The organism is Pseudomonas machongensis (assembly GCF_034961125.1).
GTDB lineage: Bacteria > Pseudomonadota > Gammaproteobacteria > Pseudomonadales > Pseudomonadaceae > Aquipseudomonas > Aquipseudomonas machongensis.
Genome location: NZ_JAYFUI010000194.1, coordinates 1 through 45,474, shown reverse-complemented (window position 1 = coordinate 45,474; position 45,474 = coordinate 1). Strand labels below are relative to the sequence as shown.

The 45,474-nt window shown below is 63.5% G+C and carries 45 protein-coding genes and 1 pseudogene; 26 read left to right on the top strand and 20 right to left on the bottom strand.

Annotated features, from left to right (window positions below):
• Nucleotides 1-362, bottom strand: a 362-nt coding sequence (locus tag VA602_RS25475) for a transposase (protein ID WP_323454657.1), incomplete at its 3' end; no start/stop codon positions are given.
• Between the two features lie 197 nt (nucleotides 363-559).
• Here VA602_RS25475 and VA602_RS25470 point away from each other — a divergent pair.
• Nucleotides 560-1,234, top strand: coding sequence for a COG3650 family protein (locus tag VA602_RS25470; RefSeq protein ID WP_323454656.1), 675 nt, complete (start codon nucleotides 560-562; stop codon nucleotides 1,232-1,234).
• Nucleotides 1,235-1,338: 104 nt separating this feature from the next.
• Nucleotides 1,339-2,952, top strand: coding sequence for an NAD(P)/FAD-dependent oxidoreductase (locus VA602_RS25465; RefSeq protein ID WP_153774029.1), 1,614 nt, complete (start codon nucleotides 1,339-1,341; stop codon nucleotides 2,950-2,952).
• 27 nt (nucleotides 2,953-2,979) lie between these two features.
• Here the strand turns inward: VA602_RS25465 and VA602_RS25460 are convergent, their stop codons facing one another.
• Together VA602_RS25460 and VA602_RS25455 are read right to left on the bottom strand one after the other, a co-directional pair.
• Entirely contained in the window at nucleotides 2,980-3,903 is a 924-nt protein-coding gene (locus VA602_RS25460; RefSeq protein ID WP_323454655.1) for a ParB/Srx family N-terminal domain-containing protein, read from the bottom strand.
• Nucleotides 3,904-3,965: 62 nt separating this feature from the next.
• Nucleotides 3,966-5,236: pseudogene (locus tag VA602_RS25455) on the bottom strand (OprO/OprP family phosphate-selective porin).
• Between the two features lie 474 nt (nucleotides 5,237-5,710).
• Here VA602_RS25455 and nhaA point away from each other — a divergent pair.
• The gene (gene nhaA / locus VA602_RS25450) at nucleotides 5,711-6,901 is read left to right on the top strand and encodes a Na+/H+ antiporter NhaA (RefSeq protein WP_063543485.1); all 1,191 of its coding nucleotides are present in this window, start codon (nucleotides 5,711-5,713) and stop codon (nucleotides 6,899-6,901) included.
• Between the two features lie 63 nt (nucleotides 6,902-6,964).
• Here nhaA and VA602_RS25445 read toward each other — a convergent pair whose 3' ends face one another.
• The 6 genes from VA602_RS25445 to dinG form a co-directional block, all read right to left on the bottom strand.
• Complete coding sequence (locus VA602_RS25445; protein WP_054891758.1) at nucleotides 6,965-7,429, bottom strand: outer membrane lipoprotein; 465 nt, start codon at nucleotides 7,427-7,429, stop codon at nucleotides 6,965-6,967.
• A 265-nt stretch (nucleotides 7,430-7,694) separates the two neighbouring features.
• On the bottom strand, nucleotides 7,695-8,342 hold the full coding sequence (gene pdxH, locus VA602_RS25440; protein ID WP_323454654.1) for a pyridoxamine 5'-phosphate oxidase: 648 nt from the start codon (nucleotides 8,340-8,342) through the stop codon (nucleotides 7,695-7,697).
• Nucleotides 8,343-8,362: 20 nt separating this feature from the next.
• A complete protein-coding gene (locus VA602_RS25435) occupies nucleotides 8,363-9,355 on the bottom strand; it encodes an OmpA family protein (RefSeq protein ID WP_323454653.1) in 993 nt (330 codons plus the stop codon).
• 99 nt (nucleotides 9,356-9,454) lie between these two features.
• On the bottom strand, nucleotides 9,455-10,600 hold the full coding sequence (locus tag VA602_RS25430) for a serine hydrolase domain-containing protein (protein WP_323454652.1): 1,146 nt from the start codon (nucleotides 10,598-10,600) through the stop codon (nucleotides 9,455-9,457).
• A 145-nt stretch (nucleotides 10,601-10,745) separates the two neighbouring features.
• Complete coding sequence (locus VA602_RS25425; protein WP_323454651.1) at nucleotides 10,746-12,983, bottom strand: beta-galactosidase; 2,238 nt, start codon at nucleotides 12,981-12,983, stop codon at nucleotides 10,746-10,748.
• 78 nt (nucleotides 12,984-13,061) lie between these two features.
• Nucleotides 13,062-15,206 (bottom strand): ATP-dependent DNA helicase DinG, encoded by a 2,145-nt coding sequence (dinG, locus tag VA602_RS25420; RefSeq protein WP_063543474.1) that lies wholly within the window; start codon nucleotides 15,204-15,206, stop codon nucleotides 13,062-13,064.
• A gap of 98 nt (nucleotides 15,207-15,304) precedes the next feature.
• Between dinG and VA602_RS25415 the strand changes: the two genes are divergently transcribed.
• Nucleotides 15,305-15,769 (top strand): CopD family protein, encoded by a 465-nt coding sequence (locus VA602_RS25415; RefSeq protein WP_323454650.1) that lies wholly within the window; start codon nucleotides 15,305-15,307, stop codon nucleotides 15,767-15,769.
• A gap of 69 nt (nucleotides 15,770-15,838) precedes the next feature.
• Here VA602_RS25415 and VA602_RS25410 read toward each other — a convergent pair whose 3' ends face one another.
• From VA602_RS25410 to VA602_RS25395, 4 genes are all read right to left on the bottom strand, one after another.
• Nucleotides 15,839-16,597, bottom strand: a complete 759-nt coding sequence (locus VA602_RS25410) for a collagen-like protein (RefSeq protein ID WP_153774022.1) — start codon at nucleotides 16,595-16,597, stop codon at nucleotides 15,839-15,841.
• Entirely contained in the window at nucleotides 16,590-16,865 is a 276-nt protein-coding gene (locus VA602_RS25405) for a DUF1145 domain-containing protein (protein WP_065863069.1), read from the bottom strand. Before VA602_RS25405 ends, VA602_RS25410 begins: the two co-directional genes overlap by 8 nt.
• Nucleotides 16,866-16,974: 109 nt before the next feature.
• On the bottom strand, nucleotides 16,975-17,697 hold the full coding sequence (locus VA602_RS25400) for an OmpA family protein (RefSeq protein WP_323454649.1): 723 nt from the start codon (nucleotides 17,695-17,697) through the stop codon (nucleotides 16,975-16,977).
• Nucleotides 17,698-17,754: 57 nt separating this feature from the next.
• A complete protein-coding gene (locus VA602_RS25395) occupies nucleotides 17,755-18,450 on the bottom strand; it encodes an OmpA family protein (RefSeq protein WP_054891768.1) in 696 nt (231 codons plus the stop codon).
• Between the two features lie 160 nt (nucleotides 18,451-18,610).
• Here VA602_RS25395 and VA602_RS25390 point away from each other — a divergent pair, with 160 nt between their 5' ends.
• The 10 genes from VA602_RS25390 to pdeM all read left to right on the top strand — a co-directional run bounded on the left by VA602_RS25390 (nucleotide 18,611) and on the right by pdeM (nucleotide 30,024).
• On the top strand, nucleotides 18,611-19,105 hold the full coding sequence (locus tag VA602_RS25390) for a DUF6231 family protein (protein WP_065863070.1): 495 nt from the start codon (nucleotides 18,611-18,613) through the stop codon (nucleotides 19,103-19,105).
• A gap of 4 nt (nucleotides 19,106-19,109) precedes the next feature.
• Entirely contained in the window at nucleotides 19,110-19,589 is a 480-nt protein-coding gene (locus VA602_RS25385) for a YchJ family protein (protein WP_063543470.1), read from the top strand.
• Nucleotides 19,589-20,065, top strand: coding sequence for an LEA type 2 family protein (locus tag VA602_RS25380; protein ID WP_323454658.1), 477 nt, complete (start codon nucleotides 19,589-19,591; stop codon nucleotides 20,063-20,065). The genes VA602_RS25385 and VA602_RS25380 overlap by 1 nt, the downstream gene beginning before the upstream one ends.
• Before the next feature lie 6 nt (nucleotides 20,066-20,071).
• Nucleotides 20,072-20,275: an SEC-C metal-binding domain-containing protein gene (locus VA602_RS25375; RefSeq protein WP_012313055.1), complete on the top strand. Its 204-nt coding sequence runs from the start codon at nucleotides 20,072-20,074 to the stop codon at nucleotides 20,273-20,275.
• Between the two features lie 102 nt (nucleotides 20,276-20,377).
• Complete coding sequence (locus tag VA602_RS25370; protein WP_323454648.1) at nucleotides 20,378-22,816, top strand: penicillin acylase family protein; 2,439 nt, start codon at nucleotides 20,378-20,380, stop codon at nucleotides 22,814-22,816.
• A 107-nt stretch (nucleotides 22,817-22,923) separates the two neighbouring features.
• Nucleotides 22,924-23,940 (top strand): ligase-associated DNA damage response exonuclease, encoded by a 1,017-nt coding sequence (locus VA602_RS25365; protein WP_323454647.1) that lies wholly within the window; start codon nucleotides 22,924-22,926, stop codon nucleotides 23,938-23,940.
• Nucleotides 23,937-25,601: an ATP-dependent DNA ligase gene (locus tag VA602_RS25360; RefSeq protein ID WP_323454646.1), complete on the top strand. Its 1,665-nt coding sequence runs from the start codon at nucleotides 23,937-23,939 to the stop codon at nucleotides 25,599-25,601. The genes VA602_RS25365 and VA602_RS25360 overlap by 4 nt, the downstream gene beginning before the upstream one ends.
• Before the next feature lie 93 nt (nucleotides 25,602-25,694).
• Nucleotides 25,695-26,810, top strand: a complete 1,116-nt coding sequence (locus VA602_RS25355; protein ID WP_323454645.1) for a succinylglutamate desuccinylase/aspartoacylase family protein — start codon at nucleotides 25,695-25,697, stop codon at nucleotides 26,808-26,810.
• 68 nt (nucleotides 26,811-26,878) lie between these two features.
• Nucleotides 26,879-29,365: a ligase-associated DNA damage response DEXH box helicase gene (locus tag VA602_RS25350; RefSeq protein WP_323454644.1), complete on the top strand. Its 2,487-nt coding sequence runs from the start codon at nucleotides 26,879-26,881 to the stop codon at nucleotides 29,363-29,365.
• Between the two features lie 2 nt (nucleotides 29,366-29,367).
• Entirely contained in the window at nucleotides 29,368-30,024 is a 657-nt protein-coding gene (gene pdeM, locus VA602_RS25345; RefSeq protein WP_125930570.1) for a ligase-associated DNA damage response endonuclease PdeM, read from the top strand.
• Here the strand turns inward: pdeM and VA602_RS25340 are convergent, their stop codons facing one another.
• Both VA602_RS25340 and dcd read right to left on the bottom strand, forming a co-directional pair.
• A complete protein-coding gene (locus tag VA602_RS25340) occupies nucleotides 30,025-30,261 on the bottom strand; it encodes a hypothetical protein (protein ID WP_054891778.1) in 237 nt (78 codons plus the stop codon).
• 96 nt (nucleotides 30,262-30,357) lie between these two features.
• Nucleotides 30,358-30,924: a dCTP deaminase gene (gene dcd, locus VA602_RS25335; protein ID WP_003258001.1), complete on the bottom strand. Its 567-nt coding sequence runs from the start codon at nucleotides 30,922-30,924 to the stop codon at nucleotides 30,358-30,360.
• A gap of 325 nt (nucleotides 30,925-31,249) precedes the next feature.
• On the opposite strand from dcd, the gene VA602_RS25330 reads away from it, so the two are divergent.
• Nucleotides 31,250-31,459 carry a cold-shock protein gene (locus VA602_RS25330; protein WP_003254922.1) on the top strand — a complete coding sequence of 70 codons (210 nt, stop codon included), beginning with the start codon at nucleotides 31,250-31,252 and terminating at the stop codon, nucleotides 31,457-31,459.
• Nucleotides 31,460-31,588: 129 nt separating this feature from the next.
• On the opposite strand, the gene apbC is transcribed toward VA602_RS25330, so the two are convergent.
• A complete protein-coding gene (gene apbC, locus VA602_RS25325; protein ID WP_063543456.1) occupies nucleotides 31,589-32,683 on the bottom strand; it encodes an iron-sulfur cluster carrier protein ApbC in 1,095 nt (364 codons plus the stop codon).
• Between the two features lie 160 nt (nucleotides 32,684-32,843).
• Between apbC and metG the strand changes: the two genes are divergently transcribed.
• From metG to VA602_RS25285, 8 genes are all read left to right on the top strand, one after another.
• Nucleotides 32,844-34,883 (top strand): methionine--tRNA ligase, encoded by a 2,040-nt coding sequence (metG, locus tag VA602_RS25320; RefSeq protein WP_065863079.1) that lies wholly within the window; start codon nucleotides 32,844-32,846, stop codon nucleotides 34,881-34,883.
• A 114-nt stretch (nucleotides 34,884-34,997) separates the two neighbouring features.
• Nucleotides 34,998-35,531 carry an Rnf-Nqr domain containing protein gene (locus VA602_RS25315; protein WP_323454643.1) on the top strand — a complete coding sequence of 178 codons (534 nt, stop codon included), beginning with the start codon at nucleotides 34,998-35,000 and terminating at the stop codon, nucleotides 35,529-35,531.
• Entirely contained in the window at nucleotides 35,528-36,307 is a 780-nt protein-coding gene (locus VA602_RS25310) for an RnfABCDGE type electron transport complex subunit B (RefSeq protein WP_323454642.1), read from the top strand. Before VA602_RS25315 ends, VA602_RS25310 begins: the two co-directional genes overlap by 4 nt.
• The gene (locus VA602_RS25305; RefSeq protein ID WP_323454641.1) at nucleotides 36,294-37,265 is read left to right on the top strand and encodes an RnfABCDGE type electron transport complex subunit D; all 972 of its coding nucleotides are present in this window, start codon (nucleotides 36,294-36,296) and stop codon (nucleotides 37,263-37,265) included. The genes VA602_RS25310 and VA602_RS25305 overlap by 14 nt, the downstream gene beginning before the upstream one ends.
• Nucleotides 37,262-37,864, top strand: coding sequence for an RnfABCDGE type electron transport complex subunit G (locus VA602_RS25300; protein WP_153774010.1), 603 nt, complete (start codon nucleotides 37,262-37,264; stop codon nucleotides 37,862-37,864). The genes VA602_RS25305 and VA602_RS25300 overlap by 4 nt, the downstream gene beginning before the upstream one ends.
• Nucleotides 37,857-38,378 (top strand): Rnf-Nqr domain containing protein, encoded by a 522-nt coding sequence (locus VA602_RS25295; protein ID WP_323454640.1) that lies wholly within the window; start codon nucleotides 37,857-37,859, stop codon nucleotides 38,376-38,378. Before VA602_RS25300 ends, VA602_RS25295 begins: the two co-directional genes overlap by 8 nt.
• A 4-nt stretch (nucleotides 38,379-38,382) precedes the next feature.
• Nucleotides 38,383-39,021 (top strand): endonuclease III, encoded by a 639-nt coding sequence (gene nth / locus VA602_RS25290; RefSeq protein WP_323454639.1) that lies wholly within the window; start codon nucleotides 38,383-38,385, stop codon nucleotides 39,019-39,021.
• Nucleotides 39,022-39,125: 104 nt separating this feature from the next.
• Nucleotides 39,126-39,296, top strand: a complete 171-nt coding sequence (locus VA602_RS25285; protein ID WP_054891786.1) for a PA3496 family putative envelope integrity protein — start codon at nucleotides 39,126-39,128, stop codon at nucleotides 39,294-39,296.
• A gap of 39 nt (nucleotides 39,297-39,335) precedes the next feature.
• On the opposite strand, the gene VA602_RS25280 is transcribed toward VA602_RS25285, so the two are convergent.
• Nucleotides 39,336-39,962: a response regulator transcription factor gene (locus VA602_RS25280; RefSeq protein WP_054925636.1), complete on the bottom strand. Its 627-nt coding sequence runs from the start codon at nucleotides 39,960-39,962 to the stop codon at nucleotides 39,336-39,338.
• Between the two features lie 375 nt (nucleotides 39,963-40,337).
• Here VA602_RS25280 and VA602_RS25275 point away from each other — a divergent pair, with 375 nt between their 5' ends.
• The gene (locus VA602_RS25275; RefSeq protein WP_323454638.1) at nucleotides 40,338-40,763 is read left to right on the top strand and encodes a hypothetical protein; all 426 of its coding nucleotides are present in this window, start codon (nucleotides 40,338-40,340) and stop codon (nucleotides 40,761-40,763) included.
• Between the two features lie 60 nt (nucleotides 40,764-40,823).
• On the opposite strand, the gene VA602_RS25270 is transcribed toward VA602_RS25275, so the two are convergent.
• Nucleotides 40,824-42,041, bottom strand: a complete 1,218-nt coding sequence (locus VA602_RS25270) for an argininosuccinate synthase (RefSeq protein WP_054891789.1) — start codon at nucleotides 42,039-42,041, stop codon at nucleotides 40,824-40,826.
• 128 nt (nucleotides 42,042-42,169) lie between these two features.
• Nucleotides 42,170-43,141 (bottom strand): flagellar protein MotY, encoded by a 972-nt coding sequence (locus VA602_RS25265; protein WP_323454637.1) that lies wholly within the window; start codon nucleotides 43,139-43,141, stop codon nucleotides 42,170-42,172.
• Nucleotides 43,142-43,271: 130 nt separating this feature from the next.
• Here VA602_RS25265 and pyrC point away from each other — a divergent pair, with 130 nt between their 5' ends.
• Nucleotides 43,272-44,318 (top strand): dihydroorotase, encoded by a 1,047-nt coding sequence (pyrC, locus tag VA602_RS25260; protein ID WP_323454636.1) that lies wholly within the window; start codon nucleotides 43,272-43,274, stop codon nucleotides 44,316-44,318.
• Nucleotides 44,315-44,989: a ribonuclease T gene (gene rnt, locus VA602_RS25255; protein WP_054891792.1), complete on the top strand. Its 675-nt coding sequence runs from the start codon at nucleotides 44,315-44,317 to the stop codon at nucleotides 44,987-44,989. Before pyrC ends, rnt begins: the two co-directional genes overlap by 4 nt.
• Before the next feature lie 146 nt (nucleotides 44,990-45,135).
• Here the strand turns inward: rnt and VA602_RS25250 are convergent.
• On the bottom strand, nucleotides 45,136-45,474 hold a 339-nt coding region (locus tag VA602_RS25250), incomplete at its 5' end, for a transposase (protein ID WP_323454635.1).

Sequence of the window (45,474 nt, the reverse complement as noted above, 5' to 3'; positions counted from 1 at the left end):
CATGTCGCGACGAACGCAGCTTTGTTGTTCTTGCGGAAGTCGGCGATGGTTTTGAAGTCGGGTTTGAGCCGGTTGATCAGCCACATCACTTCGATGTTGCGCTGGCATTCGGCTTCCAGGCGCCGGGACGAGCGAATGCGCTGGAAATAACCATAAAGGTAGAGCTTTAGCTGATCGGCGGGGTCGTACGCGGGGCGCCCGGTGGCCTTGGGCTGAGTTTTCTCAAAGCCGAGCTGACCCAGATCAAGCTTGGCGACATACAGGTCGATGACCCGTACGAGGTGATCTTCCGGGATCAATTCCTCCAGCGAGACCGGGAACAAGCTGGTCTGGCTGCGGGACTCTCCTTGTATGTAGGCCATAACGAAGAATGCTCCGTATCTTTCGATACGGAGCATTCTCTTAAAGGGCGGGGCAGATTGCTAGGTTTTCACACAGTCTGTGCGGGCCCTTTTTTCATGATCCCGCGAAATACGACACTGGGTGATGACCCTTGTGAAGCCAACGCTCGCTGGGTAACGTGACTCCCCTCGATACCCGCGACCCCGGAGTCTGCACGATGCGTCTCACCCCTTCCCTGCTGCTCGCCGCCCTGCTGCCCCTGTTCGCCGGCTGCCAGATGCTCGCCGAACAACCGAGCGACCCGAACGTCGGCACTACCCGCATGCAAGGCGAACTCAGTGCAGCCAATGGCCAGTTGCTGTTCAAGCCCTGCAGCGAGGCACGTCGCTTCGTGGTCAAGGATGCCGCTGGAACCGGCATCCTGCAGGAAGCCGCCAACCTCGCCAGTGGCCCCAAGACCACGTTGTTCGCCGATATCCGCGGGCGCCTGGCAGGCAGTCGCGAGGCCAACAGTGACGGCCAGCTGGACGTTACCCGGCTGTACCGAGTCGAGGCCTCCGCCAGTGCCTGCGAAGACCCCAACTTCAAGCAACTGACCCTGCGTGCTGGCGGGCACGCACCCGACTGGGACATCAAGGCCAGCGGCAAGGGCATGGTGATCAACCGTGAAGGCAAGGATCCGCTGCCGCTGCCCTTCCTCGAAGAGCAGATGCCCGGCGGCGGCCTGAGCCTGTCCAGCGAAGCCAACGGCCAGCGCGTCGAGCTGTGGGTCGCGCCGCAGCGTTGTGTCGAGCCTGGCACCGGTGCCGTGCGTCACTTGCGCGCCGAACTGCGCATCGATGGCCAGGCCCTGAAAGGCTGTGCCTACTACGGCGGTGCGCGCGACAACTGATCATCGGGTACTTTTATCCTGCCAGTCGGGGCGGCGAACAGCTTATACTTGGCGGTTTGAGTAAAGCCGCCGGCCGCCCCATGGCCGGGATACTGGACCCTGCCATGCTACGAATCACCGAACTGAAGCTGCCCCTGGACCATCCCGACGAAGCCTTGCGCGAGGCTATCGTCCAGCGCCTGGGGATCCGCGACGAGCAACTGCTCGGCTTCAACCTGTTCAAGCGCAGCTACGACGCACGCAAGAAGAACAGCGAACTGCTGTTCATCTACACCATCGACCTTGAAGCCAGCAACGAAGCCGAGCTTCTGCACAGGTTCGCCGATGATCGCAATATCAGCGTGGCGCCGGACGTCAGCTACAAGTTCGTCGGGCATGCCCCGGCCGATCTTCAGCAACGTCCGATCGTGGTCGGCTTCGGCCCGTGCGGCATCTTTGCAGGCCTGCTGCTGGCGCAGATGGGCTTCAAGCCGATCGTGCTCGAGCGCGGCAAGGAAGTACGCCAGCGCACCAAGGATACCTGGGGCCTGTGGCGCAAGAGCGTGCTCAACCCCGAATCCAACGTGCAGTTCGGCGAAGGCGGCGCCGGCACCTTCTCCGACGGCAAGCTGTACAGCCAGATCAAGGACCCGCAGCACCATGGCCGCAAGGTGCTCGAAGAATTCGTCAAGGCAGGCGCACCGGAGGAGATCCTCTACATCAACAAGCCGCACATCGGCACCTTCCGCCTGACCAGCATGGTCGAGAAGATGCGCGAGGAGATCATTGCCCTGGGCGGTGAAATCCGCTTCCAGGAGAAGGTCACCGACCTGCTGGTCGATGGCGAACAGCTCACCGGCGTCGTTCTGGAAAGCGGCGAACAACTGCACTCGCGCCATGTGGTGCTGGCCCTGGGGCACAGTGCCCGCGACACCTTCCGTATGCTCCACGCCAGGGGCGTGTTCATGGAGGCCAAGCCCTTCTCGGTGGGCTTCCGTATCGAGCACCCGCAATCGCTGATCGACAAGGCGCGCCTGGGCAAGTATGCCGGGCACCCGAAACTCGGCGCCGCCGACTACAAGCTGGTCTACCACGCCAAGAACGGCCGCTCGGTCTACAGCTTCTGCATGTGCCCGGGCGGTACCGTGGTCGCCGCGACCAGCGAGCCGGGGCGCGTAGTCACCAACGGCATGAGCCAGTATTCGCGCAATGAGCGCAATGCCAACTCTGGCATCGTCGTGGGCATCGACCCTGAGCGTGACTACCCGGGCGGCCCATTGGCCGGCATCGAGTTGCAGGAACGCCTGGAAGCCCACGCCTATGTCATGGGCGGCAGCAACTACCAGGCGCCGGCGCAACTGGTCGGCGATTTCGTCGCAGGTCGTGCGTCCACGGCGCTGGGCAGCGTCGAACCTTCCTACAAACCAGGCGTCACCCTCGGTGACCTGGCCCCCAGCCTGCCCGACTTCGCCATCGAGGCGATTCGCGAAGCGCTACCGGCCTTCGATCGCCAGATCAAGGGCTACAACCTGCACGATGCAGTGCTGACCGGCATCGAAACACGTACCTCGTCGCCACTGCGCATTACCCGTGGCGAGGACTACCAGAGCCTGAACCTCAAGGGGCTGTTCCCCGCCGGTGAAGGGGCAGGCTATGCCGGCGGCATCCTGTCGGCGGGCGTCGATGGCATTCGGATCGCCGAAGCGGTCGCGCGCGACATACTGGGAATCAAGGCCTGACGCCCCGAGCCAGGCCAGTTGCACGGGCTATTGCCGAGTACTGCGGTTCTTGCGGTACTCGGCCACATAGCCCAGCTTGCGGCTCGCAGTCTTGTCCAGTTCCTTGCGGTCAACGCTGTGATAACCACCCAGTTGGCGCGCAGTGAAGCCGCTGTCGCCAACAACCTCGTCCGGGGCCAGCGTCACCATCAACCTGGCGGCTGCGGCAACCGCCTGCCGATAACCGCTGCGCTCATCAAGATCGAAAGCTGCCAGCGGCAACGTTCCCCGCAGCCAGTTGCCCCAGTAAAACTCGAGAAACTCAGGCGCCACGTCACCGGAGCGCGGCTTGTCGTAGCCAACCTTGCGGGCGAAGTACACCAGGGACCGATACGGGTCATCGGCCATGTCACTCAAGCCAACATGGGCGGGTAGCTGGGCAGGTTTGATCGGTTTGCCGTCAGCATCGCGCAGCCAGGTCTTGCGGGCCTGCTGCATGCGCTGCCAGAACTGCGCAAGGTCGGTGCTGTCGCTGAAATCGTCGGTAACTCTCACCCAGACCTTCAAGCCACGACCGGCCCACTCGGCGAGGCTGGTGAAACCATGGTGACCATCGGTGAGATAAAGGCGCCCGTCCGGGCCAACGACGACCGTCTTCATGTCGGCCTTGCGAGTACCTATGGCGGCCTCACAGACAAAGCTGTCAAGATTGCTCAACTCGGCGCCTTTGCCCACCGCACGAGCCTCGCCCTGCCCGTTGACTTCACAATAGTCATCGAAGGCCCTTTTCGGCTCGGCGGCATAACGACCCAGCTTGTAATAGATCTGGTCGAATCCGATGACAGCCTGGGTTGGGTGCAACTGCTCGATGCTGACCTCCAGCAGCTGTCCGATGCGGGCAGGCTCGCCATCGGCTCGGGCCTGGGCACAGAGCAGGAACAGCGCCAAAACGGTAGTGCAGAAGCGGATCATGGTATTCCTCGCGGTCAGGCAAGCCCCGAAGCATCGGGGCTGCTACATGTCTGGTGCAGGCCTCAGAAAACATACTGCAGGCGCATCGCCACGGCGTCGCCAGAGTCATCACCGGCCTGGTTGCTGATGCCATCGACGTTTGTTTTCACATAATTGGCCGAAACCTTGACCTGATCATTTACATACCAGTTGACGCCCAAGGTGTGCAGCTTCGCCCGGTTATCCACGTAACCGCGCTCTTCGACTCGCGCGGCATCGAAGCGGTAGAAGACCTCCCATGCCCCCAGTTGCTTGTCGGACGGCTTGACCTTGTCGAACTTGCCACCGTCGAGTTTGTAACCCCGAGGCTCGCCAGTGAGGGTGTAGGCCAACTGGCCGTAGTACCCCTCAGCTTTTCGATCATTGCGCCTGGTATCCGATGCTGCATCGAGATCCCGGCGCAGGTACTCGGCCTGCACCGACAAGGGCCCCTGCGCCCAGGCGGCTTCCAGCCCCCAGACCGCATCACCTTCGTAGGCTCCGGCAACGCCAGGAGCGAGGTCCACGCGGTTCCCGTTGACGGCGTCTTCGGAGGTTGCGCGCGCGCCCAGGCGTGAACGGATACGACCGTTGCTGGCAACCTTGTCAATATCACTCATGGCGTAATCGACACCAAAATGCAGCACATTGCCAGGCTCGGCCCAAGGCGCGACGACCGCGCGGAGGTTATAGGTGTTGGTGTTCTTGCCGTTCTTGTCTTCCTGCCCCTTGGGGCGATTGACACTGGCGACGCCATAGAACAGATCGGTGCTGGCGCTCAATTGCACGCCCATGCCGTCTGCATGGGCGGCTACCCACGGGGCCAGATCGCCGAGCAGGCTACGCTCCATGGCGGTTGTCCATTTGGAACTGGTAGCTTGCTCCAGCCCGAAGTCAGGATCAAAACGCCCCACCTTGATCGTCACCGGCTCCAGCGCCAGGTAGCTGACAGAGGCTTCCTTCCAGGACGTCGCACCGTCGTCGGCGAAATCGATGGAGAACTCATAGGACCAATCACCATAGGCCTTGCCATTGAGCTCCAACCTGGCACGACGCAGGAAAGCCTCGTTCGCGCGCTTGCCGTTCTTGCTATAGAGACCGTCGAACTCACTGTAGTCAGCCTGCAACAGGCCACCTATCTGGAAAGCGAATTGCTTGTCGGTCGTGGCAACCTCAAGCCCCCCTTGGTCTTGATGACGATATCAGCCCCATCGGTTGTAACGGTACCGGCTGCTGCCTGGGTGCTGACCATCAATCCCAGAGCGCCCGCAGCAAAGCCGAAACGACAGCTTGCCAGGCGGTGAATAGCGTTCATGCAACTTCTCCCAAAGTAATGGTTTTCTACCGCCGGACCACAGCCGATCGGTGGCAGCAGAGCCTGTTGGGAGCGCATTACAGTTAGGTTTCCTTGAAATAATTAGCCAATAAAATCAGAGAATTAGTGAGTTTTTTGAAATTTCACCAGCTATGTTCTTGGAAGGCAGACACCCAATTCTGTAGAGAGCGGGTGAACGATCCGAGCAGGATGTAGGGCAATGCGCAGTCCCCGACTCCCCCTCCGTGACGCCTGTTTCGAAGAAACGCGTTGCAGCACAGATTTCAACGGTAAAACGGCTCGGCAGTTGGCTGAATATTCCTGGGATCCAGAGGGATACCTCCGCCCAGGAGTCAGATAGCCAAAGCGCAATCATTTATAACAAAAAAGAATATAGTTTTTGTTTTAAAGAATATCGCCGCACGTTAGGGTGTACGCCCGTTCCGTTCAAATACGTACTGGAGACGCTCGCCCGTGCGCAGCCTTATCAATCGTTTCCTGCAGCTGGAGTCTGCCAGCGGCCTGCTGCTCATCATCGCGGCGGTCATTGCCCTGATCGTCAACAACTCACCCCTGTCGCACCTGTACATGGGCTTTCTCGACGTTCCTGTCGCGGTGCAGATCGGCGCCCTGCAGATCGCCAAGCCGCTGCTGTTGTGGATCAACGATGGCCTGATGGCGCTGTTCTTCCTGCTGATCGGCCTGGAGGTCAAGCGCGAGGTACTCGAAGGCCAGTTGTCCAAGCCCTCGCAGATCATTCTTCCTGCCACTGCGGCGGTCGGCGGCATGCTGGTACCGGCGCTGATCTACTGGTTCATCAACCGTGACAACCCCGCCACACTGGCTGGCTGGGCCATCCCTACCGCGACCGACATCGCGTTCGCCCTTGGCGTGCTGGCGCTGCTCGGCAAGCGTGTGCCGGTATCGCTCAAATTGTTCCTGATGACCCTGGCGATCATCGACGACCTCGGCGCGATCATCATCATCGCCCTGTTCTATTCCGGCGAGCTTTCGAACATGGCATTGATGCTTGCCGGAGCTTGTCTGCTGGCGCTGCTGGGCATGAACCGCCTCGGGGTGAAGAAGCTTGCGCCGTACCTGATCGTCGGGCTGGTCCTTTGGGTCTGCGTGCTGAAGAGCGGCGTCCATGCCACCCTCGCCGGCGTGGCGCTGGCAATGTTCATTCCCCTGGGCACCGGCGACAAGAAAAATGCCTCTCCACTGCTCACCCTGGAGCACGCACTACACCCCTGGGTGGCCTACGCGATCCTGCCGCTGTTCGCGTTCGCCAATGCTGGAGTATCGCTGACCAATGCCAGCGCGGAGAGCTTCACGCATTCGGTGCCCATGGGCATCGCCATCGGATTGCTGCTGGGTAAGACGGTTGGTGTGTTCGGCCTGACCTGGATGGCCATCAAGCTGCGCCTGGCCGCCCTGCCCGCGGGCGCCAACTGGGGCCAGGTGTTTGGCGTCGCGATTCTGTGCGGTATCGGTTTCACCATGAGCCTGTTCGTTGGCTCCCTGGCCTTCCCATCCGGTGTCAGCGAGTATGCCGGGGAGGACCGCATGGGCATCCTCACCGGCTCGCTCTTCGCGGCGTTGATCGGCTATGCCGTGACTGCGGCGGCCAGCCGCAAGCGACAAGTATCAGTTGCAACCAGCTGATAGCATCAGGCAAAAAAACCCCGACCGGCCTCGCCGGATCGGGGTTTTCTTTGCGCTGCGAAATCAGTGAGTGACGCGGCTGGTGCCATCGACGGTCATGATGCGCACACGTTCACCAACGCGGAAGATCTCGTTCTGCTGCACTTGCTGCACATAGGCGCGCATGCTGCCGTCGTCTTCACGCACGGTAATTTCAACGCCTTGGGTGCGGGTCAGGCCTTCTTCGGCGGCCGAGCCTGCCAGGCCACCGGCCACGGCACCGATCACCGCAGCAACGATACTGCCGCGACCACCCCCTACGGCGCTGCCCGCGACGCCACCGACAATGGCACCGGCGCCACCGCCGATCGGAGTCTTGGTACCCTCGATCTTGACCGGGCGCAGGGATTCGATCGTGCCCATGCGCACAGTCTGCACGCGACGGGCTTCATCTCGAGAGTAACTGTCACCGGTCAGGCTGGACTGGCAGCCACCGAGCAACAGCGCCATGGTGGTGAAGCTTGCCACCATCAAAACGGATTTACGCATGGGGAATCTCCATAAGTCAGGTGTCCATTAGACTCCCCGTGTTGATGGGTGTCACGACACAAACGTTATTAAATTGTTTTCATTCAGCTCGAGTACAGGCGCCAAGCAGCTTGCCGCCCACTTCACCAATGAGACCAAGAATAGTCGTGGATTACTTCATCGTCGCAATGACAGGGGGCGCTGGACTGTGTTTTCGCCGCTGAAGGCGGGATGAAGATCAAGCCTTACCGGGTAATGGCGAGGGCCGCAAGCGGCCCCCTGGCAATCACGGAGCCAACCGCTCTCGCTGCCACTGACCATCGACCAGCCGGTAATTGAGGCGATCGTGCAAGCGGCTGGAGCGCCCCTGCCAGAACTCGATCCGCTCAGGTAGCAAGCGGTAGCCACCCCAATGGTCCGGGCAATGCGGCTGAGTGTCGGAGAACCGCGCCTCGGTAGCCTTGAGCAAACCTTCGAGCGCTGCGCGATCGGCGATCACTCGGCTCTGTGGCGAGGCCCAGGCCCCCAGCCGACTGCCCAGAGGACGTACCTGGTAGTAGTCGTCCGACTCTTTTGCGCTGACTTTTTCCACTCGCCCTTCGATGCGCACCTGGCGCTCGAGCGCCGGCCAGAAGAACGTCATCGCAGCGAACGGATTGACCAGCAATTGCTGGCCCTTGGCGCTTTCATAGTTGGTGAAGAACGTGAATCCGCGCTCATCGAGCCCCTTGAGCAGCAGCACCCGACAATGCGGACGCCCTTCGCCGTCAACCGTGGCAAGGGTCATGGCATTGGCCTCGACGGGCGGCTGTTCGGTCTTCACCGCGTCGCCGAACCAATGGTGAAACAGCGCGAACGGCTCACCCGGTGCCTGGGCCTCGGCCAGGCCATCACGGGTGTAGTCGCGCCGCATGTCGGCCAGGGATTGAGTCATGGCTGCGTTTCCTTAGACGATCAATTGGTCTTCGCAGGGCTGTTGGCGGCGACTTTCTTGTCGGCAGCAGGCGCCGCTTTCTTGGCTGCGGGCTTGGTTGCTGGCTTTTTCGCGGCCGGCTTGGCTGCAGCCTTGGCGACAGGCTTTTTCGCAGCGGGCTTGGCTGCAGCCTTGGCGACAGGCTTCTTCGCGGCGGGCTTGGCATCAGCGGCCTTGGCGGGTGCCTTGGCATCCTGGGTGGCAACCATCGCCGCAGGTACCGGCGCCGGGGCTGCCTGCTGGTACTTGGCCAGCAAGGCGACCATGGTGTTCTGCGGGGTCAGCAGCATTTCCACACGGCGGTTCAGGGCTCGACCCTCGACGCTGTCATTGGCCGCGCGTGGCATCACGCCACCCATGCCCTTGAGGGTCAGGCGGTCACGCTGCAAGCCGCTCAAGCGGAAGATCGCCGAGACCGACGCGGCACGCTCGAGGCTGAGCTTCTGGTTGGCGACGGCGACACCGCTGGTATCGGCATGGCCAAGTACGAGCACGGCAGTCTTCGGGTCGCCTTCGACGATCTTGGCCACACGGGTGATCGGGCCCAGAGAAGACGGCAGCAGCATGTTCGGGCGGTCCGGGTTGTAGGAGCCGTCGACCGGCAGGGTCACCGCAAGCACGTTGTCACGACGTTCGATTTCAAGCTTGCTGTCTTTGGCGGCCTCGCGCAGCTTCGGTTCGTACTCGTCCAGCCAGGCCTGGGTAGCCTTCTGGTCGATCTTGGGCACTGCCGGCGCCTCGGCCTGCTTGTCGCTCGAGCCGAACGGCCACCACCAGCGGCTGCTGCTTTCAGACTTGGCATCGGCCTGGACGACCTTCTCGGTCACCGCGTCCTTCACGTCCTGTTCGGCAACCTTGTCCGAACCGAAGGGCCACCAGCTGAGGCCGCCGTCCTTCGAAGCGTCCTGGGAGTGGCTGGCGCAGCCGGTCATGGCCAGGCACAGGGCAAGTGCTAAGGTTTTTTGTGAAGACATCAGCGATACACCATGAATTAGAAAGAAATTTTGCCCACACACACGAGGCGTTGGCATTGAGGATAGTCAAAGGAATCGGGCATTACCCGCATTACCCGATCAAAGGCAACTACCCAGTACCCGCACCAGTTTCTGCGCACGGGGGTCCATCAATACGTAGGGGCCCAGGGTATTGGTGACGAAACCGAAGGCCACGTCGTGCTCGGGGTCGGCGAAACCGACCGATCCACCCGCCCCCGGATGACCGAAAGCCCGAGCACCCAAGCCGAAGGTGGCGTTGGCGACATCCGGCTGGTCGAGCATGCAGCCCAGGCCAAAACGGGTCTGGGTCAACAGGGTGCGATCCTGCCCAAGGCTATGCTCGCGGGTCAGTTCATCGAGCAGTTCGGATTCCAGCAGGCTGCCATCGAGCAGGCCGGCATAGAAGCCCGCCAGGCTGCGGGCATTGCCGTGGCCATTGGCAGCCGGTTGCTGCATGCGGCGCCACTCGGGTTTGTTGGTGCTGGTGAGGATCGCTGGCGGATTGGTGAAAGCACGGGTCGACAACGCCTCAGGCTCGCGCATGGTCACCTGCAGCAAACGCTGGGCTGCGGCATCACCAGGATTACCCTTGCCACGGGCGATATGCGCCACGCGGTGGAACTCCTCATCGGCCAGCCCCACATGAAAATCCAGCCCCAACGGGCGCGCAGTGCGGGCGACGATCGAGTCACCAGGGCCACGGCCATCGGCGCGGCGGATCAGTTCGCCGATCAGCCAGCCATAGGTGATGGCGGCATAGCCATGCTCGCTGCCAGGGGTCCACCACGGCGTTTCGGCCGCCAGGGCGTCGACCATGACCTGCCAGTCGTAGAGGGCCTCGGCCGGCAACAACTCACGGATTGCCGGCAGGCCGGCGCGGTGGCTCAGCAACTGGCGCAGGGTAATGCCGTCCTTGCCCGCCTGGCCAAACTCCGGCCAGTAACGGGTCACCGGCACGTCCAGGGCCAGCTTGCCCTCACCCACCAATTGCAGCGCAGTCACAGCAGTGAAGGTCTTGGTGCAGGAAAACAGGTTGGCGATGATATCGCTGTGCCACGCCTGCTGGCCGTCCTTGTCGGCGCTGCCGGCCCACAGATCGATGACGGTTTCGCCACCAACCTGGATGCACAGCGCCGCGCCACGCTCCTGGGGATCATCGAACAATGCGGCAAACGCGTCGCGCACCGCTTCGAACTTCAGCTCATAGTGGCCCTGGATCTGCACCCGCCTACTCTCCGTACGACCTGTCTCACAAAGTCGTGCATTGTTTCAGTAGTTGGCGGGTTTGCCTACTGAATGTGGCTGGAAGGTTGTAAGCAAAACCCCAGAGGTTAGGCGGCCAGTACTGGCCGGAACCCAACTGCTGTGCTCAGGGCGCCTTGACCTCGAGCCCCCTGCGCAATTGCTCCAACGCCTGCTGGTTGCTCCGCCTTACCGCCTCGACAAACCCCGGATAGGCCACGTCGGTGATACCGACCAGGCCCAGATGCCCATTCTCCCCGTCGAGCAGACGCCCGCTGGCTGGCTGGTCGAGGTATTGGAACCAGTGAGCACCCACGATCATCGGTTGAGCGAGCGCTGCCTTGAGGAAATTGCCGTAGGCAGGCCCACGGTCCTCTTCACGCGCGACCTCGAGCGGCCCTGGCCAGAACGGGCCACGGTCACGGGAGCCGAACTGGAACTCCGAGACCAGCACCGGCTTGTCCAGCTCGGCCAACCGGGCGAAGTCGTAGCCGTCCTCGGGCTTGAGGGTATAGAAGTTGAAGCTGAGCACATCGCAGAACTCGGCACAGGCCTTCACTGCCTCAGGTGTACTGACGGCGTAGCGTCCACCCAGCAACAAATGGTTGGGCGCATGCCATTTCAGCGCATCGGAGATGGTCTTGAAGTAAGTCTGTGCAAACACCTGTTGGAAGTACTGATAGTCACGCTCGATTTCCGGGTGCTCAGGGTTGGGCAGTGGCGCCTCGAAACCGGGGTCCTCCATGAGCTCCCAGGCTTTCAGTTCGATACCCCACGCCTTCGACAGCCCCTCCTGGTTTCGGTACTTGTCACGCAACTGCTTGAGGAAGGCGCGTTTGGCCGGCACATCGGTGGTCAGGCGCAAGGTGCCGTAAGCCAGGCCATACCGTGCCTTGGGATCATCGCCCGGCGCCGCCCAGGCCAGTTCGTTGTCCGCGAAATAACCGATCAGCCACGGGTCGTCGCGATGATCCCGCGCGGCAATGGCCACCGCACGTTCTGTAGCCATGGCAAATCGCGGGTCGAACGGGTCGGGCATACGCCCCCACCAGTCCATGCCGGTGCTGATACTGGCATAGTCACCGACGATCGACAGCGGCAGGGTGTACGGCATGCGCCTGGCCTGGCTCAGGGCCGGATCGCTCCAGTTCCCCAGGGTGTTGAACCCCCAGGCCTGCAAACGATCGAGGCTGTGCACCTGCCAGCGTTCGGCATCGACACCGGCGGCCGGGCAGTCCACCGGAGGCTGCCCCTCGGGCGCCGGGGCGCAGGGCTTGGCATAGGTGCGCTGCAGGTTGGCAGCATAGAAGTCATACCAACGCCCTTGCTTGAAGCCACGCCCTTGGGAAGACGCATTACCGTCGTCATTGTTGCCTTGGCCATAGAACGCCGCGAGCGGATCGCCCTCCCCAGGCAACCCTTTGAACATCGATTCTCGGCCCGCGACGTAGGTGCGCCCGCCATCGGCGGCCACCGCGTTGACGCCCAGCGAGTAGAAAGGGTGCCCCTGCGGGGTCACCAGGAACCAGCGGCCGTCGCGCTTTTCAGTGCGGAAGAAGCCGGTGGCTTCGAAGGTCGGCCCGGCCACCAGGCCGCCGTACGTGTCCAGTTTCTGCTTCTCGCGCTCGGCCAGCCAGGCCTTGAGTTGCTGGCGCTCACGGGCATCGGCGGCCTTGAGTTGCTCATCGTTGACGATTTTTTCCGGCCAGCGACCTCGGGTGGACTGGCCATAGGCATCGATCAAATCGCCGTAGGCCGCCCGGTATGCCTGGTCATCATCCTGTATCCCGACCTTTTCGATCAGCAGGTTCTGCGCGACCTTGGGTCGGGGAATGCTCAGGCTGATCGAAACCACCTGTTTGAGATCTACCTCGCCCGTGCTGCTGGTCAACAGCACGCGTTGCCCTTCGTACGTCCAAGGCATCGGCGGACCGGCACGCATGCCCTGACTCAACGGCGAACTGGCCTTGAGCGGCACCATCACCGTTTGCGCCGGGCCCGCTGGCAGGTCGATGCGGCTGGTGAGCGTACGCCCATCGCTGCCCAGCAGCGTGACATCCACGGTCAAGGCCCAGTCCATCGCACTTTGCAGGCGTAGCGTCAGAAACTGCCCTGTCGACCAGTCCCAGGTCCCTGCCTGCGGGCTGAGGCGCAAGGTCGGACGCTCCACCGGATTGAACACCACGCGCCGCAGCACTTCGCCTTCGGCTGTTTGCTCCGCGTTGTACTGCGGCATCCCCGTGTCTTCGGTGGTCACGGTGACGACCGAAGTCGGGCGCACGAAGCTGAACAACGTCTGCTGGGCTGCCAGCAACGGGGTACTGAACAACAAGGTGAAAACGACGGGCAAGGTACGGCGGATCATGTGGACGTGGCTCTCCTTCAAGGCCCTCATGGACCTGGTCGAGTCATGGACAACGGGCCGGGCATCGTGCTCCGGCCGTTACTGGATCTCCCGCCGGAAGGGCGGCAGCGCATTGAGAATAGCCTTGCCGTAGCGCTGGGTGACCAGGCGTCGATCGAGCAAGGTGATGACACCACGGTCCTGCTCGGTACGCAGCAGACGACCGCAGGCCTGGATCAGGCGCAGGGAGGCGTCGGGCACGGCGATTTCCATGAACGGGTTACCGCCACGCGCCTCGATCCACTCCGCCAGGGCCGCCTCGACAGGGTCGTCCGGCACGGCGAACGGAATCTTGGCGATGACCACGTGCTCGCAATAAGCACCTGGCAGGTCGACGCCTTCGGCGAAACTGGCCAAGCCAAACAACACACTGTGCTGACCGTCGTCGACCCGGGCCTTGTGCTTGTTCAGCGTCTCCTGCTTGGACAGGTTGCCCTGGATCAGCACCAGCTTGCGCCAGTCGCGGTCCAGGCCATCGAACACGTCCTGCATCTGCTTGCGCGAAGAGAACAGCACCAGCGCGCCACGGGCGTCTTCGACGATGTTCGGCAATTCGCGGATGATCGCCGCAGTATGGCCCGCCGCATCGCGCGGGTCGGCGCCCAGGTCGGGCACCCGCAGCAAGCCGGCATCGCCATGCACGAATGGGCTGGGCACGACGCAGGTCACCGCATCACGCGGCAGCCCGGAGCGCATGCGGAAGCGGTCGAACTTGCCCAGCGCAGTCAGGGTCGCCGAAGTGACCAGCGCACCATGGGCAACGCTCCACAGGCTGCGGCGCAGCATTTCGGCGGCAAGAATCGGGCTGGCGTTGACCTCGATGTCGAACAGCGCCCCACTCTCGGCCAGCGTCAGCCAACGCGCCATGGGCGGGCTGTCTTCAGGGTCTTCGGCGGTGAAAGCGGTCCACAGCTCCCAGTTGCCCTGGGCACGGGTGACCAGGCTGCCGAACAGCGGGTACCACTCTTCGGCCTGGTGACTGGCGATGCCGATGTTGACCTCACCGTCCATGCCTTCCTTTAACAGGTCGGCAAGCCGGGTGAACAGATCGTTGAGGCGGGCGAAGCCCTTTTTCAGCTCGATGCCGACCTCGCGGATCTGCTCCGGCACCACGCCCCCCTCGAAGCGGTAGCGCGGGCGATCACGCCCTTCCATGTCTTCACCGGGCCGGAAATCGGCAACCTGTTCGCACAGGGTGAACATGAACTGCTGCTGGGTGCGGATTTCCCGCGCCAGCTCCGGCACCTGCTCGATCAGCTTGCCCAGGTCGCCTGGCAACGGGTGCTGGGCCAACAGCTTGGTGAGGTTCTTGGCCGTCTGCTCCAGCCAGTCGGCCGTGGAGCGCAGCCGCGAATAATGGGCGAAATGGCCGATGGCCTTGTCTGGCAGGTGGTGGCCTTCGTCGAACACGTACATCGTGTCGCGCGGGTCGGGCAGTACCGCGCCACCGCCCAGGGCCAGGTCGGCCAGGACCATGTCGTGGTTGGTGACGATCACATCGACCTTGCCCATGCCTTCGCGCGCCTTGTAGAACACGCACTGCTGGAAGTTCGGACAATGTCGGCCGGTGCACTGGCTGTGGTCGGTGGTCAGGCGCGCCCAGTCCTGGTCCTCGAGGGTTTCCGACCAACTGTCGCGGTCGCCGTCCCAGCGGTTGCCGGCAAGTTTCTCGATCATGCTGTTGAACAGCTTCTGGCTGCGCTCGTCGACTTCGATGTGGAAGCCTTCTTCTTCGAACAGCTGGGCGGTCGCCGACTGGGCGTGGCCCTCCTGCAGCAGCACGTCGAGCTTGGACAGGCACAAGTAGCGCCCACGCCCCTTGGCCAGAGCGAAGCTGAAGTTCAGGCCGCTGTTGCGCATCAGGTCGGGCAGGTCCTTGAAGACGATCTGCTCCTGCAGGGCGACGGTGGCGGTGGCGATCACCAGGCGCTTGCCGGCGGCCTTGGCGGCGGGAATCGCGGCGAGGCTGTAGGCGACCGTCTTGCCGGTACCGGTGCCGGCCTCGACCGCGACCACGGCAGGTTCGCCGGCCCGGCGACCTTCATCATCGCAGGCGATGTCGCCGAGTACCTTGGCCACTTCGGCGATCATCAGGCGCTGGCCGTAACGCGGCTTGAGGCTCTTGGCTTCGAGAAAACGCGAATAGGCGCCCTGGATGGTGGCTTTGAGTTCGTTGCTGATCATGGTCTGCGGGCGCCCGAAGGGCTGGATATATTTTCAGTGTTTCGCATGGGGCGGCTATCATACCCCGCTATTGCCCTTTGTGCCGCATGGAGATCCGGATGCTTGCCTTTGCCCTGCCCTACACACTGCATGTCCTGGCCGCCCTTGTCTGGGTTGGCGGGATGTTCTTCGCCTGGCTGGTACTGCGCCCGGCAACGGTCGCAGCGCTGGAGGGGCCCGCGCGGCTGCGGCTGTGGGTGGAAGTATTCCGACGCTTCTTCGGATGGGTCTGGCTGGCGGTAGCGGTGCTGGCGATAAGTGGTATCGGCATGTTGCACCTGCGATTTTCCGGCTTCGAGACCGCGCCCCGCTATGTACAACTGATGATGGGCGGCGGGATCGTGATGTTTGCCTTGTTCCTGCGCGTGCAGGCGCTGCTGCTGCCGGAACTGCGCGCTGCGGTGCAGGCCGAGGACTGGCCGGCGGGTGCCGGGGTGCTGGTCAGGATCCGACGGATGGTGGGGATCAACCTGCTGCTGGGCATCGCCGTGGTGGCAGTGGCCAGCGCTCGCGTCATGTTCTGAAGTCGTTGACTGGGGGCCGCAACGCGGCCCCTGGGAACGCAAACGCTTGAGAGCGCAACGCGCTCCCCGTCAAAGCCGCTGCAGAATCAACTCCCCCGCGGTACCGGCAAGCCCCGGTTGCCCTGGCAGGCCCGGACGACCGTTGGCACCGGCCTCGGTGCGATACACCAGGCACCCCTTGCTCGCACCACCCTGCCCGGCCTTGCCGGCAGCGCCCGGCTTGCCCGGCGCACCACCATCGAGGCGTACCTGGATACGCTCCTGCGGGAAGTCTGCCGGCAGGGCCAGGCGAATCCGGCCTCCGGCCGCGCCGTCATGCCCATTTCCTCCGTTGTCACCGTTCGCGCCACGGCTGGCGGTGCCCCAGGTACACCCTCCGGCCGTGCCATTGCCGCCATCGAGGCCGGCATAGCCCGGTGCCCCGGCGCCGCCACGGGCGTCGATCGACAGCTGCTCCGCCTCCAGCGTTTGCAGGCGCAAGTCGAGGTCACGACCGGGACGCGCCGCACGCTCGTAGCTGCCCGGCGCCCCCGGCGCGCTGATTTCACTGCCGACACCCAGCACGGCACTGCTCGCTTCGATGCTCAAGGCGCTTTGCGCCGGAGCGATGGCGATGCGCGCGTCACGGCCCAGTTCGAGGTGGTCGATCTTCAATGCGGTGAGCGTGGCGGGCAACAGCAAGGTCGCCGAATCAGCCACCTGCACGCGCTCCAGGTGCACGCTGGACGCCTTGTTCGGCAGGCGCAGCATCGAATGGGCAGCGACTTCGAGACTCTCGGCCTGGGCCAGCGGGGTGGCCAGCGCGGCCAGCAACATCAACTTACGCATGGCGCGAAGCCTCCTGCGGACGGGGAATGGACATGACATGGAAGATGCCGGTCAGCAGGATCTGCAAGCGATCGAACCAGCGATGGCTGCGCCCGCGCAGGCTGGCGTTGAAGAACAACACCTCCAGCACATGCAAGCCCAGCAGCGTGATGCCTGCCGCATTGATCAGCAGATTGAACGGCAGGGGTTGCGGCATCAACAGATTGACCAGCACCACCCACCAGAAAACCACCGTCAGGGCCTTGCCCAGGCCCAGGATGAACTTCATACCCCGCCCCCCGACTGTCTTGTACTGTCTTTGTTATGCGCGCGCGGCCCGTTCGAGCGGGCCGTGCGCACAACAGTACCGCCGCGCCAGGGCGCGCGCCAGAGGCGATTCAGTTCAGGTGCAGTTCCACCCGTCGGTTCTGCGCTCGCCCTTCGTCGGTGTCGTTGTCGGCCACCGGCTCGCTTTCACCGCGACCTTGACTGTTCACCTTGGCCGGCGACAGCCCTTGCCCGATCAAGTACTGCGCAACACTGGCCGCGCGGCGTTCGGACAGGCCCTGGTTATAGTGGTCGGCGCCTACGCTATCGGTATGTCCGATCACCCTGATGGCCGTCACGCTGGGGTCGCCAAGTTTCGGCAACAGCGCTTGCAGGCGCTGTTGGGCTGGGGCCGACAGCTGTGCGGAGTCGAACGCAAACAGCACCTGGCCTTGATCGTCGAGGGTGATCACCTCAGGCGCAGGTGCTGGGGCCTCGGGTTTGGGCGTCGAAGGCGGATACTGCGGGAGCGGGCAGCCCATGTGGTCGACTGCCGTACCTTTGGGGGTGTCCGGGCAGCGATCACGACGGTCGAACACACCATCGCCATCTTCGTCACCATCCTGTGCGTAACAGATCAGGCCACCGGCGATGGCTCCGGCAACACCGGCACCGGTCGCCCAGCTGGAGCTTTCGATCGCGCCCAGACCGCCACCGACCAGCCCGCCGAGCAGGCTGCAGACCGGCCAGGTCCGTTGATTCAGGGGGGCGCTGCCATCACTGTGGGTGGCGCACCCGTTCAGCAGGCTGGAGGCCAGCAGCAGCGACACAGCCGTCTTCGACAAGGTATTCATGGGTCAGGTCCCCGGTGAATGCGCCCACGCCACGGCTAAAGACGTGGGCGCGGGCGGTCAGCGCTGGATCTTGATCTCGGTGCGGCGGTTCATGGCGCGGCCATCGGCCGTGGCGTTGTCGGCCACGGGCTGGGTCTCGCCAGCTCCCACTACCGAAACGAAGCTGCTGCGCGGTACGCCGCTGGTCACCAGATAGTCGGTCACCGAATGGGCACGACGCTCGGAGAGCTTCTGGTTGTAGCTGTCGGAGCCGACGCTGTCGGTATGGCCGGTCACGCTCAGGCGAGCGCTGGGTGCCTCCTGCTTCAGGCGCGTGGCGATGGTGTTCAGGCGCTCCTTGTCGGTTGCGGTCAGGCGCGCGGAATCGAACTCGAAGTGCACGTCACGGATGACGATGACTTCCTCCTTCTCGACCACGACGACTTCCTCGACCACGGCGACCGGCTCGGGTGGGCAGCCGTTGGCATCGACCTGCACGCCACGCGGGGTGCCTGGGCACTTGTCGCGGCTGTCGGGCACGCCATCGCCATCTTCGTCGCCATCGCCATGGGCCCAGCAGTAGCCCGCCGCCAGGCCACCGCCGAGCAACGCGCCCCAGCCGGCCCAGCTGGAGCTTTCGATGGCGCCCAGGGCTGCGCCACCCACGCCCCCGACGGCAGCACACTTCGGCCAGTCGGTTTTTTGCAAACCTGCACAACCAGTCAACACACTGGTGAGCAGAACCAGGGGTATCGCTGTGCGTACTATGCTCATTTTCGTTGCTTCTCCTAGGGGGATCGGTGCAGAACCGATGCTCTGGGAGTAAAGACCGCCTATTCCCTCTCTGCCAGCAATTAGCCACGACGCGATGCTGCGCCTCTTTGCCGTCGGGGCTGGGACCGCTAGTCTTGAGCGACCTGAACGAGGATTGGCAATGACCGACGGTTTTTCCCAGCGTACCCCCCAACAGGCCCTGGCGGCCCTTCTCGAGCGCTTCGCACCCGCGCGCCTGCTGTTGGTCGGCACACGTTTCCCGGCCCTGGAGGCCTTCGCGGCAGCTCACCCGACGGTACAACTGTCGGTGGCTGCGCCTGGTCCATTGCCTGCCGACCTGGCGGCCCAACGCTTCGACCTCGCGGTGCTGGTCGATTGCCTCGAGCACTTGCCCAAGCGCAGCGGGCTGGAACTGCTCGGCGGCATTCGCAATCTGAATGCCAGCAAGGTCGCGGTGCTGGCCGACCTGGCCGCCTGTGGCTGGCAGGACACCGATTTCTTCGCCCTTGCGCTGTCGGCCAGCGAGAAATTCCGTCGCGACGAGCAGGTACTGAGCCTGTTCACCTATGATCTACATGACTACAAGCAGGTCCCGGACTGGCTCAATGCCAAGTTCTGGGCGAATCCGCAAAACTTTGGCAAGTACTGGTGGTGATTTCATGAGTGTCTCGGTCTGCCCCTGTGGCAGCGGCAATCTTCTCGACGCATGCTGCGGGCACTACCATGCCGGCACCCCGGCACCGGATGCCCAGACGCTGATGCGCTCGCGCTACAGCGCCTATGTGCTGGGGCTGGTGGATTACCTGGTAGCCACCACGCTTCCCGCCCAGCAGGCCGGGCTGGACCGCGCCGGCATTGCCGCCTGGAGTGCACAGAGCACCTGGCTGGGGTTGGAGGTGGAAAGTGCGCAGGTCCTGGGGGGGCAACCGGAACATGCGTTCGTCACCTTCACGGCACGCTGGCACGACCAGCAGGGTGACCACCAGCACCGCGAGCGCTCGGCTTTCGTGCAGAACGCCGGGCGCTGGTACTTCATCGACCCGACCGTCGAGCTCAAGGCGGGGCGCAACGACCCCTGCCCCTGTGCCAGCGGGCAGAAGTTCAAGAAATGCTGCGCCAGCTACCTCGGTAACCGATGATGAATGCCCTGGCGCGCCTGCTCCCGCTTGGTCTCACCCTGGCCTTGCTGGGTGGCTGTGCGGGATGGGGCGGCAACGACTGGCGCGAGCCAGAAGTGCACCTGGTCAGGGTGGAAACCGTCAAGGCGCGCCTGCACCAGCAGGAGTTCATCCTGCACCTGCGCATCGACAACCCCAACGACAGCCGCCTGTTCATCCGCAGCCTGTCGTACGCAATCCGGCTCAATGACCTGCTGCTGGTGCAGGACGAGACCAGTGTCTGGCGCAGTGTCGGCGGACATGCCCGGCGTACCTTCAAGATCACCGCGCGCACCAACCTGTGGCAGCACCTCAAGCCCCTCGCCAAACTGCTGAAAAGCGGCGATCCGCTGCACTACACCCTGCAAGGCGAACTCAATACCGGCCTGATCAGTCGACGGGACCTGCACTTGTCGCGCAGTGGTGAGATAATCCCCGGCGATCTTCAACCGGAGTAACCCGCAATGACCCAGCAACCCCATGTCCATGGCCCCGACTGCAACCACGGTCACGATCATCACCATGATCATGACCACGGCCATGTGCACGGCCCGCACTGCAACCACGGCCACCAGGAACCGGTGCGCAACGCCCTGAAGGACGTCGGACGCAACGATCCATGCCCGTGCGGCAGCGAGAAGAAATTCAAGAAGTGCCACGGCGCGTAACGCCGCTCCGGGTGGCGCTGCGTTTGCCGCTTGCAGCCCGACGCGCGCCGCCCTACCTTTAGCGCCTTTCCGACCCCGCCACGCCCTCCAGGAGCCTTCGTCATGGCCGCCCCCGTGTTTCCTCCCTTCCGCCCTCGGTTCGGCACCAGCGCAGTGCTGCTCGGCATGCTCGGGCTCGCCGGCTGCCAGATGGGCGGCTACCAGGACAGCGTGCCACCGACCACCGGCGTCCAGCCACTCAAAGGCCTGGCGCAGAACGTCTCGGTCCGACGCAACGCCATGGGCGCACCGTTGATCGAGAGCAGCAGTTTCCACGATGCGCTGTTCAGCCTCGGCTACGTCCATGCTGGCGACCGCATCGAACAGATGGTCGCCATGCGCCTGCTCGCCCAGGGGCGACTGGCCGAGATCGCTGGCTCCGAAGCCCTGGACATCGACCGCCTGATGCGCGCCGCCAACCTCAAGCAGAGCGCCGGCCAGCTGTATGCCGACGCCTCGCCGCGCCTGAAGCGCTTCTTCGAGGTCTATGCCCGCGGGGTCAACGCCTATCTGTTCCGCTACCGCGACAAGCTGCCGGCCGAACTCGCCCGCAGCGGCTATCGCCCCGAATATTGGAAGCCCGAAGATTCGGCGCTGATCTTCAGCCTCTACGCCTTCAGCCAATCGGTGAACCTGCAGGAGGAACTCTCGGCCCTGACCCTGGCGCAGAAGGTCGGCAGCGACAAGCTCGCCTGGCTGCTGCCAGGTGCACCCGACGAGCCTCTGGCCGAGGGCGAGACCGACAAGCTCAAGGGCATCAACCTGGCCAGCCAGATCCCCGGCCTGAACGACGTCGCCGCCGCCAGCCAGAAGCTCGCCGACCTCGACTTGCTGGGCAGCCCCGGTTCCTCGAACCTGGCCCTGGGCCCTCTGCGCAGCCGCAGCGGCAAGAGCCTGCTGGCCAGCGACAGCCGCGCCGCCTGGGCGCTGAGTCCGGTACAGATCCACACCGGCAAGTACCAGGTCGCCGGCCTGTCGCTACCCGGCCTGCCGATCGTGCTGGCCGGCTACAACGGCAAGCTGGCCTGGAGCAGCAGCGCGGTGATGGCCGACAACCAGGACCTGTTCCTTGAGCAACTGCGCCGCCAGGGCAGCCAACTCACCTACCTGGCCGACGGCAAGTGGCAGCCGGCCCGCGCGCGTAACGAAACCTTCTTCGTGCGCGGCCAGCGCCCGGTGCGCGAAGTGCTGTACGACACCCGCCACGGCACCCTGCTCGGCCAGCCCGGCAACGGCTATGGCTTGGCCCTGCACCTGCCGCAGCTCAAGGACGACAAGAGCCTCGATGCGCTGTTCGACCTGACCCGCGCCAGCAACCTCGAACGCGCCTTCGACAGCACCCGCGAAATCGGCGCCGCTGCGCTGAACTTCGTCTTCGCCGAGCCCGAGCACATTGGCTGGCAGGTCAGTGGCCGTTACCCCAATCGCCGCGAAGGCCAGGGCCTGCTGCCTTCGCCGGGCTGGGACGGACGCTTCGACTGGGACGGTTTCGCCGATGCGATGCTTCACCCCTACGACCAGGACCCGCCCAGCGGCTGGATCGGCCATGCCAACCAGCGCAGCCTGCCCAAGGGCTACGGCATGCAGCTGTCCAGCACCTGGTACTACCCCGAACGCGCCGAACGCCTGGGCCAACTGGCCGGCAATGGGCGTCATGACAGCCGTAGCCTGATGGCCCTGCAGAACGACCAGGTCACCCTTCTGGCCGACAAGCTCAAGCGCATGTTCGACGCCCCTGGCATGGCTCAGCCGCTCAAACAGGCCATCGATGCCCTGCCCGCCGAGCAGCGCGATAAGGCCCGCGAAGCCTTGACCCGACTCAAGGCCTTCGATGGCCGCCTGAGCCCGGTCTCGGCCGATGCGGCGCTGTACGAACTGTTCCTCCAGGCCGTCACCCGCCATACCTTCCTCGACGAGCTTGGCCCCGAGTCCAGCCCGGCCTGGCAAGCGTTTGTCAGCAACGCCCGGCTGTCGTACTCGGCCCAGGCCGACCACCTGCTCGGCCGCGAAGACAGTCCGTTCTGGGATGACCGCAGCACGCCGCAGAAAGAAGACAAACCGACCATCCTCGCCCGCAGCCTGGCCGCCGCGGTGGATGCCGGTGTCGCACAGATGGGGGCCGACCGGCGTGCCTGGCAATGGGGCAAGCTGCACCAGTACCGCTGGCCAGCACCGAACTACCCCGGGCTCGGCGACACCGTCAGCCGCGCGCCGATGGCCACCGGCGGTGACTTCAGCACCCTGGCCTTGACCCCTTACGCCTGGGGCAACGGTTTCGAAACCAGCCTGCCAGCCTCCGCACGCATGGTCGTCGACTTCGGCCAGGCCGAACCGCTGCAGATCCTGACCAGCAGCGGCCAGTCCGGCAACCCCGCCAGCCCTCACTACAGTGACGGCCTGGACGCCTGGTTCAAGGGGCGCTTCATGAGCCTGCCCGTGCAACCGCAGAACTTTGCCCGCGCCTATGGCAGCCAACGCCTGACGCTGGTGCCGGGCAAGTAGGCGGCTACCCCGAGCGGCTCGTCCGGGCCGCTCGTCAGCACCATGTCATCCGAACTTCCGGGCCAGCGCTGCGCTCCTAACTTGTAACCTCAGCCAGCGCGAACGCCATGGACCTCGTCATCGCCCGCCCCGAAGGGCTGTACTGCCCGCCCGGGGACTTCTACATCGACCCCTGGCGCCCGGTGGACCGTGCGGTGATCACCCATGGACACGGCGATCATGCGCGCACCGGCAACGGCCACTACCTGTGTGCCGAACCCGGCGCCGGTATCCTGCGCAGCCGTCTTGGCCAGGACATCAAGCTGCAAACCCTGCCTTATGGAGAACGCCTGCAGCATCACGGCATCACCTTGAGCTTCCACCCTGCCGGCCACGTGCTCGGCTCGGCCCAGGTGCGCCTTGAACACCAGGGCCAGGTGTGGGTCGCCTCGGGCGACTACAAGGTTGAGCCAGACGGAACCTGCGCGCCGTTCGAGCCGGTGCGCTGCCACACCTTCATCACCGAATCCACCTTCGGCCTGCCGATCTATCGCTGGCCCTCGCAGACCGAGGTGTTCGAAGGCATCAATGCCTGGTGGCGTGCCAATCGTGATCAAGGCAAGGCCAGCGTGCTGTTCTGCTACGCCTTCGGCAAAGCCCAGCGCATTCTTCACGGGCTGGACGCAGGTATAGGGCCGATCGTGGTGCACGGCGCGGTCGAGCCGCTCAACCGCGTGTATCGCGAAGCCGGGATCGCCCTGCCCGAGACCCTGTACGCTGGCGATCTGCCACGCAACGATCCACGCCTGCGCCAAGCGCTGGTGCTGGCACCACCCTCTGCAGGCGGCAGTAGCTGGATGCGCCGTTTCGGCGACTACAGCGATGCCTTCGCCAGTGGCTGGATGCTGCTGCGTGGCACCCGGCGCCGGCGTGGCGTCGATCGCGGCTTCGTACTCTCCGACCATGCCGACTGGCCTGGGCTGCTGTGGGCGATCGGCGAAACCGGTGCGGAACGGGTCATGGTCACCCATGGCTCGGTCAACGTGCTGGTGCGCTACCTGTGCGAACAGGGCCTGGACGCCCGAGCCTTCGCCACCGAGTACGGCGAGGAAGACGACACGCCCGCGCCGGAGAGCGCCACATGAAGGCCTTCGCCGAACTCTACCTGCGCCTGGACGCCACCACTTCGAGCAACGCCAAGCTGCAGGCCCTGCGCGACTATTTCGCCGAGGCTCCCGCCGCCGATGCGGCCTGGGCGGTGTACTTCCTGGCCGGAGGCCGCCCGCGCCAACTGGTGCCGACCCGTCTGCTACGCGAGCTGGCCACGCAGTTGGCAGACTTGCCCGACTGGCTGTTCGAAGAGAGCTACCAGGCTGTCGGCGACCTGGCCGAGACCATTTCCCTGCTGTTGCCCCAGCACCGACACGATACTGACGAGGGCCTGGCCGTGTGGGTCGAACAGCACCTGCTGCCCTTGCGCGGCCAACCGGCAGATGACGTGCGCCAGCGCTTGCCGACACTCTGGGAAAGGCTGGACCGCCCCAGCCTGATGCTATGCCTGAAGTTGATCACCGGCAGCTTCCGTGTCGGCGTCTCCAAGCTGCTGGTCACCCGTGCGTTGGCGCAGTTGTCGGGGCTGGATGCCAAGCGTGTGGCCCAGCGCCTGGTCGGCTATACCGACCTGGCTCATCGCCCCGTTGCTGAAAGCTACCTGAAGCTGATCGCCCCCGAGTCCGACGACGAACACGCCCAGCGCGGCGGCCAGCCCTATCCGTTCTTTCTCGCCCACGCCCTGCAGGCGCCACTGGAACAGTTCGAGACACTGCTCGGCCCGGTCGATGACTGGCAGGCAGAATGGAAGTGGGATGGCATCCGCGCCCAGGTGGTCAAGCGCGAGGGCCAGCTGTGGATCTGGTCACGGGGCGAGGAACTGGTCACCGAGCGTTTTCCCGAATTGCACAGCCTGACAGAGACATTGCCTGATGGCACCGTGCTCGATGGCGAGATTCTGGTATGGAAGCCCGGCGCCGGCGACGACAGTCTGGCAGTGCAGCCCTTTGCCCTGCTCCAGCAGCGGCTGGGCCGCAAGACCCTGGGCCGCAAACTGCTGGCCGATGCGCCGGTGGTGCTGCAAGCCTACGACCTGCTGGAGTGGCACGGCGAGGACTGGCGCAACCGCCCACAGCACGAGCGCCGCAGGCAACTGGAACGGGTGCTGATCGAGTACCCCTTGGCCCCCGTGCTGCTTTCACCCCTGGTGCAGGCACCGAACTGGATAGCCCTGGCCGAGCAACGTGAGCAGTCGCGCAACCTGGGGGTGGAAGGGCTCATGCTGAAGCGGCGCGATGCCCTGTACGGCGTCGGCCGCACCAAGGACCTGGGCCTGTGGTGGAAATGGAAGGTCGACCCGTTCAGCGTCGACGCCGTGCTGATCTACGCCCAGCGCGGCCATGGCCGACGCGCCAGCCTTTATAGCGACTACACCTTCGCCGTCTGGGATGCGCCTCCAGGAACAGCGCAACGCAACCTGGTGCCCTTCGCCAAAGCCTATTCAGGCTTGAGCGACGAAGAGATGCGCAAGGTCGATGCGATCATCCGCAAGACCACTGTGGAAACCTTCGGCCCGGTACGCAGCGTCACCCCGACGCTGGTCTTCGAGTTGGGTTTCGAAGGCATCGCCCTGTCCAAGCGACACAAGAGCGGCATCGCCGTACGCTTCCCGCGCATGCTGCGCTGGAGGCTGGACAAGCCGGTCGAGGAGGCCGACGACCTGGCAACCCTGCAGAGCTTGCTGGGCCCTGTATAGCTGCTTCTACGCACACCAGCATGCACAAAGCCCTGGTTTGTGCTTCTATTTCCAGTCGCCCATGTTCAACGCCCAGCGCAGACCAGGACCCCCATGCACCACTCGACCCACGAACTGCTGTCCCCCGTACCCGGCATCTGCCGCCAGTTGCACAGCTTTCACTTCGGCCCACGCGGTGGCGGCAAGGTGTACATCCAGGCCTCGCTGCACGCCGACGAATTGCCCGGCATGCTGGTGGCCTGGCACCTCAAGCGGCGCCTGAACGAACTGCACCAGCAAGGTCTGCTGCGCCGCGAGGTGGTGCTGGTGCCGGTGGCCAACCCGGTGGGTCTGGAACAGGTGCTGCTGGACGCACCGCTGGGGCGCTTCGAACTGCAGAGCGGGGAAAACTTCAATCGCAACTTCGTCGACCTGTCCGACAGCATCGGCGACCAGATCGAAAGCCACCTCACGCAAGACCCGGCACACAACCTCGCGCTGATCCGGGAATACCTGCGCCGCGGGCTCGACAGCCACCCCGCCGTCACCCCCCTGCAATCCCAGCGCCTGGCCTTGCAGCGCCTGGCCTGCGACGCCGACATGGTGCTGGACCTGCACTGCGACTTCGAAGCCGTCGAACACCTCTACACCACGCCCGAAGCCTGGCCCCAGGTCGAGCCGCTGGCGCGCTATCTCGGCGCCCAGGCCAGCCTGCTGGCCACCGACTCCGGCGGGCAGTCGTTCGACGAGTGCTTCAGCCTGGTGTGGTGGCAACTGCAGCAGCGTTTTGCCAAGCGTTTCCCGATCCCCATGGGCAGCTTCTCGGTGACCATCGAGCTGCGCGGCCAGGCCGATGTCAACCACGAGCTGGCAAGCCAGGACTGCCAGGCAATCCTCGACTTCCTCACCCACAGCGGGGTGATCGAAGGTCAGCCCGCGGCATTGCCGCCGCTGCGCCAGCCCGCCACCCCGCTGGCCGCCGTGGAGCCATTGATCGCGCCGCTGGGCGGCCTGCTGGTGTTCCACGCAAAACCGGGGCAGTACCTGGAGCCTGGGCAACTGATCGCCGAGGTCATCGATCCGCTCAGCGACCGGGTGACGCCGATCCGCAACGTCCAGGGCGGGCTGCTCTACGCCCGCAGCGTCCGGCGCATGGCCACCACCGGCATGGTGATCGCCCATGTAGCAGGGGAAAAGGTCTGCCGCAGCGGCTATCTGCTGGCCAACTGATCCCGATCAAACCAAAGCACCTTGCGGCCGGTCTGTAGAAGCACAGCCTTCGACGAGACCGGCCGCCGATGCCATCCCCTTCCGACCTCGCCAGCACCTGGTTCGCCTCCCGCAACTGGAAGCCGTTCGCCTTCCAGCGCAGCGTCTGGGCGGCGATCCAGCGCGGCGAGTCGGGCCTGCTGCACGCCAGCACCGGCAGCGGCAAGACCTACGCCGTCTGGCTCGGCGCCCTGCGCGCTTTCGCACAGTTGCACGACGCACGCCGACCGGCGCCACTCCAAGTGCTGTGGATCACACCGATGCGCGCCCTGGCCAGCGATACCGCGCGCGCGCTGCAAGCACCGCTGGATGAATTGGGGCTGAACTGGACCATCGGCGTACGCAGCGGTGACACCACCAGTGCCGAACGTGCACGCCAGGCCCGGCGCATGCCCAGCACGCTGGTCACCACTCCCGAAAGCCTCACCCTGCTGCTGACCCGCGAACAGGCTGCCGCCGACTTCGCCAGCCTGCGCCTGGTGGTGGTCGATGAATGGCACGAACTGCTCGGCAACAAGCGCGGCGTGCAGTTGCAACTGGCCCTGGCCCGGCTGCGGCGCTGGCAGCCGCAACTGGTGGTGTGGGGGCTTTCGGCCACCCTCGGCAACCTGCCGCACGCCCTTGAGGTCTTGCTGCCTGCCGGCGGGCGACTGGTTCAGGGCCGTCAGGACAAGCGCATCCTGGTCGACACCCTGGTGCCGAGCGCGATCGAACGCTTCCCCTGGGCCGGGCACATGGGGCTGAAGATGCTCCCTCAGGTCAGCGCCGAGATCGAGGCCAGCGCCAACAGCCTGGTGTTCACCAACACCCGCGCCCAGGCCGAACTCTGGTACCAGGCCCTGCTCGAGGCACATCCCGAGTGGGCGGGACTGATCGCCCTGCACCACGCATCGCTTGCCCGGCACGCCCGTGACTGGGTCGAGCGCAGCCTCAAGCAGGGCACGCTGAAGGCGGTGGTCTGCACCTCAAGCCTCGACCTGGGTGTGGATTTCCTGCCCGTCGAACGCGTCCTGCAGATCGGCTCGGCCAAAGGCATCGCCCGCCTGCTGCAACGTGCAGGCCGCTCTGGGCACGCACCTGGGCGTACCTCACGGGTGACCCTGGTACCGACCCACAGCCTTGAACTGGTGGAAGCGGCCGCGGCACGCCAGGCGCTGGCTGCCGGGCATATCGAGGCACGCTATTCGCCGCGCCTGAGCATGGACGTGCTGGTCCAGCACCTGATCAGCATGGCGCTGGGCAGTGGTTTCCGACCGGCCGAACTGTTCGAGGAGGTTCGCAGCACCTGGGCCTTTCGCGATCTCGAAGAGAGCCAGTGGCAATGGGCATTGTCATTTGTGCGCAATGGCGGCAGCTCGCTCACCGCCTACCCGGACTACCAGCGCGTCGCAGCGCACCCCGACGGCATCTGGCGCGTGGCCAGCGAGCGCCTCGCCCGGCGTCATCGTCTGGGCATCGGCACCATCGTCAGCGACGCCAGCCTGCAGTTGAAGTACTGGAGCAAAGGGGGCGGTGGCAAGTCGCTGGGCAGCGTGGAGGAATCTTTCATTGCCCGCCTCAAGCCCGGTGACGCGCTGTTGTTCGGCGGACGTATCCTGGAGCTGGTAAGGGTCGAGAACATGACCGCCTACGTGCGCCGCAGCACCGCGCGCAAGGCGGCGGTAGCACGCTGGAATGGCGGACGCATGCCGCTGTCGAGCGAGCTGGCGCAAGCGCTGGTCGAGCGTCTGGATGCAGCAGCCCACGGCCGCTACGAAGGCGCAGAAATGCACGCCGTTCGCCCCCTGCTGACACTTCAGGCGAGCTGGTCGGCCCTGCCCACACAGCGCACATTGCTGGCCGAAACCCTGCACTCGCGCCAGGGCTGGCACCTGTTTCTCTATCCCTTTGCCGGGCGCATGGCCAATCTGGGCTTGGCCAACCTGATCGCCTGGCGGGTCAGCCGCGTGCAGCCGCTGTCGGTATCGATCGCGGTCAATGACTACGGCTTCGAACTGCTCGCAGCAAGCCCTGTGGACTGGGCCGCGCACTTGCCCGCTGCACTGGCTGCGGACAATTTGCTGGAAGATGTGCTGGCCAGTCTGAATGCTGGCGAGATGGCGCTGCGGCGCTTTCGTGAAATTGCCCAGATCGCCGGGCTGGTATTCGGCGGCTATCCCGCCGCGCAGAAAAGCACGCGCCAGCTCCAGGCCTCCAGTGGTCTGTTCTACGAGGTGTTTCGCAAGCATGACGCTGGCAATCTGCTGCTCGGCCAGGCGCGCGACGAGGTGCTGCGTGAGGAGCTGGAGATCGAGCGTCTGCATCAGCAGTTGCAGAAAATGTCAGGATTGCGCCTCGATCTGCACGCATTGCGCCGGCCCGGGCCGCTGGCCTTCGCCCTATTGGTCGAGGGCATGCGCGAAACCCTGAGCACGGAAAAACTGGCAGACCGCATCGCCCGGATGGTGGCGGATCTCGAAAAGGCGGCGAGCCGAACCATGAGCGACCTTGCGGGAACTGAACGGAGGAAATCCTGAACGTGCACCACCTGGCGATCGAACATTGCGGCGAAACGCTGTGGCTGTTACCTGAAAAAGCGCTCTACTGGCCAGCCCGGCGCGCCCTTCTGGTTGCCGATCTGCACATTGGCAAGGCCGCCAGCTACCGCGCCCTGCACCAACCGGTGCCACGCGGCACTACCCAGGCGACCCTGGATCGCCTGGACACGCTCTTGCAGCATTACGATTGCCAGCAGTTGATCGTGCTCGGCGACTTTCTCCACGCACGTACTGCACGAGCACCTGCCACCCTGGCCCGTGTAGCTGCATGGCGCGAACGACACCCAGGGCTACGGGTGGTCCTGGTGCGAGGCAATCACGACCGTCATGCTGGCGATCCGCCGCAGGAGCTCGCCATTGAAGTTGTCGACGAGCCTTTGCTACTGCCGCCATTCGCGCTACAGCACGAGACCGGCGCTCACCCCGAGCATCCGGTGATCGCAGGCCATGTCCATCCGGCGTGCGTCCTGCGTGGTCGTGGCCGCCAACGCCTGCGCCTGGCGTGCTTCATGTTCCACGCAAAGGTCAGCCTGCTGCCGGCGTTCGGCGAGTTCACCGGCGGTTGGACGGTGCAACCAGAGCCCGGCGCCCGCCTGTTCGTCGTGGGCGATCAACGGGTCTGGGCAGTGCCGGCCTGATCAGGCGACTGGCGCCGGAGGCGGCTCGTCGGGCAAGGTCGGCTCGCCCGGCTCCATCGGCGGGTGCTCGCCAGGCTCGGGGGGTTGCGGGGTATCGGGATCAGGCTGGTGCGGGACGCCACCGGCGTGCAGATCCGTCGGCGGATGCGGGTGCGCGAGCAGAGTCCAGGCCATCATGCCGATCTGGTTCGGCTGCAGGACGGCCAGCTTCGCGCTGATTGCAGGATCGAGTTTCATGGGCTGCTCCTGACGAGGGCCGGCGTACGTCATGCACGCCGGGGACTTACCTCGTTGGAGTGGCAAAAGGGGAACTAATTCCCCCAGCTCGTCGGCTCAGGTACGTGGCAGCGTGACGCCGCGCTGGCCCTGGTATTTGCCGCCGCGATCCTTGTACGACACCTCGCACTCTTCATCGGATTGCAGGAACAACATCTGGGCCACGCCTTCGTTGGCGTAGATCTTGGCCGGCAGAGTGGTGGTGTTGGAGAACTCGAGGGTGACGTGCCCCTCCCACTCCGGCTCCAGAGGGGTGACGTTGACGATGATGCCGCAGCGGGCATAAGTGCTCTTGCCCAGGCAGATGGTCAGGACATCGCGCGGAATGCGGAAGTACTCGACAGTACGGGCCAGGGCGAAGGAGTTCGGCGGGATGATGCAGACGTCGCTCTTGATGTCGACGAAGCTGCCGGCATCGAAGTTCTTCGGATCGACGGTGGCCGAATTGATGTTGGTGAACACCTTGAATTCATCGGCGCAACGTACGTCGTAGCCGTAGCTGGAGACACCGAAGGAGATCACCCGGCTGTCCTGTTCGCCCCGCACCTGGCGCTCGACGAACGGCTCGATCATGCCGTGTTCCTGCGCCATGCGGCGAATCCACTTGTCCGATTTGATGCTCATGGCGGGATGTCCTGAAAGTACGAGGTGAAAAAACGAGATGCGCATCTTACCGGTCCTGGCGCGCGCGTTAAAGTTCCCTGCCCCTATCCCGCGCCGGACGGGGGCTGGCCGCCCGCCGATCCGAATTTCATCAAAGCCGCTGTTGGCCATTGGCAGCTTGCGGAAAGTGGGGTAAGGTGGCGCCACTGTGCTGCACGTGACACCGAGAATCTGTTTGATGCACGATCCTGATCGGCCCATCGCTGAATTTTCCGCTCTCTTTGCACTCAGTCCCGGCCAGGGCAATTCCTGAGCCGAAATCTACTTTGTCCAAGGAGACAGACACATGTCCAATCGCCAATCCGGTGTTGTTAAGTGGTTCAACGATGAGAAGGGCTACGGCTTCATCACTCCTCAGTCGGGTGACGACCTGTTCGTACACTTCAAAGCCATCCAGGCTGACGGCTTCAAAACCCTGAAAGAAGGCCAGGCTGTTACTTTCGTCGCTACCCGCGGCCAGAAAGGCATGCAGGCTGAAGAAGTTCAAATCGCCTAAGTCGATTTAGCTTCCTCGCTTTCAAAAAAAACCCGCCTTCCGGCGGGTTTTTTTGTGCCTGCGCAAAACGACGCAAGCCCAGCAGGAACGGCTTGTGCCGCTCCTGCTGGGCTTGCGTAAGACGGCGGATCAATCTTCGCTGATGGTGATGCTCGGCATTGCCGGCGCCGCCGCTTCCTGTAGCACGATCCGAGCCCCCACCTGACGGGCCAGCTCCTGGTAGACCATGGCAATCTGGCTTTCCGGCTCGGCGATCGCTGTCGGCTTGCCGCTGTCTGCCTGCTCGCGAATCAGCATCGACAGCGGCAACGACGCCAGCAACTCGACGCCATACTGCGCCGCCAGCTTCTCACCGCCACCTTCACCGAACAGGTGCTCGGCATGACCGCAGTTCGAGCAGATGTGCACCGCCATGTTCTCCACCACACCGAGGACCGGGATGTTGACCTTGCGGAACATCTCGACACCCTTCTTCGCATCCAGCAGTGCCAGGTCCTGCGGGGTGGTGACGATCACGGAACCGGCTACCGGCACTTTCTGCGCCAGGGTCAGTTGAATGTCGCCAGTGCCCGGCGGCATGTCGATCACCAGGTAGTCGAGGTCGTCCCAGGCGGTCTGGGTCACCAGTTGCAGCAAGGCGCCGGAAACCATCGGGCCACGCCAGACCATCGGTGTGTTGTCGTCGGTCAGGAACGCCATCGACATCACCTCGACGCCATGGGCCTTGATCGGCACGAACCACTTCTGCTCGCGAATCTGCGGGCGGGTGCCTTCGGGGATCCCGAACATCACACCCTGGCTTGGGCCGTAGATGTCCGCATCGAGAATACCGACCCTCGCGCCCTCGCGAGCCAGGGCCAAGGCCAGGTTGGCGGCAGTGGTCGACTTGCCGACGCCGCCCTTGCCCGAAGCCACGGCAATGACATTCTTCACATTGGCCAGCGCAGGCACCTGGGCCTGGGCCTTGTGCGTGGCGATCAGCGTATCGATGCTCACCTGCGCCGACGTCACGCCTTCGAGGTTCTCGATCGCCGTTTGCAATACCTGAGCCCAGCCGTTGCGAAACAGTGCAGCGGCATAGCCCAGCTGCAACTGCACACTGACCTGCCCACCTTGAATGTCGATCGCCCGCACGCAACCGGCGCTGACCGGGTCCTGGTTCAGGTAGGGGTCGGTGTACTGGCGAAGCACGCCTTCAATGGCGGCACGTGTGACGGCACTCATGGAGACTCCCGTGGCATTCCGAAAAAAGTGAATCAGGCGCCTATGCTAACCCGTCAACCGTCAGCAGATGCGTGTGCGGGGTGAAATATATTTCCCAGCCCTTTATAGTGGCCGATCATCCTCAATTTTTACCCGTCGCCAGATAAGTAGCCGAGCCACCATGTCCGAGCCACGCCAGATTCTCGTCACCAGCGCCCTGCCCTATGCCAATGGATCCATCCATCTTGGCCATATGCTTGAGTACATCCAGACGGACATGTGGGTACGCTTCCAGAAACTGCGTGGCAACCAGTGCATCTATGTCTGCGCCGACGACGCCCACGGTTCGGCAATCATGCTGCGCGCAGAGAAAGAAGGCATCACGCCCGAGCAGTTGATCGCCAACGTCCAGGCCGAGCACAGCAGTGACTTCGCCGACTTCCTGGTCGAGTTCGATAACTTCCACTCCACCCACAGCGAAGAGAACCGCGAGCTGTCGAGCCTGATCTACACGCGCCTGCGTGAAGCCGGGCACATCGCCAATCGCTCCGTGACCCAGTACTACGACCCCGAGAAGGGCATGTTCCTGGCCGACCGCTTCATCAAGGGCACCTGCCCCAAGTGCGGGACCGAGGACCAGTACGGCGACAACTGCGAGAAGTGCGGTGCCACCTACGCCCCCACCGAGCTGAAGAACCCCAAGTCGGCGATTTCCGGTGCCACGCCAGTACTGCGCGACTCCCAGCACTTCTTCTTCAAGCTGCCCGACTTCCAGGCCATGCTGCAGCAGTGGACACGCAGTGGCACCTTGCAGGACGCGGTCGCCAACAAACTCGCCGAGTGGCTGGATTCCGGTCTGCAGGAGTGGGACATTTCCCGTGACGCGCCGTACTTCGGCTTCGAGATTCCGGGCGAGCCGGGCAAGTACTTCTATGTCTGGCTGGATGCGCCGATCGGCTACATGGCGAGCTTCAAGAACCTCTGTGATCGCCGCCCGGAGCTGGACTTCGACGCGTTCTGGAACGCAGACTCCAAAGCCGAGCTGTATCACTTCATCGGCAAGGACATCGTCAACTTCCACGCCCTCTTCTGGCCCGCCATGCTCGAAGGTGCAGGTTTCCGCAAGCCGACTGCCGTCAACGTGCACGGCTACCTGACGGTCAACGGCGCGAAGATGTCCAAGTCTCGCGGCACCTTCATCAAGGCGCGCACCTACCTCGACCACCTGCAGCCCGAGTACCTGCGTTACTACTACGCAGCCAAGCTGGGCCGTGGGGTCGACGATCTCGACTTGAACCTCGAGGACTTCGTGCAGAAGGTCAACTCCGACCTGGTGGGCAAGGTGGTCAACATTGCCAGCCGCTGCGCAGGCTTCATCCACAAGGGCAATGAAGGCGTAATGGTTGCTGGCGACGCCGCACCGGAGCTGACCGAAGCCTTCCTGACCGCCGCACCCTCGATCGCCGAAGCCTACGAGGCCCGTGACTTTGGCCGTGCCATGCGCGAAATCATGGCCCTGGCCGACCGCGCCAACGCCTGGATCGCCGACAAGGCACCGTGGTCGCTGGCCAAGCAGGAAGGCAAGCAGGATGAAGTCCAGGCCATCTGCGCCCAGGGCATCAACCTGTTCCGCCAACTGGTGATCTTCCTCAAGCCGGTGCTTCCAGTGCTGGCCGCCGACGCCGAGGCCTTCCTCAACGTCGCACCGCTTGAGTGGAACGACCTGCAGTCGCGCCTGGAAAACCACAAGCTGAACCCGTTCAAGGCCCTGATGAGCCGCATCGAGCCGGCCAAAGTCGAAGCCATGGTCGCCGCCAGCAAGGAAGACCTGCTGGCCGCCGAAGGCAAGGCGCCTGCCGGCAACGGCGAGCTGGACAAGGACCCGCTGTCGGCCGAGATCGAGTTCGACACCTTCGCCGCCGTCGACCTGCGCGTGGCGCTGATCGTCAAGGCCGAGGCCGTGGCCGGTGCCGACAAGCTGCTGCAACTCACACTCGACATCGGCGACGAGCGTCGCAACGTGTTCTCCGGCATCAAGTCGGCCTACCCGGACCCATCGAAGCTCGAAGGCCGACTGACCATGATGGTAGCCAACCTCAAACCTCGGAAAATGCGCTTTGGTGTTTCCGAAGGCATGGTCATGGCCGCCGGCCCTGGCGGTGAAGAGATCTACCTGCTGAGCCCGGACAGCGGCGCCAAGCCAGGTCAGCGTATCAAGTAAGACCCTCTTGCCCAGGGGGTCGTCCTGCGATCCCCTGGCTTGCCTCCTCTTTGGGCATTTCCAATGCCTGCTCCCTGCCGGATAATCGTTCCATCCCCGGCCCTCGGCACCTCCATGAGCGATTTCGTCCTGGTTCTGGTCAGCGCCGCGCTGGTCAATCACCTGATCCTGCACAGCGGCACGCCCGACCGTGCACGCCTGCACCTGCTCGGCCTGTGCAGCGCACTGTCGATGCTGTTGATGGTGCCCGCAGCCCTGGTGCTGCGCCAGCCGCAGCTGGCAGGGCTGCAACTGTTGCTGGCGTTGCCAATGCTGGCGCTGCTGGCATGGGGCATCCCGACGGCGCTGGCGCGCCTGCGCCCTCATTGGCCGGTACAGAACCTGGCGCCGCTGCTGCTGGGCAATGTCGCGGTGCTAGGCTTGCTGTTGCACTTGGCCACATCGCAATCCAGCCCAGCCGCTACTGGCGCCTGGGCGCTGGCCCTGGGAATGGGGTTCTGGCTGGCACTGGCATTGTTCGACGACCTGCGCCAACGTCTCGATCATCCTGACATGCCCCGCGCTTTTCGCGGCCTGCCGATCGAGCTGATCAGTGCTGGAGTCATGGCCATGGCCTTTTCTGGCCTCAACGGACTGTTCACACAATGAACCTGATTCACCGCATCGACGCCCTGCTACCGCAGACCCAGTGTGGCAAATGCGATCACGCAGGCTGTCGACCTTACGCAGAAGGCCTGGCGGCGGGCGAAGCGATCAACAAATGCCCGCCTGGCGGCAGCGAAACCATCGCCGCCCTGGCCCAGCTGCTGCAGGTGCCAGTGATCGCCCCGGACCCCGAGCGCCGTGCGGCGCCAGCGCAGGTCGCCTTCATCCGCGAAGCCGAGTGCATCGGCTGCACCAAGTGCATCCAGGCCTGCCCGGTAGATGCCATCGTTGGTGCCAGCAAGCTGATGCATACCGTGATCGCCAGCGAGTGCACCGGCTGCGACCTGTGCCTGGCGCCCTGCCCGGTCGACTGCATCGAGCTGCTGCCACTGCCGGACAACCTGGTGCCGATCGTCGGTGGACTGGCGCAGACCGCCGAGCATTTGGTCGCTCGCAGCCATCGTCGCAATCAGGCGCGACTGCGCCACGAACAACGAACCGTACGTCTACAGCGCGAAGAAGCGCGCCGCCAGGCCGAGCGCCAAGCCCGAGTTCAGCGCATCACCGGCACGCAAGGGGCTGATCAGGAGAGCGCGCTGAAACGGGCCAAGATCGCTGCGGCCATGAGCCGTGCTCAGTTGAACGCCGCGCGTGGCGCCCTGGGCGCGACAGCGGACCAGGCACAGCATGCGCAGGTCCAGCGACTGGAAGCGGCAGCGCAGAAGGCGCAGCAACAGCTCGATGCGCTACTGGTCGGACCGGGCCATGCAGACGCCTGACAGCCGCCAGCGCAATGCCATGGGCCAGGTGCTGCTGGCCTGTGTCCCTGGCCTGCTATGCCTGCTCTGGTTGCAGGGTTGGGGCGTGCTGTTCAACCTGCTGTTGTGCAGCGCAACGGCACTGACCTGCGAGGCGGTATCGCTGTATCTGCGTGGCCATCCAATACGCCCGTTCCTCAGCGACGGCAGCGCTCTGGTCAGCGCCGTGCTGCTGGCGATCGCCCTGCCCACCCTGGCTCCCTGGTGGCTGCCAATGACCGCGGTGCTGGTGGCAATCACCCTGGGCAAGCACGCATTTGGCGGCGTCGGCCGCAACCCCTTCAACCCGGCCATGCTGGGATACGCCTTCGTGCTGCTGAGCTTCCCGCTGCAAATGACCCACTGGCCGACGGGCAACCTCCAACTGACAGACAGCCTGAGCCTGGTATTCGGCGACGGCACGCAGATCGATGCCTGGGCCGGCCCCACGGTACTCGACGTGCTGCGCCACAACCGCAGCCTGACCCTCGACGAGCTGTTCGCCAGCAACCCCAGCTTCGGTAACCTCGGTGGGCGCACCAGCGAATGGCTGAACCTGGCATTCTTGCTGGGCGGCATCTTTCTCCTGCAGCGCCGCGTGTTCAGCTGGCATGCCCCAGCGGGGCTACTGGGTGCGCTACTGTTCGTCAGCCTGCTGTGCTGGAACGGCTCGGGGTCGGACTCTCACGGCTCACCGTTGCTGCACCTGTTCAGCGGATCGACCATGCTGGCGGCCTTCTTCATCGCCACAGAACCGGTGTCCGGCCCTCGCCTGCCGCTAGCCCGCCTGTTGTTCGGCATCGGCTGCGGGCTGCTGATCTACTTGATACGCACCTGGGGCAGCTACCCCGACGGCACGGCCTTCGCGGTACTGCTGATGAACCTGGGAGCGCCGGCGCTCGATCGCCTTGCAGCCCGGCGCCAGGCCCTCACATCATGAACGCGAGGCTGCGCGACCTGCTCTACCTTGCCTTGGTCGCCGTCCTGGCCGTCGCCGCCACCCTGGTCTGGCGGCAGTGGACATCTGCGCCCATTGCCGATGCCGCACGAGAGCTGCAAGAACAACAATGGCTGGCGGTGCTGCCCCCACAGCGGTACGACAACGACCCACTGCAAGCGCCTCTACCCATTACCAACACTGAACTGCAGCACAGCCGGCTACTGGGCGGCTACCGCGCAACCCTGGTCGGCACTACCAGTGCCATCGTGCTACGCAGCCAGACCCAGGGGTATGCTGGCCCCATCATGCTGTCGATCGCCATCGATCCCAATGGCCGCCTGATCGCGACACGGGTGCTGACACAGGAAGAAAGCCCGGGGCTCGGCGGACAACTAGGCGACCCTGCGAGCCACTGGATTGAGCAATTCGACCGGCAAGGCGCAGAGGCCAACTGGGCGGTGAAACGCGATCAAGGCGACTTCGACCAGTTGGCCGGCGCCACCGTCACCTCACGCGCAGTGATGGCGGCCTTGCAGGATGCCCTGCGCTACTTCGATGCACATCGCAGCAGTCTGTTGGAGCACACCACCGATGAATAGGTTCTGGCTGCTGGGCAGTGCCCTGGCCCCTTTGCTCGGCGCCACCCAGACGCTGGCGAACGCGCTGGCAATCGGATTGTCGACCCTGTTGCTGGTACTCGGCCACCAAGCGCTGATGCGACCTCTGCGCCGCATGATCGGTGCCCCGCGGATCATCGCCAGCCTGATACTCGCCGCCGCCCTGGCGAGCTGCCTGCAATTGGGCCTGAACGCCTGGGCGCTCCCGCTGGCGCTGAGCCTGGGCCATTATCCTGCCCTGCTGAGCCTGCACTGCCTCGCTGTGGATACTCTGGCACCGCACACTGGGCGGTGGCCGGCACTCATCCGGTATCTGCTGGGCCTGGTGGGCCTGTACCTGATATTGGGTGCCTGCCGACAATGGCTGGGACAGAGTGCCGGCATCCACCTGGCGGTTTTGACACCCGGCGCATTGATACTGCTCGGCCTGCTGCTGGCCTTGTACAATCGCCTGCGTCCGGCCCCTGCCACCTCAAGCCGTCAAGGAACGCTTTGACCCCATGAATGCCGCCAAACGCCTGGAGATCTTCCGCAGGCTGCACGAAGACAATCCTGAACCAAAAACCGAACTGGCCTATACCACGCCCTTCGAACTGCTGATTGCCGTCATCCTTTCCGCGCAGGCGACGGATGTCGGCGTCAACAAGGCGACCGCGCGGCTCTTCCCTATCGCCAATACGCCCGAGGCTATTTATGCCCTGGGGGTCGAGGGTTTGAGCGAATACATCAAGACCATCGGCCTTTACAACAGCAAGGCGAAGAACGTCATCGAGACCTGCCGCTTGCTGATAGAGCAACACGGCAGCGAAGTCCCGCAAACGCGCGAAGCACTAGAGGCATTGCCCGGCGTCGGTCGCAAGACTGCGAACGTGGTGCTCAATACCGCCTTTGGCCAACTGGCCATGGCGGTCGATACGCACATCTTCCGCGTCAGCAATCGCACCGGCATCGCGCCGGGCAAGACGGTACTGGACGTCGAGAAGAAGCTGATGAAATTCGTACCAAGGGATTACCTGCTCGACGCCCACCACTGGCTCATTCTCCACGGGCGCTACGTCTGCCAGGCACGCAAGCCACGCTGCGGCAGCTGCAGGATCGAAGACTTGTGCGAGTACAGGGACAAGACCTCTGACGATTGAGGCAATAGCGAAAAACCAACCAATTCGATTGAAAAAATCTTTTTTACCGACTCCGTGATTCTCGCTATAAGGACGGCCAATGGCCCTTTGGCTTGGAGTGACACATGAGCACCGATAAAGACGAGCTGATCGAAGATGATTTCCCTGCGCAGGACGAAGACGAACCCCAGGTAGAAACCGCGAAGACCAACCTCAGCAAACGCCGCACCATCGACAATCTGTTGGAAGAACGGCGCCTGCAAAGGCAGCTGGCTGATTTCGATTACGATCTGTAGCGCCGCGAAAAAGCCTCCCGCAAAGGAGGCTTTTCTGTTTCAGGCCAAGCCATGACGCTGGGCCAGCTCGATCAGATCGACCAATGACCGGGCATTGAGCTTGAGTAGCAGTCGGGTCTTGTAGGTGCTGACAGTTTTGTTGCTGAGAAACATGCTGTCAGCGATTTCCTTGTTCGTGCGCCCCCTTGCCAACTGTTGCAATACCATCATTTCACGCCCCGAGAGGCGTTCGACCATCTCAGTCTCACTGCCGCCAGTGACACCGCTGCGGGTCTTGTGCAACGCCTGGTTGGGGAAGTAGCTGTAACCCGACAGCACGGCCTTGATTGCACTGAGCAGCTCGGTCAATTCCTGCTGTTTGCACACATAACCTGCAGCCCCGGCCTGCATGCAACGCATGGAGAAATGCCCCGGTGCCTGCGATGTCAGTACCAATACCTTGCTGCCCGGACTTGCAGCGGTCATCCGCGCGATCACTTCGAGGCCGTCGAGTTTGGGTATACCGATATCGAGCACGACGATATCCGGCAGACACTCTCGGGTCAGTTGCAGCGCATCCACCCCATTGTCCGTTTCCGCCACCACTTCATATCCATGCCGCTCCATCAACATACGTACGGCCAAGCGAATGACCGGATGATCATCCACGATAAGTACTTTATTCATGGGATATCCATTGATCCATTATTCTAGTTTTGACACGCCAAGATAACCGAGCCAATAGCGTAATGGCGCAGCCATTCCCTGATAGAGAGCACTCAAAGATGAAACTTACATCGTTAATAGAAACTTCCTACACCCATTGCGCCGCACGAATCGATGTCTATCCATTCGGCAACATGCTCGTGAAAACTAGCATGAACAGGAAAAGCGACAAGTGGGGATAACGCCTCAAAGCGGTGGGACATTTCGATCTTCTGATAAAGAAAGATTTATTGCCCTGCCAGCAAACCGGTGTTCTTTCCTGATGAGGAAAGAGCTGACGTTTTCACAGGGAGCCAGAAGCGATACAGATGCGCTGACACCAGGAGATCGAATGCCATGAATAATCCCGCAAAGATCACCCCCTTGGGAATTATCGCCACCTTCGCCAGCGTCATCGAAGCATCGGCGATCGCCTCGCTACCGTTTCTGAACCCAGAGAGCCAGATGATGTACACCTGGTTTCTAATAGGGTTTCCGTTCTTTCTGACAGTACTGTTCTTCCTGACCCTCAACTTCAACTACGAATCGCTCTACACGCCGGAACACAGAGCCGTACACCGGTCAGCCGACGATCATGGCGAGGGTGAAGCAGCCACGCTGTTCGGGTCGGACGTGCGCCAGACCATCGAAACCGAGATCCTGCCCGAGCTGATTAAACCCCCACAGCACGAACGGCGTTGGACGCTCTATAACCTGAGCGCCCACTCCTGCATCCAACTGTCGGTGCGTGCCATCAAGAAAGGAGAAAAGATTGCGCTGTAGATACAGAAGGGCAAAAAAAACCCGGCCAACAAGGGCCGGGTTTTTACAACCTGCCAAAACTCAGAGCAACGAACGGCCCTTGTTGGCGGCAATGCGCATGCGCAGTGCGTTGAGCTTGATGAAGCCGGCAGCATCGGCCTGGTTGTAGGCGCCGCCGTCTTCCTCGAAGGTCGCGATGTTGGCGTCGAACAGCGAGTCATCCGACTTGCGACCCACCACGGTGACATTGCCCTTGTACAGCTTCAGGCGCACGACACCGTTCACATTGGTCTGCGAAGCGTCGATCATCTGCTGCAGCATCAGACGCTCGGGGCTCCACCAGTAGCCGGTGTAGATCAGGCTGGCGTACTTGGGCATCAGCTCATCTTTGAGGTGAGCGACTTCGCGGTCCAGGGTGATCGACTCGATGGCGCGGTGAGCACGCAGCATGATGGTGCCACCAGGCGTCTCGTAGCAGCCGCGCGACTTCATGCCGACGTAGCGGTTCTCGACGATGTCCAGGCGACCGATGCCGTTGGCGCCGCCGATGCGGTTGAGGTCTGCGAGCACGGTGGCCGGGGTCTTCTCGACGCCGTCGATGGCGACGATGTCACCATTGCGGTAGGTCAGCTCGATGTAGGTGGCCTGGTCAGGGGCGTTCTCCGGAGAGACGCTCCAACGCCACATGTCTTCCTCGTGCTCGGTCCAGGTATCTTCCAGGACACCGCCTTCGTAGGAGATGTGCAGCAGGTTGGCGTCCATTGAGTACGGCGACTTCTTCTTGCCGTGACGCTCGATCGGGATGCCGTGCTTCTCGGCGTAGTCCATGAGTTTTTCGCGGGACAGCAGGTCCCACTCACGCCATGGTGCGATGACCTTGACACCTGGCTTGAGCGCGTAGGCACCCAGCTCGAAACGCACTTGGTCGTTACCCTTGCCGGTGGCGCCGTGGGAAATGGCGTCAGCGCCGGTTTCGTTGGCGATTTCGATCAGGCGCTTGGCGATCAGCGGACGGGCGATGGAGGTACCCAGCAGGTACTCGCCTTCATACACGGTGTTGGCGCGGAACATCGGGAAGACGAAATCTCGCACGAACTCTTCGCGCAGGTCGTCGATGTAGATTTCCTTGACGCCCATTGCCTGTGCCTTGGCACGGGCCGGCTCGACCTCTTCACCTTGGCCAAGATCTGCGGTGAAGGTCACCACTTCACAGTTGTAGGTGTCTTGCAGCCACTTGAGAATCACCGAAGTATCAAGGCCGCCGGAATACGCCAGTACGACCTTTTTTACGTCCGCCATGCCATCACTCCACGGGGTTGTACGGAAAGCCATCGATTCTACCGATCTCGCGGGGGAATTTACAGTGGCGCGACAGCTTGTGATGACAAAGCGACAGGAAATGTCGTGAGCGCGACCCGTGGTCGCAGTCAGACTTTCTTCGCACCCGCCGGCAATGCCGCAGGCACGCTGGCCGGCGTAGCAGCCGTCGGCTGCGCCGGGGCGGCAGGTGTTGCATCGCGAGGCTTTTCTGTAGGTTTCTCGATCGGCGTTACACGGTCGAGCTGGATGTTGACCCGGCGGTTGCGGGCGCGGTTGGCGGCTGTATTGTTTTTGGCCAGCGGGTAGCGCTCGCCATGGAAACGTACGGTGATCTGCTCTTCCGGCACACCGTGGGCCTTGAGGTATTCAGCCACCGCCAGCGCGCGACGGCGCGAAGCGTCGCGATTGGTCAGGCGGTTACCGCTGTTATCGGAGTGCCCATCAAGCTCGATGTGATTGACCGATGGGTCGGCCTTCAGATAATCGAGTATCACGTCCAGGCGCGCGCGCGCCGCACTGTCCAGATCGAAGCCGGTGCCGGGGAACGGCACCTGCGTCTGGCGAATCTGGTCATAGTTCATCGGCAGGAGTTTGGCGGCACACAATTGGTAGTCGCTATAGGCCTTGGCGAAACTCACCGGCAGCACATGCACCTCCATCGGCCGACCGCCCTCGCCGGCGTAGTTGCGCACCACGGTGCTGCGACCGTCCAGCAGACCATTGATCAAGCGGCTGGCCTGGCCCTGCGAAGTGCTGAACAGCACGCCATTGCGGCCCATGCGCACCGCCCCCAAGTTGATGTCGCCACGCCCGGGCTGCCAAGGGGCAGCGGCGGCCAGCAGCGTTGCCGATCCTGCGCCCAGTGCATTGCTGTCCGACCGCAGCTGGAAGACCGGCTGCTCACCTGCACGACGCACGAACTCACCGCTGCCAAAACCGTCGATCGGCTGGATCAGCCGGCACTCGAACTGGTCGCCCTCGACCTTCCAGGCAATGTTCTCCATGCGGGTCTGGAAGGTAAGTGCTCCGGCCGGCAGGCTGGCACACAGGCTGAACAGGAGTAGGTAACGCTGGCGCACGGGCGGCTCCACAGATTCTGACGGCTTACCTGCAGGCTATCGGACGCTCGTCGGAAAACTTGATAGCCGTGCTGCCCACTGGGTTTTCCGGTAGCATTGACGCCTGAGTTCGAACCGCCTGGAAACCCCAATGTCCGATCGCCTGACCCTCCTGCGTCCCGACGACTGGCACATCCATCTGCGCGATGGTGCTGTGCTGCAACATACCGTCGGCGACGTGGCGCGCACCTTTGCCCGCGCCATCATCATGCCCAACCTGGTTCCGCCGGTACGCAACGCCACCGAAGCCGACGCCTACCGCCAGCGCATCCTCGCCGCCCGTCCGACGGGCAGCCGCTTCGAGCCGCTGATGGTGCTGTACCTGACCGACCGTACCAGCCCCGAGGACATTCGTGCAGCCAAGGCCAGCGGCATCGTCTACGCCGCCAAGCTCTACCCGGCCGGTGCCACGACCAACTCCGACTCGGGCGTGACCAGCATCGACAATATTTTCCCGGCGATCGAAGCAATGGCCGAAGTCGGCCTGCCGCTGCTGGTCCACGGTGAAGTGACGCGCTCGGAGATCGACGTGTTCGATCGCGAAAAGCGCTTCATCGACGAGCACATGCGTCGCCTGGTCGAACGTTTCCCGACGCTCAAGGTGGTGTTCGAGCACATCACCACCAGCGATGCCGCGCAGTTCGTCGCCGAGGCGCCCGCCAACGTCGGCGCCACCATCACCGCCCAGCATTTGCTGTACAACCGCAACCACATGCTGGTCGGCGGTATCCGCCCACACTTCTATTGCCTGCCGATCCTCAAGCGCAACACCCACCAGGTGGCATTGCTTGACGCGGCCACCAGCGGCAACCCGAAATTCTTCCTCGGCACCGATTCGGCGCCACACGCCAAGCACGCCAAGGAAGCGGCCTGCGGCTGCGCCGGCTGCTACACCGCCTACGCGGCCATCGAGCTGTACGCCGAAGCCTTCGAACAGCGTAATGCCCTGGACAAACTGGAAGGTTTCGCCAGCCTGCACGGCCCGGCGTTCTACGGCCTGCCGGCAAACACCGACACCATCACCCTGGTGCGCGAGGACTGGACCGCCCCGGCGAGCCTGCCGTTCGGCGACACCACCGTGGTTCCGCTGCGCGCTGGCGAAACGCTGCGCTGGCGCCTGCTGGAGGACAACGCGTGAGCGAAGACCTTTACGATGACGACCAGGACGGTCAGGTAAGCAGCAGCTCGCGCCACCCGATGGCCGAGCGTTTCCGCGGCTACCTGCCCGTGGTAGTGGACGTCGAGACCGGCGGTTTCAACAGTGCCACCGACGCACTGCTGGAAATCGCCGCCGTCACCATCGGTATGGACGAGAAGGGCTTCCTGTTCCCGGAACACACCTACTTCTACCGTGTCGAGCCTTTCGAAGGCGCGAATATCGAAGCGGCGGCGCTGGAGTTCACCGGCATCAAGCTGGATCACCCGCTACGCATGGCCGTGAGCGAAGAAAGCGCGCTCACCGATATCTTCCGCGGCGTGCGCAAAGCGCTGAAAGCCAATGGTTGCAAGCGGGCGATCCTGGTTGGCCACAACAGCAGCTTCGACCTGGGCTTCCTCAACGCGGCGGTGGCGCGCAACGATCTCAAGCGCAACCCCTTCCACCCGTTCTCCAGCTTCGACACCGCGACGCTGGCCGGCCTGGCCTATGGCCAGACCGTACTGGCACGGGCCTGCCAGAGTGCCGACATCGACTTCGATGGGCGCGAGGCGCATTCGGCACGTTACGACACCGAGAAGACCGCCGAGCTGTTCTGCGGGATCGTCAACCGCTGGAAAGAGATGGGCGGCTGGCGCGACTTCAACGACTGAGTCGAAATCCGGGAGTGCACAGCGCTCCTTGGATACCAGACACAAAAAAACCGGCCACATCAGACTGTGTGAAAACACACTGACAAGCCTTAGACCAGACGCCCCGACTTGTTCGGGGCGTTTGTTTTTGTGCTGAAAAAGGCTCTTCAGCCCATCAGTTGCATCATTTTCTTGGCACCCAGGACGCTGATCGCTCGCTTGAGGTTGTAAGCGGTCACGGCCAGCGACATCTCAGCTCTTGTCCCTTCGAGTTGTCGCAGCAGGAAGCGCCCGTTCCCAAATAACCATTGTTTGAGATTGCCAAACGGGTGCTCCACGATGGATCTGCGCCGTTCCATCATCTCTGGATGCAGTTGCATCCGCTGCGCCATACGCTCAAAGGCTTCCTCTTGAGCGTGACGTGAGACATAGCGGCGCTTGGCCGTCGTGCATTGGGCTTTCAGCGCGCACCCGGCACAATCACTGATCGCCGCCTGGTAGATCCG

Bases quoted from the DNA above. Each gene is read 5' to 3' on its own strand.
- VA602_RS25390 (WP_065863070.1), top strand. From the start codon at position 18,611: ATGACCGACGGTTTTTCCCAGCGTACCCCCCAACAGGCCCTGGCGGCC.
- VA602_RS25385 (WP_063543470.1), top strand. From the start codon at position 19,110: ATGAGTGTCTCGGTCTGCCCCTGTGGCAGCGGCAATCTTCTCGACGCA.
- VA602_RS25380 (WP_323454658.1), top strand. From the start codon at position 19,589: ATGAATGCCCTGGCGCGCCTGCTCCCGCTTGGTCTCACCCTGGCCTTG.
- VA602_RS25365 (WP_323454647.1), top strand. From the start codon at position 22,924: ATGGACCTCGTCATCGCCCGCCCCGAAGGGCTGTACTGCCCGCCCGGG.
- apbC (WP_063543456.1), bottom strand. From the start codon at position 32,683: ATGAGTGCCGTCACACGTGCCGCCATTGAAGGCGTGCTTCGCCAGTAC.
- VA602_RS25415 (WP_323454650.1), top strand. From the start codon at position 15,305: ATGCTTGCCTTTGCCCTGCCCTACACACTGCATGTCCTGGCCGCCCTT.
- VA602_RS25285 (WP_054891786.1), top strand. From the start codon at position 39,126: ATGAGCACCGATAAAGACGAGCTGATCGAAGATGATTTCCCTGCGCAG.
- VA602_RS25355 (WP_323454645.1), top strand. From the start codon at position 25,695: ATGCACCACTCGACCCACGAACTGCTGTCCCCCGTACCCGGCATCTGC.
- VA602_RS25280 (WP_054925636.1), bottom strand. From the start codon at position 39,962: ATGAATAAAGTACTTATCGTGGATGATCATCCGGTCATTCGCTTGGCC.
- VA602_RS25330 (WP_003254922.1), top strand. From the start codon at position 31,250: ATGTCCAATCGCCAATCCGGTGTTGTTAAGTGGTTCAACGATGAGAAG.
- VA602_RS25465 (WP_153774029.1), top strand. From the start codon at position 1,339: ATGCTACGAATCACCGAACTGAAGCTGCCCCTGGACCATCCCGACGAA.
- VA602_RS25445 (WP_054891758.1), bottom strand. From the start codon at position 7,429: ATGCGTAAATCCGTTTTGATGGTGGCAAGCTTCACCACCATGGCGCTG.
- VA602_RS25375 (WP_012313055.1), top strand. From the start codon at position 20,072: ATGACCCAGCAACCCCATGTCCATGGCCCCGACTGCAACCACGGTCAC.
- pyrC (WP_323454636.1), top strand. From the start codon at position 43,272: ATGTCCGATCGCCTGACCCTCCTGCGTCCCGACGACTGGCACATCCAT.
- VA602_RS25405 (WP_065863069.1), bottom strand. From the start codon at position 16,865: ATGAAGTTCATCCTGGGCCTGGGCAAGGCCCTGACGGTGGTTTTCTGG.
- VA602_RS25340 (WP_054891778.1), bottom strand. From the start codon at position 30,261: ATGAAACTCGATCCTGCAATCAGCGCGAAGCTGGCCGTCCTGCAGCCG.
- VA602_RS25305 (WP_323454641.1), top strand. From the start codon at position 36,294: ATGCAGACGCCTGACAGCCGCCAGCGCAATGCCATGGGCCAGGTGCTG.
- pdxH (WP_323454654.1), bottom strand. From the start codon at position 8,342: ATGACTCAATCCCTGGCCGACATGCGGCGCGACTACACCCGTGATGGC.
- VA602_RS25300 (WP_153774010.1), top strand. From the start codon at position 37,262: ATGAACGCGAGGCTGCGCGACCTGCTCTACCTTGCCTTGGTCGCCGTC.
- VA602_RS25310 (WP_323454642.1), top strand. From the start codon at position 35,528: ATGAACCTGATTCACCGCATCGACGCCCTGCTACCGCAGACCCAGTGT.
- VA602_RS25315 (WP_323454643.1), top strand. From the start codon at position 34,998: ATGAGCGATTTCGTCCTGGTTCTGGTCAGCGCCGCGCTGGTCAATCAC.
- VA602_RS25395 (WP_054891768.1), bottom strand. From the start codon at position 18,450: ATGAGCATAGTACGCACAGCGATACCCCTGGTTCTGCTCACCAGTGTG.
- dinG (WP_063543474.1), bottom strand. From the start codon at position 15,206: ATGATCAGCAACGAACTCAAAGCCACCATCCAGGGCGCCTATTCGCGT.
- metG (WP_065863079.1), top strand. From the start codon at position 32,844: ATGTCCGAGCCACGCCAGATTCTCGTCACCAGCGCCCTGCCCTATGCC.
- VA602_RS25435 (WP_323454653.1), bottom strand. From the start codon at position 9,355: ATGTCTTCACAAAAAACCTTAGCACTTGCCCTGTGCCTGGCCATGACC.
- VA602_RS25275 (WP_323454638.1), top strand. From the start codon at position 40,338: ATGAATAATCCCGCAAAGATCACCCCCTTGGGAATTATCGCCACCTTC.
- VA602_RS25295 (WP_323454640.1), top strand. From the start codon at position 37,857: ATGAATAGGTTCTGGCTGCTGGGCAGTGCCCTGGCCCCTTTGCTCGGC.
- VA602_RS25425 (WP_323454651.1), bottom strand. From the start codon at position 12,983: ATGATCCGCCGTACCTTGCCCGTCGTTTTCACCTTGTTGTTCAGTACC.
- VA602_RS25470 (WP_323454656.1), top strand. From the start codon at position 560: ATGCGTCTCACCCCTTCCCTGCTGCTCGCCGCCCTGCTGCCCCTGTTC.
- VA602_RS25400 (WP_323454649.1), bottom strand. From the start codon at position 17,697: ATGAATACCTTGTCGAAGACGGCTGTGTCGCTGCTGCTGGCCTCCAGC.
- nth (WP_323454639.1), top strand. From the start codon at position 38,383: ATGAATGCCGCCAAACGCCTGGAGATCTTCCGCAGGCTGCACGAAGAC.
- VA602_RS25370 (WP_323454648.1), top strand. From the start codon at position 20,378: ATGGCCGCCCCCGTGTTTCCTCCCTTCCGCCCTCGGTTCGGCACCAGC.
- VA602_RS25410 (WP_153774022.1), bottom strand. From the start codon at position 16,597: ATGCGTAAGTTGATGTTGCTGGCCGCGCTGGCCACCCCGCTGGCCCAG.
- VA602_RS25460 (WP_323454655.1), bottom strand. From the start codon at position 3,903: ATGATCCGCTTCTGCACTACCGTTTTGGCGCTGTTCCTGCTCTGTGCC.
- VA602_RS25270 (WP_054891789.1), bottom strand. From the start codon at position 42,041: ATGGCGGACGTAAAAAAGGTCGTACTGGCGTATTCCGGCGGCCTTGAT.
- VA602_RS25350 (WP_323454644.1), top strand. From the start codon at position 26,879: ATGCCATCCCCTTCCGACCTCGCCAGCACCTGGTTCGCCTCCCGCAAC.
- dcd (WP_003258001.1), bottom strand. From the start codon at position 30,924: ATGAGCATCAAATCGGACAAGTGGATTCGCCGCATGGCGCAGGAACAC.
- VA602_RS25360 (WP_323454646.1), top strand. From the start codon at position 23,937: ATGAAGGCCTTCGCCGAACTCTACCTGCGCCTGGACGCCACCACTTCG.